Raw genomic sequence first — 57,671 nt, 5'->3', positions numbered from 1 at the left:
TACCTCCAGATCGCCTTGATAACGGGTGTTGTACAGATCGCCAATATAAAATGGGCCCGGCGGAACGTTGGTTTCATAAATCACTTTCCCCAGTTGCTTTACTACCACGTGCGCGCTACTGGCCGCTACGCCACGAACTTCCGGCGCATAACCGCGTTTTCCCTGAGGGCGCATCCGTTCGTCGGTGACAAGCTTAGCCCCGTTAAAGGACAGGCTGCCGAATAAGCTGGAGTCCGTATAGCTATCGCCCAGCGACAGGATACTGTTAATGGACGCGACAGGTCTTTGCACCCAGGTTCGAACACTATTATAGCGCCAGGCGCTTCCGCTCTGGCTGCTATTGGCATAGCGCAGATTACTTTGATGACGGACCTGCCAAAGTCCGAGGTTAACGCCCATGTTTATACCGCTCCATAAGTATTGGTAACGATAATGGCTATCGGTATTTTCGGTGTGAGTCCAGTTTGTGTTATGGCGTAAAAACAGCGCCAGCGCGCCGCTATCCCACTCTGAAGGTGAGATATAACCACGCGGTTTGTGCGTAAGTTCGGTCATCGGAATCGTCAGCAACAGGCGAAGCGTGGCGCTATCAAATTGCCAGCCGGCATGAGGTACCCACTCACTGAGCGGGCGACACTGGGGCGCAGCGCCAGTCGCGGAGAGTGATTTTATCTGTGCCGCTTTCATCACCGATAAGGGCAGGCAGGGTTCAGTTTGTTGACCCTCTTTTACAGCATTAAATCGAATATTAATGCTCGATGTTACCAGCGTGCCATTAACGTAAACGTCGGCAAGATAGTCTCCGGAAGGCATTTGCTGTTCATTAAAACGGGCAATATTTTGTCCGTAAGTGGCCCCCTGAAGTAGCGCAGGATCAAAATAATACTCTTCACCCTGTGCGGAGCCTGAGCAAAATATGGCGATCAATAGCGCAAGGCTTTTGCGGTTCAAATTAATGGTGGGGGACATCGTAGCTCTCGCTTATCCTTGCACCCTGGTCGTTAACCAAAGTAACGGTGACTGTACCGGAGAAGGATTTGAGTGACCGTTTGCCCGGCAGCCACCAGGTTTGGCTGGAGAAAGGGGCAATCATGTCAGCATCCAGGTTATACGAAGCGCCGTTCACTTTTACATTCAGGTTACTTAAAGAGGCAAACCAGGGCAGCGGATTAACAATAACAATACCGCTTTTTCCGGAGCCATTATTAACCGTTTTAATCTGTAGTTTTTTCGCCAGATTATCAGGTTTGCCCAGCCCGTCAGGACGATAGAAAAGTTTTATTCTTGAACGCAGCATCACCAACATTTTATTTTGCCCGCTGTCGCTGCCAATATTCGTTGGGGGCACCTGTAATACGTTAAACCAGAATACTGACTCACGATCCTGCGGCAATTTTTTCGTGTTGTTATAAATTACGCGTACAACCTGGCCAGCTTTGGGTTGAATACGAAATACTGGCGGCGTGGCAATGAACGGCATCGCGCGGCTATTTTCCGGGCTGGTATTCATATCGCCATCATCAAACCAGGTTTGTACGATATAAGGTATTGCGTCATTATTTTTTAACTGCACATCTACGGAGGAGGCTGTCGATGGGTAAATTATTCGGCTACCCAAAATAGTAACGCTCGCCCACGATGCTGTGGCGGGGAGGGCCAGGAATAGAAAAACTATTAAGTAACATAATCCGGAATGTCGGGTATCCATTTTCATCTCAACAACTCCCTGGCGATAGAAAATGGTCTGGTGATTCAACACCAGACCGTAGCGACAATTATTTATACGAAACGGCGTATTGTAGGGTGGCAGCGACTGTCCCTGCCTCTGCTTTCCCGGTAGAATAATACTGTGCGGTATAAGTCGCGCTCGCTTCAGAAGCATTTGGCTCCAGCTGTAGGTCGCCGTCGCCAGTAAAACCGCCGGTCAGATTGATTGGATTATCTGAGGTGTCGAGCAATTGAACTTCAACATTCTTCGCACTGCCAGTATTACCCAGGTTACCGTTACTGGTGACCTGATTACCGACAAAGACGGTGGAGATTTTTGTTGTTTTGTCCTTAGAGCCGGTACACCCGGACAGCCCAATGTCAAACGTGACTGACCCCGCCGTTTTCCCTTGATCTGTTAACTCTTTAGTACTTACTGTCGGCAATAACACGACGGGTTTAGCCTGATTGCCATTAATCACGACAGAGCACGTTTCATCAGTGACTTCCCCTTGAAAGGTGATGGTATTATCAGAAACAGCCATCGCGCTGCTGGAGACAAGAAACGAGCCTGTAACCATGGCTAAATATTTTTTCATAGACATATTATAAAGTTCCTGTATTAATCTTTACTTTTTTCAGGGCGAGTGTAATTCGCCCAAATGTTTCGTGCTTATGGAGACGTGGTAAAATTAACCATCATTAACTCTATTTTGGGATGTAAGCTATACCCTCCTGCCTATCTTTAATGCGATATCAAACTGATAGGATTATTTCTCTTTTGCTGAAATAGAGCGATAAGCGCTTTAGCCCGTATACCTCATTAGTACAACTGATAGTGTTATCATTTGAGTGAGCGTAATTCGATAATAATCCTCTCCGTGACTGAATAGATTAACGACGTTGCAATACAAATCTACACACTTTTGCTATGTAAAATCCGCATCAGCTAAAACTCCCGATGGATAATACGATAGTGAGATTAAGGAAACTTTTCTGAAATGTGCTTCTGAAGCCGTATAATTAGTCTTACTTTTTTCTTACTTTTTGGCTTTCAGAATTTTTCTAAGTTTGCATTAAGGTAAAAAAACATTCAGATTTTACTGTAATATTTTGATTTTTAATGGTTAATTGATGTGAGTGTCAATTATTGTTTACTATGTGTGATACTTTTAAGTTAAACTGAAGTTAATTAGGGGGCTGAATTCTTTTTTGAGCATGATAATATGTTGTCTAAATGATGGATGCAGTTACCTTTAGGATTGTCATGAATGAAAGCATATTTTTACTTGATAAGCGTGTTGTATTTGATAGTACGAAAATGACCTTATCGCAGGGTAATGAGATACTCAGAATATCAGAAGCCGAGACCCATTTACTTCTTGCTTTTTGGCAAGGCCTTTATAAAAAAGAAGATATTATCCATTTTGTCTGGGAGAATCGTGGAGGCTGTGTCTCAGAATCAAGTTACTATAAACTTATTAATCAAATGAGAAATGATTTTAGTAGCATTGGTCTACAGTCATCTGACATCGTAACTCGCCCTCGGGTTGGTGTGTCGTTGTCTGTTTCCATTGAGCCTATAAAAAAAATAACCACCGTAAAGGTACAGGATAAAAACGTTAATGGCAACCTGTCGCGGAAAAGCATAATCTATAAAATTAAACATAACAGTGCTTTTATAGTATTAGCAGGAGTCATTATTCTGATATTATTCTATGGGATGTTTCATATATATAGTGCACCTTCCCGTAAAAGTCCTGATGCTTTTTTTACGTATCTTGGTGAATATAATGATTATGTAATCTATAAAACCAAAGAGGATAAGGTCACGTTAAGCGAAGTAGTTTTTGCCTATAACTCTCTGAAAATTAAAATTTACAGGCAGAATGGACGCCATCTTTATTATATCAGGGAACCTAATCTGAATATTTTTCTACAATGCTTAAATCCTGTTGAAATGGCGGTGCCAAAATGTATTACAGTAAAAGAACGTTATTGATTATGTTTATAATATTCATAATCATTATCGTAATAGGGTCTGTAACAGTGCTTGGGTGGATAAAACGTGATTCTTATAGAGCCAATAATCTTATATGCACGACAAAATCAGAGGCTTATATTGAACCACGAAAACTGTACATGGATGGTGGACTGGTTCTGGATCTTAAATCCGGCAGGATTACCGTACACTACGATGTTACTACCGATACGAAAGAGAAACGGCTTTTTTTCCGTGACATCTGCATCAGTAAACTGCGCAGAACAGGTATGAAAACATTTACTTTTAAAGTCAATTCAGTGAAGACTTTTGACTCTGATACTGCTGGCGATTTATTCTCCTGGTTGAGACTATTACAACCCGGTACGATTAATGAGTTAAAGATTGTCAACATTGGAAAAAACACCTATATGTTTTCGCTTAATCGGCATTTGTATAATGTGTGTACCACCAGTAGTAATGCTGAGTTACAATGAGTAATACTGTTTTTAATTGGTATTCGTGCCATGATTATTATGTTAACTTAGTGTCAGACTAACATATCGCACGTGACTTTATTTTAGATATCTGCTATCACTCATTTTAACGATGGCATCCTGCATCTGTTGAGTATTGATATTTTCTTTTATGTTTTCGACACAGGGTGTGCTGTCTTGCTATCATTAAGAACATATAACGTATCTCTTAATATTTCTTTTCTATATTAAGTTAATTTGGTTATCATATCAAAGCGTACAGTGGCAAAAGAAAGGCTGGTAAGAGGACAATGTTATGAAAGTAAGAAAGATATTTCTGATGTTGTTTATTGCCGTTCCACTGATCGTAATGATATTAGCGGGGTTACTCGCCGGTATCTTCCAGCTAAAAAGAGATATCGCCGTCAGCGCCAATACGCTGCTGCGGTTTAGCGCGGATATGTCAAACGCCTCCTGGCAAGTCGCCGGAAAAGCCGCCAGTCTGGCTGAACGTTCCTGCACTGACACGCTGAAAGAACTGTCCAGAACGCGGGCCTTCACTCCTTATGTCCGTGACATTGGGTTTCTGGAAAATGGCGATATCACTTGCTCCTTTGTCACAGGAACTGAACGCTATCATTTTTCCCGGCTGGCAGGGTTTTCTTTACCTGCTTCTTATCCGGCTCGGTGGCTGCGATCCATCGGTAGTATGGTCGAAGGGCCAGATCGGCTTGTCGTGGTTTATGTGAAAAAAATAGCAGCGAATAAAGCGGCCTTTGTCATTGTGGATTCCAGTATGTGCAGGAGCTCATGGAGATATTGGCGGCAGAAAGAGCATCTGGTTTTAGTCTAACATTCGGCACCGGGGATGCTATTACAAGCGCTGCGACATTGTACGGTAAGGCATTTTTAACGCAACGGTTCACCTCAACAGATCATTCTATCCAACTGATGGTACGCACTCCCTTCTCAACATTATCGGCATACTGGTTACACAATCTTTTTATTTTTGTTCCGCTATCATTATGCTTTTCTGTAGGGATGATTTTGCTCTACAGGCGCTGGCATTTAAAACGCTTATCTCTGGCCCGGGAGATTGAGCGGGGAATAGCGTGCAATGAGTTTACGGTACATTATCAACCTGTTTTTAATGTTAAACGCGGCAGTTGCGGCGGCGTGGAGGCGCTTATGCGCTGGCCGCAACCGGATGGCCGTTTTATGACCCCGGATATTTTTATCACCGCGGCAGAAAATGAAGGAATGATTATTCCACTTTCTCGTCATTTGTTTGAATTGATTGCACATGACGTAACAAACTGGAATGTACCGGATAATTTTTATATCAGCGTAAATATATCGCCTGCGCATCTTATGGATGACGGATTTATACAAGATGTAGAGGCGCTCAGGGCTCATCTGGGAATCATAACGCTTATGCTGGAGCTCACCGAGCGTAGCCTGATTGTAGAACCTTCACTGGTCGCAGAAAAACTTTCAACGCTCCGTGAAAAAGGTGTGTTAATAGCGATTGATGACTTTGGGACTGGCTATTGCTCTCTCTCATATCTGCAACAATTGCCTGCAAATTATCTTAAAATAGACAGAACATTTATCGATACAATTGATACCAGCAGCAATGATGTTCCTGTACTGGATACTATCATCACGCTGAGTCAGCGACTGGGACTCAATGTGGTTGCCGAAGGGGTCAGCACTCATCACCAATTGCGTTACATTTTAAGCCACGGCGTAGGATTCGTTCAGGGATTTCTTTATGCCAGGCCAATGAGGGCTACTGACTTTATGAGCTGGCTTGATAAGTCAGCCTGGCGGCAAAATAGTTTGCTCAACGGGGAGAGCGGGCCAGCGAGCGGCCTGGCGTCTGAATAATGCAGAAATCCGCTACTGAAAAAATTCAATAGTGCGATATATCCTGGTAATATGTTTACGCCGTGAAGAAACGTTATAGCACTGAGGCGGATATTTTTATGAGTCAGAACAACTACCTGATTGACAAAAGAGTTATTCTTGATTGCGAACGAATGACGCTTTCCAGTGCCGGAGAGTCGATAACGATATCTGAATCAGAACGTAGTTTGCTTATCGCTTTTTATGAAGGCCTTTTTAAAAAAGATGACTTAATTAACTATGTCTGGGGGCGAAAAGGTGTCGTGGTATCTGATGCCAGTTATTATAAATTGATTAACCAGCTACGAGGATCATTTGATAAAATTGGTCTTAAGGCTGCGTCTGTTGTGACTCGTCCTCGCGTGGGCGTTTTGCTCTCAGTTTCCATTGAACCGTTGAGTAATGAGGATCAAAACACGGCTCTGCCTGCTGTTGCTGAAACAGAATTATCGATGGTTGAAACGCGGCACAATGACACTATTATCTCACCGACACAGGGGACGCTGAATAGAAAAGATTGGCTCTATTTTTGTTTAGCTGCGATCCTGATGTTTTTTATGATTTATAAAGTTAAGAGCGAAAATATTGATTACTTTACTCTCCAGGGTTCATATGATGGATACACTTTTTATAGTGTAGGCCATGATAAAACGCATCTGACGGATATCGTTGACGCGTACTCTGAGATGAGTAATGAAATACATAAGCAAAATGGGAAATTCATTTATTACATCCGTGTTCCTAACACAAATATTTTTGTCCAGTGTCTTAACCAACTTGATATATCGGAGCCGAAATGCATTTCCATAAAAGAACGTTATTAAGCTTGGCGACGCTTGGTATGCTGGCTGTTTCAGTCGTGCTGATGGTGGTTTTGGTACGAAATGATAACTATCGATTTATTAATACTGATGAGTTTTTATGTACGACAAGAACGGTAACAACGATACAGCCTAAAAATATTCATGCCGATGGTAGCCTTGTTCTTGATTTTAAGATGAAAAGAATTACGCTTCAATATGAAATAAAAACAAAAGATAACGCTGTAAAAATATTATACCGGGACGTATATATGAAAAATTTACATCGAACAGCGCCTGGTGTCTATACGTTTGAAGTATCCTTGATAAAAGTCTTTGCCACAGACACGGCTGGCGATCTGTTATCATATTTACGGGTTCTGCATCCGCAAGCGGCTAATGAGATTCGAATATCTAAGGTTGGTGAGAAAACATTTTTCTACTCTCTTAATCGGCAGCTTTATAACGTTTGTACCGCACAGTAGATCTGAATGCTACCTGAACGCGTTCAGAAGGTGGTTTGCGTAATTGCCCTCCGGAAAGAGTAAGGGCTAACCTGTGATTCTTTAAAATAATATTAAAAACAATAAGATATAACGTGTAGGTTTACGAAAGGATTTACTGCGATTCTCTGGCAACACTCACAACCTGCCTGACGGATGCGATATAGTGATCGATGAATTTCTGGTTTGAATTAACTATGAATCCGCTATTAATAAAAAAGTAAGAACTCTGTAAGACAGATTTCATATCCATTACCGAGCATATCAGGTTATATTACCTCCGCAGTTGGTATGGCTGTTAATAAGCATATCTGTCACTTTTAATTTATATGCTATTTGTGTGCCATGAGTTTCGGTACCGCCTTAATTATATATCAAAATGGAGTGTTTTTAATGAAAAAACGGTCTTCGTTCCTTGTTGTTTTAGGTCTGTTATTAGCATCATCTTTAGCTTTGGCTAACGATCAGCACACCGTATCGTTTGGTTATGCACAAACCCATCTCAGTTCATTGAAAAATAGCGATAGCAAAGATCTGCGAGGTTTTAATTTTAAATATCGTTACGAGTTCAATGAGACTTGGGGGATGTTAGGCTCATTCACCGCGACGCGGAAAGAAATGGAGAACTACACCTGGAAAGAGGGGAAATTGCATAAAAATGGTTCCGATTCTGTGGACTATGGTTCTTTGATGTTTGGGCCGACATATCGTTTTAATGACTATGTGAGCCTGTACGGCAATGCTGGTATAGCGACGATGAAATTTAATAAACACTCAAAAGAAGACTCCTTTGCCTACGGCGCTGGCGTAATATTTAATCCTGTTAAAAGCATATCCATCGATGCATCATGGGAAGCAAGTCGTTTTTTCGCTGTTGATACCAATACATTTGGTGTTAGCATAGGTTATCGCTTCTGATATTAAAAGTATAAGCGTTAAGTGTATGGCAAGGAACTAAAAATAACGTGGCGTTGTTACTGAGTAGGGATGGTTAGGATCAATCAGGTAATATTAAGAGGACAATAAAACACTCACCGTGACGTTATTCTATTGATGAAATTATGATAAATTTAGAATCGGAACAACTTCCGTTAAAAACGATAAGCATAGTTTTAACGGATGATTATTATACTTATTTAGGTATCGCTTCACTCTTCGAGGCTGGGAAGTGCTTTATGTTCCCACTGAATGGAGGATATAATTCGTGTCAGATATCAGCTAGCGAAGATATCATAATTATTATTGATGGGCGAGTTTTGATTCAGGGGATCTGGAAAGGTTTTAAGACGCTCATGCAGCATTATCCACATGCTCGTCGAATCTGGCTCACGCGCAGAGATATTGGAAAACTTTATCCATCTGGCTGCGATAGAGATCCTGATATCGATCCCGATTTGGCAAAGCCTGTTTTTATTGAGTACTTCATTAAATACGCTTGTGCAAACGATGTAGCGGTCGGTGAACTCGTGCCGTTGACAAAAAAGGAGGAGGAGTTGTTATGGCATTTTTTATACAAAAAGTCGATGAATCAGATTGCCAGTAGCTATGGCATTAGTCGCAAGACTTTATATATTCATAGATTGCGTATTTGCCGTAAATATGGCTTCAAACGTTTTTTCCATTTGCTATTTATTTACCAAAGAAGTCGCCATATATTTACATCTAAAATCTCCCATGTAGATAAAAAGGCCAGCCAGGCTTGAAGTGAACAAGATGAAAAAGTTAACGATGAGAGAGTGTGAAAGCATGAGCCCTACTTTATTGCTTGCCATTAAGATACTTATCTCGTCGCTTGACGAACAAACGAAAATAAGGCTCAGAGAGCATATTGAAAAAACTGAACAAGAAATAGCCTCAAGCATACATGATAGCATCATGACAGAGACTTTTCTTCAGCAAATGAAAGACATTCGTTACATCTTAAATATGGCTCCTTGACGGCGTCCAGAAGAGAGAACGTGTCACGATTTAATGATTAATAGACCAGGTATCAGTATGAAAAAGATCGTAGTATGTTTTGCCGGTTTGGCTTTAACCGCATGTAGTGCTAATTCGTTGAATTATGGCGCTGAACAGGTACGGGTGATGACCAGCGAGCCAGGTAAGGAATGCAGCTACTTAGGGGATATCACGGGCAGCCAGGGGAATTTCTTTACCGGTGGCTGGACATCCAACAGTAACCTGGAAACGGGTGCCCGTAACGATCTGAAAAACAAAGCTTATAAAATGGGCGGAAATACGGTAGTCCTGTTAACCCAGCGTGCGGGCCAAACAGGAAGTTCATGGCACGGTTCGGGCTCAAGCAAACAAACTAATGTCACATTAAGCGGGAACGTTTATCGTTGCCCTCGTTAGCCTGATTTTGAATAAGGCGAGTATTTAGCGCAGGCAATGTATTGCTGTTTAACACATGCGCCATACTGGCGATGCGTTTGGTTGAAGTTGAAACGTCGCTATCCGGGGAGCAGATAGCTGCCGCCCTGTAAAAGGCCGGTTTCCCGCCGCGCGAGCTGTAATCGTCAATTGCGACCGGTCTGGCGACAGGCCGGTCGCGATACGATAGCTATGCCTCGCTTTTCTTTGCATGACATCACCCCTATAAAAACTGTGACAAATCATGTGTCAGTAAGCTTTGTTAATAATATGTAATGATTTGTCTATTTTTGCTAACGTTTTACCTGCTATATACAAAAACATAACAAAGAAGTAGCGCAACGCTACCTTGTTACGTCGCTTTGGCGATGGGAGCGCTCATCAGCGCCTCGCCGCTTCAAAGCTTGATGTTATTTTTTGATGCAGGACACTACCTATGTACACCCCCCTGAACTGGACGACGACACAACGACATGTGGCGTTTGCCAGCTTTACCAGTTGGATGCTGGATGCGTTTGATTTCTTTATCCTTGTCTTTGTACTTAGCGATCTCGCCGAATGGTTTCACGCTTCCGTATCGGAGGTTTCCATTGCGATTATGCTGACCCTGGCGGTACGTCCCATTGGCGCGCTGCTATTTGGCCGAATGGCGGAAAAGTACGGACGTCGACCGATACTGATGCTCAATATTCTGTTCTTTACGGTTTTTGAACTGCTTTCCGCCTGGTCGCCCACCTTCATGGCATTTCTGATTTTTCGGGTCATGTACGGCGTGGCGATGGGCGGGATATGGGGCGTCGCGTCATCACTGGCGATGGAAACCATTCCCGATCGTTCGCGTGGCCTGATGTCAGGAATTTTTCAGGCGGGCTATCCCTGCGGCTATCTGTTCGCCTCGGTCATTTTTGGCCTCTTCTACAGTATGGTAGGCTGGCGCGGTATGTTCCTGATTGGCGCCCTGCCTATTGTCTTGCTGCCTTATATCTGGTTTAAAGTGCCGGAATCGCCCGTCTGGCTGGCGGCCAGAGCGCGTAAAGAGGATACCGCGCTGCTTCCTGTTCTGCGCAAGCAGTGGAAGTTGTGTCTGTATCTGGTGCTGGTAATGGCTTTCTTTAACTTTTTCAGTCACGGGACGCAGGATCTCTATCCTACCTTCTTGAAGATGCAGCATGGTTTTGATCCGCATCTGATTAGTATCATTGCGATTTTTTATAACATTGCCGCGATGCTCGGCGGCATTTTCTACGGTACGCTATCGGAACGTATTGGACGTAAAAAAGCAATCATGATCGCCGCCTTTCTTGCGCTTCCGGTACTTCCGCTATGGGCATTTTCCAGCGGATCATTCACCATTGGCCTGGGCGCGTTCCTGATGCAGTTTATGGTGCAGGGCGCCTGGGGAGTCGTGCCGACCTGGCTGAATGAGTTGGTTCCGGCGAATGCGCGCGCCGTGCTGCCGGGGTTTGTTTACCAGCTAGGTAATTTACTGGCGTCGGTTAACGCGACGTTACAGGCCCGCATCGCGGAAACGCATGGTGGAAATTACGGGTTGGCAATGGCGATCGTGGCTGGCGCGGTGGCTATTTTAATCTGTGTATTTGTGGCATTTGGTCGCGAGACCCGGGGAGTCGTCATCTCCGGTACAGATAGCGACTCACTCCCGGAGTCGGCCGTCGGTCATCGCACGTAAACAATACGCTCCTGGCGCTCGCCGTCGCCGGGGGCACACCTTCTTCCCGCTGGTTTTCACGCTCTTTCAACGAACAACAAAGGTTAATGATGGCATCTGCCTTTCGTGACCATTACAATCATCGCTTACTTTTTTCTTTATAAGAAATTGATTGTTGGACCTTAAAATTATCAACGGAGCGAAGATATCATGTTGAAAGATAACCAAAAACACAACGAGTCTGTTGCCCCGAATAGCGCCTTTCTGTCTGAGTTACAACGTGCATTACCGGAATTTTTTATCGCCGATCGTTATGACGAGCAGGGCGAACTGATCGCGAAAGGCGGATTTGATCTCGCCAGATTTGAGCGCGCGCTGAAAGCGCGTAATATCGATGAGCTGACTAGCGGTTATCAGATTGATTTTATTGGCAAAGATTACGCAAAAAAACAGGCGGGTGAAAAATCCGTTACCGTTATCGTTCCTGACGTGGAACACAATACTCTGGCAGAAAACAAAAACAGCCATAATCTTTTTCTGACCGGGGATAATCTGGATGTTTTACGCCATCTGCAAAATAATTACGCCGATACCGTCGATATGATCTATATCGATCCCCCTTATAACACCGGATCGGACGGGTTTGTTTATCCCGATCATTTTGAATATAGCGATCGGGCGTTGCAGGATATGTTTGGTCTTAATGATACTGAACTGGCACGTTTAAAATCCATTCAGGGTAAATCGACGCACTCCGCGTGGTTATCTTTCATGTATCCGCGTCTCTTCCTGGCCAGGAAACTCCTGAAAGATACCGGATTTATTTTTATCTCTATCGACGATAATGAGTACGCCAATCTTAAATTAATGATGGATGAGATTTTTGGCGAAGGCGGATTTGTCACCAATGTGATGTGGAAGCGCAAAAAAGAGATTTCTAACGACTCTGATAACGTTTCCATCCAGGGGGAATACATTCTTGTTTACGCCAAAACCGGTCAGGGCGCCTTACGTTTAGAACCGCTTTCTAAAGAGTATATTCAGAAATCCTATAAAGAACCGACCGAACAGTTTCCTGAAGGAAAATGGCGGCCGGTGCCGTTAACGGTGTCAAAAGGGCTGAGCGGCGGCGGCTATACCTATAAAATTACCACGCCTAATGGTACGGTACACGAAAGGCTATGGGCTTATCCTGAAGCCAGTTACCAAAAATTGGTGGCCGATAATTTGGTCTATTTTGGCAAAGATAACGGCGGTATTCCCCAGCGAGTCATGTACGCGCATCACAGTAAAGGGCAGCCAACGACCAATTACTGGGATAACGTAGCGTCGAATAAAGAGGGGAAAAAGGAGATTCTGGATCTCTTCGGCGACAACGTTTTTGATACGCCGAAACCTACTGCGTTATTGAAGAAAATCATCAAGCTCGCTATCGATAAAGACGGCGTCGTTCTGGACTTTTTTGCCGGTTCTGGCACCACGGCCCATGCGGTGATGGCGCTGAATGAAGAAGATGGGGGGCAGCGCACGTTTATTTTATGCACTATCGATCAGACATTAAGCAATAACACTATCGCGAAAAAAGCGGGTTATAACACCATTGATGAAATCAGCCGTGAGCGAATTACACGCGTTGCGGCGAAGATCCGCGCTAACAATCCCGCGACCAATGGCGATCTCGGTTTTAAACATTATCGTTTTGCCACCCCGACGCAGCAGACGCTGGACGATCTGGATAGCTTCGATATTGCTACCGGCCATTTTATCAATACCAGCGGTCAACTGACCGCTTTCACCGAATCAGGATTTACCGACATGATCAATCCTTTTTCCGCCAGAGGATTGGGTGTGCCGGGCGGTGCAAGCGGCGAAGAGACCCTATTAACGACATGGCTGGTCGCCGATGGTTATAAAATGGACATTGAAGTACAGACCGTTGATTTTTCCGGCTATCGCGCCATGTATGTGGATAATACGCGCCTGTATCTGATTGATGAACGATGGGGAACAGAGCAGACCCGCGATCTGCTCAACCACATTGGTACGCACCAGCTTCCGGTTCAGACTATTGTCATTTACGGCTACTCTTTCGACCTTGAATCCATTCGGGAACTGGAAATCGGCTTAAAACAGCTTGATCAAAAAGTGAACCTGGTGAAGCGTTATTAAGAGGGGATGAAGATGAATATTTTATTGGAAGAACTCCCCCATCAGGAACAGGCATTAGCGGCCATTCTGGCGAGTTTTACCGGTATCGATCACGCGCAGGCCGATCATAATCACTATGCTAATCCGCTGATTAACGAGCGCTACAACGATAAAGCCAATATTGACGTTAAAATGGAGACCGGGACGGGGAAAACCTATGTCTATACCCGGTTGATGTATGAACTGCATCAGAAATACGGCCTCTTCAAATTTGTGCTGGTGGTGCCGACGCCAGCCATTAAAGAAGGTGCGCGGAACTTTATCACCAGCGATTATGCCAGACAGCATTTTTCACAGTTCTACGAAAATACGCAGATGGAACTTTGCACCATCAACGCTGGTGATTTTAAAGTGAAGTCGGGACGCAAAAATTTTCCGGCCCAGCTATTAAGTTTTACTGATGCCAGCCGTCGTGATAGCCATACGATTCAGGTTTTGCTAATCAATGCGCAAATGCTCAATTCCGCCAGTATGACGCGAGACGATTACGATCAAACGCTACTGGGCGGGCTGACGTCGCCTGTTAAAGGGCTGCAAATGACGCGACCGGTGGTCATTATTGATGAACCGCATCGTTTTGCGCGAGATAACAAATTTTATCGAGCGATTCAGGCCATTCAGCCGCAAATGATCGTACGTTTTGGCGCCACCTTCCCGGATATTGTCGAAGGCAAGGGTAAAAATAAATGTGTACGTAAAGATTACTATCGCCGGCAACCGCAGTTTGATCTCAATGCAGTGGACAGTTTTAACGATGGTTTGGTGAAAGGTATTGATATTTATTATCCGAATCTCCCCGAAGAGCAGGCCAACAATCGTTATATCGTTGACAGCGTTACGGCAAAGAAATTAATCCTCCGACGGGGGAGCAAAATTGCCGAGGTTGGCGTGGGCGAAAATCTCGCCGATGTCGATGCGGGATTTGAAGGCAGTATTGAATATGCCGGCAGTAAAATGTTATCGAACGAGCTGGAGCTGGAAGCCGGGATGGCGCTGGTGCCAGGAACCTTTGGTGCGAGCTACCAGGAACTGATTATTCAGAACGCTATTGATAAGCATTTTGACACCGAACAGGCAAATTTCTTACGCAGCAATGAGCCAGAAAATAACGCCCCGCGTATTAAGACATTAAGCCTTTTCTTTATTGACAGTATTAAAAGCTATCGTGATGACGAAGGTTGGTTGAAACTGAAGTTTGAGTGTTTACTGAAAAAGAAACTGACGCAACTGATTGACAATTATCAGCGCAAGACCCTGCCGCGAGAAGTGGAGTATCTGTCATTTCTGCAGGCCACGCTCGCCAGCCTGCACTCGGATAACCAAAACGTTCACGCCGGTTACTTTGGCGAAGACCGGGGAAGTGGCGATGAGGCGATCCAGGCTGAAGTAGATGATATTCTGAAAAATAAAGAGAAGTTGCTCAGTTTTTCAGACCATCACGGCAATTGGGAAACGCGCCGCTTTTTGTTTTCAAAATGGACGCTTCGCGAGGGTTGGGATAACCCGAATGTTTTTGTCATTGCTAAATTACGTTCTTCCGGTAGCGAGTCGAGCAAAATTCAGGAAGTGGGGCGCGGCCTGCGGCTACCGGTGGATGAAAACGGCCATCGCGTTCAGCAGGAAGAGTGGCCGTCCCGGCTGGCGTTTCTGATTGGCTATGATGAAAAAGCGTTTGCCAGTATGCTGGTTGATGAGATTAATCGTGACAGCAAAGTTCAGCTTAACGAGCAGAAACTGGATGAGGCGATGATCACACTTATCGTCACCGAGCGGCAAAAAGTCGATCCCGCGTTTACGGAGCTTCGTTTGCTGGAAGATCTGGATGATAAAAGACTGATCAACCGGAGTAATGAGTTTAAACCCAGCGTCACGCTTAACGGAGAAACCAAAAGTGGTTTTGCATGGCTACTGGAGTTCTACCCTGAGCTGACGCAGGCGCGGGTGCGAGCGGATCGTGTTCGTGACAATAGACCCGTCTCCCGATTGCGAGTCAGGTTACGCAAAGAAAATTGGGAACAACTTAGCGGTATCTGGGAGCAGTTTTCCCGTCGTTATATGCTGCAATTCGAGCGTAGCGGCGCTTCTCTGGAACAGATTGCCGCCGAGGTGCTGCGTGACCCGGCGCTGTATATACGCCAGAAGCCAAGCCAGATGCAACAACGGCTGGTATCGAATGAGGATAATGGCCGTTTTGAGGTGGCGCAGCGGGAAGGCGAATTAGCCGCCAGCGAATTCATGGCGGGCATGAAATATGGCCATTTTCTTAAGCAACTGGCGTTACGCACCAGTCTGCCGGTTAATGTTCTGCACCCGGTGTTAATGGCGATGCTGCGTGATGTTTTGCAGGGAGATTCACGCTATTTAAGCGAGATCTCGTTGGACAATATGACCCGCGCATTACAGGCGCGGATTAATGCGCATTTTGCGCAGCGCCACGATTATCTGCCTCTCGATTTTCAGGCTTCAACGTCGGTATTTGATTCCACGGCACGGCAGTTCAGGGAGGAGATTAGCGCTGAAATTCTGGGTAAAAATGTGGATGAGAATGCGATAGATGATCCCCGTTCTCTCTATCAAATACCGCCGCTGCGTTATGACAGCGTCGATCCTGAATTACCGCTATTAAAATACCATTATCCGCAACAGGTTTCCGTATTTGGCAAACTACCCAAGCGGGCCATTCAGATCCCCAAATATACGGGGGGCTCTACCACGCCGGATTTTGTGTACCGTATTGAGTGTCAGGACGCCGACAGCGTTTATTTACTGGTTGAAACTAAAGCAGAAAATATGCGCGTAGGCGATCAAGTTATTCTTGATGCGCAACGTAAATTCTTCGATATGCTGCGTCGGCAAAATATCAATGTCGAGTTTGCGGAAGCGACCAGCGCGCCGGCGGTATTTTCTACGATCAATGGCCTGATAGAGGGGAAGGTGAACTAACGGGTTTGAATGGACCTTAACGGTTATCTTTTTGATAGACCATATAAAATGGCCGCCGCGCAGCGAGCGTTGCGGTCATTCTCCCTACGCTAATCCCCCGCCCATGAAACCGCGTTGACTTGAACGTTATCGTTTTACGTCTATTCTTAACTTTCAGCTAAGAGTATTTTGCTGAAACTGCAAATAGTCTTGAGAATGCTGTTTTTTTGTTTTGCCGTTATTTTTCATAATGGCTGGGTAGATATTGCCAATTGAATGTAACTAAGGGAGACATGTTATGCTAAATAAATACTACCGTTTCGCTGTCGAAAAAGACGCCCCCTCCGAAGCGCCAGAATCGGGCGATAAGCCTGATAGCCAACCGCAAAAAAAATCGTAATTTATCTGGATATTCCCCGGCGTTTTTACGTTTGGGGAAAATAACCGTTTCGTTTCAACCTGGTTGCGAACAGTGAATATTTTACACAAAGTGACTGTATATAAACGGGAGGGAACATGGAGTTTGATGCATTCTTTTTAGCGAGACTCCAGTTTGCCTTTACCGTCTCTTTTCATATTATTTTCCCCGCGATTACGATTGGCTTAGCCAGTTACCTGGTGGTACTGGAAGGTTTATGGCTAAAAACGCGTAATCCTGTCTGGCGCTCGCTCTATCAGTTCTGGCTCAAAATTTTTGCCGTCAACTTCGGGATGGGCGTGGTCTCCGGTCTGGTCATGGCTTACCAGTTCGGAACGAACTGGAGCGGTTTTTCCCAGTTCGCCGGCAGTATCACCGGGCCTTTATTAACCTATGAAGTGCTCACCGCATTCTTCCTGGAAGCGGGATTCTTAGGCGTGATGCTTTTTGGCTGGAACAAAGTCGGGCCGGGCCTGCATTTCTTGTCTACCGGTATGGTGGCGTTGGGCACGTTAATGTCGACGTTCTGGATTCTGGCATCTAATAGCTGGATGCATACCCCGCAGGGATTTGAAATTCATAACGGTCAGGTGGTCCCGGTGGACTGGTTCGCGGTGATTTTCAACCCGTCGTTCCCGTATCGCCTGTTGCATATGTCCGTTGCGGCGTTTTTAAGTAGCGCGATGTTTGTCGGCGCGTCCGCAGCCTGGCATTTACTGAAAGGTAACGATACGCCGGCTATCCGCCGTATGTTCTCGATGGCGTTATGGATGGCGGTCGTGGTGGCGCCCGTTCAGGCATTGATTGGCGATATGCACGGCCTTAATACTCTGAAGCATCAGCCGGTCAAAATTGCCGCGATTGAGGGGCACTGGGAAAATACGCCCGGCGAGCCAACGCCGCTTACGCTGGTAGGTTGGCCGGATATGGAGGCGGAACGGACCCGCTATGCGCTTGAGATCCCGGCGCTGGGCAGTCTGATCCTGACGCATAGCCTGGACAAACAGGTGCCTGCGCTAAAAGATTATCCCAAAGAGGATCGCCCCAACTCTACCGTGGTGTTCTGGTCTTTCCGTATTATGGTGGGCATGGGCGTACTGATGATCTTTCTGGGGCTGGCCAGCCTGTGGCTACGCTACCGACACCGACTGTATCATTCGCGGCCCTTTATGCACTTTGCGCTGTGGATGGGGCCGTCCGGGCTTATCGCTATCCTTGCTGGATGGGTGACGACTGAAGTAGGGCGTCAGCCGTGGGTGGTCTATGGCCTGCTGCGAACGCGTGATGCGGTTTCCGCGCACAGCACCTTGCAAATGAGCATCAGTTTGCTGGCCTTCTTTGTGGTCTATTCCCTGGTCTTTGGGGTTGGCTATATTTATATGATTCGCCTTATCCAGAAAGGGCCGCAGCCGGCGGAGACACCGACCGCTGAAACCGATGGCAGACCCGCGCGTCCTATCTCTGCCGTGGGAGAATCGCTTGAGCAGGAGAAACGCGAATGACCATCGATCTTCCGGTTATCTGGTTTGCTATTATCGTGTTCGCCACGCTGATGTATATCGTGATGGATGGTTTCGATCTGGGCGTCGGTATCCTGTTTCCGTTTATTCGTGATAAACACGATCGCGATGTCATGGTGAACTCGGTCGCGCCGATATGGGACGGTAACGAAACCTGGCTGGTGCTGGGCGGGGCCGGGCTTTTTGGCGCGTTTCCGTTGGCTTATGCCGTCATCGCCGACGCGCTGACTATCCCGCTGGTGGTTATGCTGCTTGGTCTTATCTTCCGCGGCGTCGCTTTTGAATTCCGTTTTAAAGCTACCGAGTCGCATCGCGCTTTCTGGGATAAATCCTTTATCGTTGGGTCAATCCTGGCAACCTTTGCCCAGGGGGTTGTGGTGGGCGCGGTGGTGAGCGGTTTTCAGGTGGAAGGGCGAGCCTTTAGCGGTTCGCAGCTTGACTGGTTGACGCCGTTTAACCTGTTCTGCGGCGTCGGTCTGGTCGTCACCTACGCGCTGCTGGGCGCTACCTGGCTGATTATGAAAAGCGAAGATCCGCTACATAGCCGGATGTGCGCGCTGTCGCGCCCGTTGTTGATCATCTTGTTGCTGGTGATGGGGGGCGTCAGCGTGTGGACGCCGTTCACCCACGACGATATCGCCGAGCGCTGGTTCACACTGCCCAATTTATACTACTTCCTGCCGGTGCCTGTGCTGGTGTTGGCTTTTAGCGTCTGGCTATGGCGCAGCGTGAAAAAACCAGAATCCCATGCGCGTCCATTTATTCTCACGCTAGGGTTGATTTTTCTGGGGTTCAGCGGGTTAGGCATCAGTATCTGGCCGAATATTATTCCACCGGATATTTCGCTGTATGCCGCCGCCGCGCCGCCGCAAAGTCAACGCTTTATGCTGGTTGGGGCGCTGATAATCATCCCGATTATTCTGGCTTATACCTTCTGGAGTTACTACGTCTTCCGTGGAAAAGTGCGACATGGAGAGGGATATCACTGATGGTTAAAGTGAAAAAATGGTCGCGGCGAGTCGTATGGATGGTCGCGATATGGTGCGCCAGCGTGCTTCTGCTGGCGGGCGTCGGAATGTTGTTCAGAATACTCATGACCTCCGCAGGGTTTCGCTCCTGACTGATACCACCCGGACGCGCTTTCGTCTCTGGCGAAAGCGCGTCTTTATCGACAGATCGGCGTTTATCGATCACGTATGCTCGCCAAATCTTTCCCATTAAAAGCGGTTGATAATTATTCTCATCTTTATTGTTGTTCCCGGGCCGCAGTGGTATGGTTACAGAGTGGCCAACGCTCTGGTATAACGCAGATAAACGGTATTGATAATGTCTCCGATCTCCTGTCACTCTTCCGCATCCCCGGCGATGAAAAAGATCTTTTCCGTCAGCGACTTCATCGCGTTTGGCGAGCGGTATGGCATTGATTACCGCTTCCCGGCGTTACCGCAGTATACGCAGAGTAGTCCCGTACTTCATGGCGATATCGAAGAGATAGCGCTTCCCGGCGGGATTTGCATTACACGCTCGGATGTTCACGTGTTACAACCCTATGAAACCACCTCTCGCCATAGTAGTCCTCTGTATATGCTGGTAGTGCTGGAAGGTAACGTCGCGCTGGCGGTAAATGAGCAGACCTTTTTGCTGAGCGCGGGGATGGCGTTTTGCTCGCAACTTAGCGAGCAGCAGACGATGCGCGCTCATCACGACGCAGACAGTAAATTACGCACCTTATCGCTGGGAATGTACCCGGACGGCGGATGGCGGGAGCATTTGCCTGGCTCGCTGGCAGACGAGTGGGAAAATAGCGCTACCTCTGCGATGGTCTGGCAGGTGCCGGAGTTTCTTCTTTCGGGGCTACGCTATGCGCAGCAGCCCGGACATCATGCTGCGTCACGCCAGTTAATGCTGGAAGGCATCATGCTGCAATTGCTGGGCTATGCGCTAAATCTATGTCAGCCCGAAAAGCAAAAATGCGGACTTCCCGTCACTGGTGAATATCAACGGCTGGAGCTCATTCGGCGTTTACTGGAACAGACGCCGGAAAAAGCATACACGCTGAACGAACTGGCGCGTCGGGCGGCAATGAGTCCGAGTAGCCTGCGGTGTAAATTTCGCCATGCCTATGGTTGTACCGTGTTTGATTATCTGCGCGATTGCCGCCTGGCGCGCGCGCGTCGTTATCTGATGGAGGGATACAGCGTGCAGCAGGCAGCCTGGATGTCAGGCTATCAACATGCCACAAACTTTGCGACGGCATTTCGTCGGCGTTATGGCTGCTCGCCCGGCGAACTGCGTGACGCTTCCCTGACGTCGTCCCGACACTGTGCGTAACGTGCCCCGCCAGAGCGGTAATATCCGCCGCTAACCCGGTTTTCTGCCTCTTTTTATGATTTTTTATCATTGCGCATAGGCAATCTGGCGTTACGCATAGTGATTCATCACCTCTAAAGGGTAATAATTCTTATTTACAATAAGGGATACCTTTGGAGATGTTCATGTTTGCGACAACGCGTATAGCGCTATTGATAGGCGGAACTATCGGCGGCGCGACTTTTCCTCTTTTTGCCCAGGAAACAACAAAAAATGATACGGTCATTGTCACCTCGCCCGTACAGAGTGGCGCGACCAAGTTGGCGACGCCAGATATTGAAACGCCGCAGTCGGTATCCATTATTACCCGCCAGCAGTTTGAAGAGCAGGGCGCAACCAGCGTGCGTCAGGCGGTCAGCTACACCCCAGGTGTATACAGTAACCAGATAGGCGCCTCTAACCGCTTTGATTACATTGTATTGCGTGGTTTTTCGGACGGTAGTCTGGATAACGTCTATCTCGACGGGTTAAAAATGATGGGCGACACCAATTCGCACAGTTCGTTGGTGGTTGACCCTTGGTTTCTGGAGGATATTGAGGTGGTACGCGGCCCGGCGTCCGTTCTGTATGGACGTTCATCGCCAGGCGGCATTGTCGCGCTGACGTCGCGAAAACCGGCGTTTGATGCCGGGGGAGAGGTGAAGCTGTTTGCCGGCAATAACAACCAGCGCGGGGCGGCTTTTGATGTGACCGGCCCTCTGGATGACAATGAACGTGTGGCGGCGCGTCTTAGCGGCATGACACGTTACGCCGATTCGCAGTTTACCCCCTTGAAAGAGGAACGCTATGCGCTGATGCCGAGTCTGACCTGGCGAATTACCGATCGGACGCGTCTTGAGCTTATGGCCTATCTGCACCGTGATCCGCAAGGCGGTAGCCACTCCGGATTACCTTATCAAGGCACGGTTGTACCTTATAACGGCGGAAAAATTCCTAACACTTTCTTTGAAGGTGAAGATGACTACGACAAATACGATCGCCGTGAAAATATGGTGGGTTATAACATCGAGCATCTGTTCGATAACGGCTGGTCGGTACGGCAAAAATTGCGTTATCTGCATACTAAAGTGGCGTTAAATCAGGTCTATGCCGCAGGTTGGTTGAATGAAACGGCGCTGAATCGCGGCTATTCCGGCTCCGGGGAGAAAATGTCGGCTATCGCGCTGGATAATCAGCTCGACGGCAGCGTGGATACCGGGGAGATTAACCATCGTCTGCTGGTGGGGATCGATTATCAGGATCGCAGCAATCATACCACTGGCTATTATGGCGCGTTTCCGCCGATTGACGCTTTCAACCCCGTTTATGGCGCTCAGCCGGATTACATTACGTTGTACAGCCGTGAAAAACATAAGTTGCGGCAGACTGGATACTATTTACAGGATCAGATGTCATGGGATCGCTGGCGTTTTACGTTGGGCGGCCGTTACGATCGGGTCAGTGTGTCTAATATCGACAAACTTCATGATTCACGCAGCGATCTCGATAAAAACAACGTCAGTACCCGTGCCGCGTTGCTTTATCTGTTCGACAATGGCGTCGCCCCCTATCTCAGTTATTCTACCGCGTTTACGCCAACCAGCTTCGCCGACGAAAACGGCAATGTGCTGGAACCGATGAAAGGCAAGCAGTGGGAGGCGGGGGTAAAATACGAACCGCTGGGGTGGAACAGCCAGTTTAGCGCCGCCGTGTATCGTATTAACCAGACAAATATCGCGACCAAAGAAGAACCTACCGATCCGTACCGTTCGATTGGTGAAATTGAGTCTAAAGGGGTTGAACTGGAGGCCATTAGCCATTTGTCGGATAGCGTCCGTTTGCAGGCGGCGTATACCTATACTGATATCCGTTATAAGAAAAGTAGCCCGCAAGAGCAGGGTAAGCGCGCGGTTTATGCTCCACGGAATCAGGCCAGCGCCTGGCTAAGCTACGATGTGAAAAGCGGTCTGTTAGAGGGGCTGACTTTGGGCTCCGGCATCCGGTACGTCAACGGCGTGACCAGCGATCGCCTGAATACCCACACGTTGCCGTCCTATACACTGGTCGATATGGTGGTAGGGTATGATTTATCCAGCATTGGGTTAAATGGCTTAAGCGCCCAGCTCAACGTAAATAACCTGACGGACAAACGTTATGTCGCTGCCTGTAATTCGCTCTCTTATTGTTATTTTGGCGCCGAGCGTAGCATTGTAGGCAGCGTTTCATGGGCGTTTTGATAACGCTTATTGTCCGGTAGCAAACGCTACCGGGCAAGCATTAGCGGTGCGTCACGCCTTCATAGAGAAGTCTGAGCGCAAACATCCCGATAATGGCGCCGATAACACGACTGGCAATGCGCTGTATTCGCCCATAAGCACGGCGGACTGCGGGGAGCGAAAAGGCCTGGCTGAGAAAAATACGCCAGATAACGGATGACAGCACAATCCCGGCCCAGGCCATTAACCTTGCCCATGTGGGCGTTTCTGCGCTAAGCGTTACGGAAAAAATACTGATAAAAAACAGTACGGTTTGCGGATTAGATAAATCTGTCATTAATCCCCGGCGAAAGAAAATCGTCCACGGGGCGGCAATCGGTGCCTGGAGCGTGCTCATTTGCGGCGTCGCCTGGTGGCGAATACTGTTCCAGGCGAACCATAATAAATAGGTGCCGCCGACAATTTTGATAAGAGAAAATACCGCTTCGCACTGCGTAATGAGCGTCGCCAAACCGAAAAGCCCCAGCCCGGAATAAAAGGCGTCTCCCGTGGCGACGCCCAGGCCGGTTATTACCCCCGCCCGGCGTCCTGATGCGAGGCTGGTTTGCACCACCACAAACAGATTTGCGCCGGGATTAAAAAAGGTTAATACAAACAGACTGACGGTAAGCACAACGGCATGAAACGGCTCCATAGACAACTCTTCCCTTAGCCTCAAGAAATAACGTTCATCTTATTAATAGTCAAACCAGACGATTGCGAGTGAGATCACAAAGCAGTAGCTTTTTAATCCGCGTAGTTACGCCGACAGAAGGGAGGCTGACTGGATTTTTCCAGCAATCTACACTACTTATTTAATCAGTCCGAACGGCATTTTTGTTCTGATAAAGCGATGATGGCGTAATAATAAAACGAGGGTTTTGCTATGAAAACTGGCTACAAGGTTATGCTTGGCGCATTAGCGTTTGTCGTGACAAACGTCTATGCCGCAGAAATGATGAAAAAAACGGACTTTGATAAAGTCGCTTCGGAATACACGAAAATTGGCACTATTTCTACCACCGGGGAAATGTCGCCGCTGGACGCCAGAGAAGATTTAATTAAAAAGGCGGATGAAAAAGGGGCGGATGTAGTGGTGCTGACGTCCGGACAGACAGAAAATAAAATTCATGGTACGGCTGATATTTATAAAAAGAAATAAAAGCGTTGCATCATAAAAATACCCGCCTGGGTTTCCGGCGGGTATTTTTTATTCCTGGCAACCGGTATCCGTTTTGCCGGATGACGGCCTGCAGTAAACGTAGCGCTATCAGGCGTTCAGGACATTGTCATTTGTCTTAATTACCCGACTGGTTTTTGGCACATGCTTTTAAACGACGCCAAAGGGTGGTGCGGCTAATCCCCAGATAACGCGCCGCAGCAGTCTTATCGCCATTAAAGCGCGCCAGCACATCCTGCAACGTGAGTGCATCCACGATTGAAGGCGTCAGTTCTGCTGTATTCACCATAAGCTCAGGTAATAACTGCCGCATAAATTGCCTGTCCAGCGTTGGCGCGGGATCGACGCTTAAAAAAAGCGCCAGGCGCTCCATCATATTACGCAGTTCGCGAATATTACCGGGCCAGCGCCAGGCCAGCAAAAGCGGCTGACACTGTGTCAATCCATGACGTATCGATTCGGTAAACGGAATTTCCATCGCCGCCAGCGACTGTTTTAAAAAGCTTTCCGCCAGCGGCAAAATATCAGCCTGCCGCTCGCGCAAAGGAGGAAGCATCAGACGCAGAATACTCAGGCGATAAAAGAGATCGGGGCGAAAACGTCCTTGCACTATCTCCCGATCCAGATCGCAATGCGTGGCGCTGATCACCCGGACATCCACCGGGATCGGCTGGTGTCCGCCGACGCGAGTGACGGCTTTTTCCTCCAGTACACGTAAAAGTCGGGTTTGTAACGGCAAGGGCATTTCGCCGATTTCATCAAGAAACAGCGTGCCGCCGTGCGCGATTTCAAACAGCCCCGCTCGGCCTCCTCGTCGTGAACCGGTAAATGCGCCCTCTTCATAACCAAACAGTTCCGCTTCCAGCAACGACTCGGTAATCGCGCCGCAATTGACGGCGACAAAGGGAGGGGATGGCTTATTCTGACGGTGAGGCAGGCGGTGAAAAAACGTCTGGTGAATCGCCTGCGCCGCCAGCTCTTTCCCGGTCCCCGTCTCCCCCTGAATCAGCACTGCCGCACGGGAGCGGGCATAGAGTGTAATCATCTGGCGGACCTGCTCCATTTGCGGCGAATGGCCGCGTATATCGCCCAGTTCATACCGGGTTTGTAATCCCTTGCCGGACGGATAATCAACGCGCTGGCGCCGTGTCAGACGGGTCATATCCAGCGCATCATGGAAGGCCTGACGAACGGTCGCCGCGGAATAAATAAAGATGGCGGTCATTCCTGCCTCTTCCGCCAGATCGGTAATTAATCCCGCGCCGACGACGGCCTCAATACCGTTGGCCTTAAGTTCGTTAATTTGCCCGCGCGCGTCCTCTTCGGTGACATAGCTTCGCTGTTCAAGACAGAGGTGAAACGTTTTCTGAAAGGCAAGTAAAGCCGGAATGGTCTCCTGATAGGTCACGATGCCGATAGATGAGGTGAGCTTTCCCGCTTTCGCCAGCGCCTGTAATACGTCGAATCCGCTGGGCTTGATGAGGATCACCGGTATTGACAGGCGACTTTTTAAATAGGCCCCGTTCGAACCCGCCGCGATAATCGCGTCGCAGCGCTCGGTCGCCAGTTTTTTGCGAATGTAGGTCACCGCCTTTTCAAAGCCGAGTTGAATAGGCGTGATGGTCGCCAGATGATCGAATTCCAGGCTGATATCCCGAAACAGTTCGAACAGACGCGTTACGGAGACCGTCCAGATCACCGGTTTATCGCTATTATCGCGCGGAGCGCTGTGGGCAGTCGTCATCGCAGTAGGTTCATCTTTAAGGGGCGAGTTTTTGTTTTAAACATGTTTCATGAATGTTGCAATGAAACGGAACAATTCGTTTCATGAAACGTTAGCTGACACGTTTTTCTTTTTCCTTAATCGCGCCTATTCATAACAGGGATTGCTGTAATTATCTGTTTTTAAATCTCATTGTATTTAATTTTCTCGCTGCCTCTTTGCCTGGCATAGCCTTTGCTTTGGTTAATATATCTTGAGTAACAATTTACTAACATGAGGATCGAATATGTCTCTACATTCGCCGGGGCAGGTATTTCGCGCCGCGCTCGCCAAAGAGAATCCATTGCAAATTGTCGGCGCTATCAATGCTAATCATGCTCTGTTGGCCCAACGGGCCGGGTATCAGGCGATCTATCTTTCTGGCGGCGGCGTAGCAGCGGGCTCGCTCGGACTGCCGGACCTGGGGATTTCGACGCTGGATGATGTGTTAACCGATATCCGGCGCATCACGGATGTTTGTCCGCTGCCGCTGTTGGTGGATGCGGATATCGGCTTTGGCTCCTCCGCCTTTAATGTCGCGCGGACGGTAAAGTCCATAGCCAAAGCGGGCGCCGCCGCGCTGCATATTGAAGACCAGGTTGGCGCTAAGCGCTGTGGACACCGTCCAAACAAAGCGATCGTCTCGAAAGAGGAGATGGTGGACAGGATTCGGGCGGCAGTGGATGCGCGCACCGATCCGAACTTTGTGATCATGGCGCGTACCGATGCGCTGGCGGTGGAAGGGCTGGAGGCGGCTCTCGATCGCGCGCGGGCTTACGTAGACGCGGGGGCTGACATGCTGTTCCCGGAGGCGATCACCGAACTGTCGATGTACCGCCAGTTCGCCGACGTGGCGCAGGTGCCGATCCTCGCCAACATCACTGAGTTTGGCGCGACACCGCTGTTTACTACCGACGAGTTACGCAGCGCAAACGTGGCGATGGCGCTCTATCCGCTGTCGGCGTTTCGCGCCATGAACCGCGCCGCAGAAAAAGTCTATACCGTACTGCGCCAGGAAGGGACGCAAAAGAACGTGATCGACATCATGCAGACCCGCAACGAGCTGTATGAAAGCATCAATTATTACCAGTTCGAGGAAAAACTCGACGCCCTGTACGCCAAAAAATCGTAGGCCGGATAAACGCAGTGCCATCCGACAATGCCTGATGGCGGCTACGCCTTATCAGGCCTACGCCCTACACATTACAAAAATGACGAGGACACTATGAGCGACACCACGATCCTGCAAAATAATAACCATGTCATTAAGCCAAAAAAATCCGTCGCCTTGTCTGGCGTACCTGCCGGGAACACCGCTCTGTGTACCGTGGGAAAAAGCGGTAACGATCTGCACTATCGCGGTTACGACATTCTCGATCTGGCGGAGCACTGCGAATTTGAAGAAGTCGCGCATTTACTGATCCACGGAAAATTACCGACTCGCGACGAGCTGAATGCTTATAAAAGCAAATTAAAAGCGCTGCGCGGATTACCCGCCAATGTCCGTACCGTTCTGGAAGCGTTACCGGCGGCCTCGCACCCGATGGACGTGATGCGTACCGGCGTTTCCGCGCTGGGCTGTACGCTGCCGGAGAAAGAGGGGCATACCGTCTCCGGCGCGCGCGATATTGCCGACAAACTGCTGGCCTCGCTCAGCTCAATCCTCCTCTACTGGTATCACTACAGCCACAACGGCGAACGTATTCAGCCGGAAACCGACGATGATTCCATCGGCGGCCATTTCTTGCATCTGCTACATGGTGAAAAGCCAACTCAAAGTTGGGAAAAGGCGATGCATATTTCGCTGGTGCTATACGCCGAGCATGAGTTCAACGCCTCGACGTTTACCAGCCGGGTGATTGCCGGGACCGGTTCGGACGTCTACTCCGCGATTATCGGCGCGATTGGCGCGCTGCGCGGCCCGAAACACGGTGGGGCGAATGAGGTGTCGCTGGAAATTCAACAGCGTTATGAAACGCCGGACGAGGCGGAAGCGGATATCCGTAAACGCGTGGAAAACAAAGAGGTGGTGATTGGTTTTGGACATCCGGTTTACACCATCGCCGACCCACGCCATCAGGTGATCAAACGGGTAGCGAAACAGCTTTCAGAAGAAGGCGGCTCGCTGAAGATGTACCACATCGCCGACTGTCTGGAAACCGTGATGTGGGAGACCAAAAAGATGTTCCCCAATCTCGACTGGTTTTCGGCGGTCTCCTACAACATGATGGGCGTCCCTACCGAAATGTTCACCCCGCTGTTTGTCATCGCCCGCGTTACCGGCTGGGCGGCGCACATTATTGAACAGCGTCAGGACAACAAAATTATTCGTCCTTCCGCCAATTATACCGGCCCGGACGATCGCGAGTTTGTCGCAATCGACGAACGTTGCTAATTCACTCTTATTAAAAATAAAACGCAGGAAACGTACCCTATGTCTACCCAACAACTGAACATCCGCCCGCAATTCGACCGTGAAATTGTGGATATCGTTGATTACGTTATGAATTACGAAATCTCCTCAGAAGTCGCGTATGACACTGCGCATTACTGTCTGCTCGACACGCTCGGCTGTGGTCTGGAAGCTCTGGAATACCCAGCCTGTAAAAAATTGCTTGGGCCGATCGTGCCTGGCACCGTGGTGCCCAACGGCGCACGCGTGCCGGGCACCCAGTTCCAGCTCGATCCGGTACAGGCAGCCTTTAACATTGGCGCGATGATCCGCTGGCTCGATTTTAACGATACCTGGCTTGCCGCCGAGTGGGGCCATCCTTCCGACAACCTGGGCGGTATTCTGGCGATCGCGGATTGGTTGTCACGCAACGCCATCGCCGCCGGCAAAGCGCCGCTGACCATGAAACAGGTATTGAGCGGGATGATCAAAGCCCACGAAATTCAGGGCTGTATCGCGCTGGAAAACGCGTTTAATCGTGTCGGGCTTGACCATGTGCTGCTGGTCAAAGTGGCCTCGACCGCGGTGGTCGCTGAAATGCTGGGGCTGACGCGCGATGAGATCCTCAACGCGGTATCGCTGGCGTGGGTGGATGGGCAGTCGCTGCGCACCTATCGCCATGCGCCGAATACCGGTACGCGTAAATCCTGGGCGGCGGGCGACGCTACCTCACGCGCGGTGCGCCTGGCGCTGATGGCGAAAACTGGGGAGATGGGTTATCCGTCAGCGCTGACGGCGAAAACCTGGGGCTTCTACGACGTTTCATTCAAAGGCGAAACGTTCCGTTTCCAGCGACCTTACGGCTCCTACGTGATGGAAAACGTGCTATTCAAAATTTCCTTCCCGGCAGAATTCCACTCGCAAACCGCCGTCGAAGCGGCGATGACGATGTATGAGCAGATGCAGACCGCGGGAAAAACGGCAGCGGATATCGAGAAAGTGACCATCCGCACCCACGAAGCCTGTCTCCGCATTATCGATAAAAAAGGCCCGCTCAATAACCCGGCGGACCGCGATCACTGTATCCAGTATATGGTTGCCGTGCCGTTACTGTTCGGACGGTTAACCGCGGCGGATTATGAAGACGAGGTGGCGCAGGACAAGCGTATTGACGCCCTGCGCGAGAAGATCGTGTGTTATGAGGACCCGGCTTTTACCGCCGACTATCATGACCCGGAAAAACGTGCTATTGGCAATGCGATCACCGTGGAGTTTACTGATGGCTCACGCTTTGACGAAGTTATCGTGGAGTATCCGATTGGTCATGCGCGTCGCCGCGCCGACGGTATTCCGAAGCTTATCGAAAAATTTAAAATCAACCTGGCGCGTCAGTTCCCGGCTCGCCAGCAGCAACGCATTCTGGATGTCTCCCTGGACAGAACCCGCCTGGAGCAGATGCCGGTTAACGAATACCTCGACTTATATGTCATCTGAGCCAGCCAGCAGTAAGGCGTAAGTTCAACAGGAGAGCGTGATGTCTTTTAGCGAATTTTATCAGCGTTCCATTAACGAACCGGAGGCGTTCTGGGCCGAGCAGGCCCGGCGTATCGACTGGCGAGAGTCGTTTACGCAGACGCTGAATCATAGCCGTCCACCGTTTGCCCGCTGGTTTTGCGGCGGCACCACTAATTTATGTCATAACGCCGTTGACCGCTGGCTGGATAAACAGCCGGAGGCGCTGGCGCTGATTGCCGTCTCATCAGAGACCGATGAAGAGCGCACGTTTACCTTCAGCCAGTTGCATAATGAAGTTAACGTTGTGGCCGCCATGTTGTTGTCGCTGGGCGTGCAGCGTGGCGATCGCGTATTGGTCTATATGCCGATGATTGCCGAAGCGCAGATAACGCTGCTGGCCTGCGCGCGTATTGGCGCGATCCATTCGGTGGTCTTTGGCGGTTTTGCCTCGCACAGCGTGGCGGCGCGAATTGACGATGCCAGACCGGCGCTGATTGTATCGGCGGATGCCGGGATGCGCGGCGGTAAAATCCTGCCGTATAAAAAGCTGCTCGATGACGCTATTGCGCAGGCGCAGTATCAGCCGAAACACGTTCTGCTGGTTGACAGAGGGCTGGCGAAAATGGCGTGGGCGGACGGGCGCGATCTGGATTTTGCCACGTTGCGCCAGCAGCATCTCGGCGCGAGCGTGCCGGTGGCGTGGCTGGAATCCAATGAAACGTCGTGCATTCTTTATACCTCCGGCACTACCGGCAAGCCGAAAGGCGTCCAGCGCGATGTCGGCGGCTACGCGGTGGCGCTGGCAACCTCGATGGACACCATCTTTGGCGGCAAAACGGGCGGCGTGTTCTTTTGCGCATCGGATATCGGTTGGGTGGTAGGACATTCTTACATTGTCTACGCGCCGCTGTTGGCAGGCATGGCGACTATTGTTTACGAAGGACTGCCGACGTACCCGGACTGCGGGGTCTGGTGGAAGATTGTCGAGAAATACCAGGTTAACCGGATGTTCTCCGCCCCGACCGCGATTCGCGTGCTGAAAAAATTCCCGACGGCGCAAATTCGCAATCACGATCTCTCCTCGCTGGAGGCGCTTTATCTGGCCGGTGAGCCGCTGGACGAGCCGACTGCCGCCTGGGTGACGGAGACGCTGGGCGTGCCGGTCATCGACAATTATTGGCAGACGGAGTCCGGCTGGCCGATCATGGCGCTGGCGCGCGCGCTGGACGACAGGCCATCGCGTCTGGGAAGCCCAGGCGTGCCGATGTACGGTTATAACGTCCAGCTACTCAATGAAGTCACCGGCGAACCCTGCGGCATAAACGAAAAAGGAATGCTGGTAATCGAAGGGCCGCTGCCGCCGGGTTGTATTCAGACTATTTGGGGCGACGATGCGCGTTTTGTGAAGACTTACTGGTCGCTGTTTAACCGTCAGGTTTATGCCACCTTCGACTGGGGAATCCGCGATGCCGAGGGCTATTACTTTATTCTGGGCCGTACCGATGATGTAATTAATATTGCTGGTCATCGACTGGGGACGCGAGAAATAGAAGAAAGTATCTCCAGTTACCCGAACGTGGCGGAAGTTGCGGTGGTGGGGATAAAAGACGATCTGAAAGGGCAAGTGGCGGTGGCGTTCGTCATTCCTAAACAGGGCGACACGCTGGCGGATCGCGAGGCGGCGCGCGGCGAGGAAAAAGCGATTATGGCGCTGGTGGACAACCAGATCGGTAACTTTGGTCGTCCGGCTCATGTCTGGTTTGTCTCGCAGCTCCCCAAAACGCGCTCCGGAAAGATGCTTCGCCGCACGATCCAGGCGATCTGCGAAGGCCGCGATCCGGGCGATCTGACGACCATTGACGATCCCGCGTCGTTGCAGCAAATTCGCCAGGCGATCGAGGAATAACCGTAGGCCGGATAGACCGCGTTGTTGGCGCTATCCGGCGACGGGTCAGTGCCAAAGATTGAATATTGGGGGAGACAGGTACTGTAAAGTCGGGAAAGGGCGGCAGAGCACCGGAAAGGGCGGCAGAGGACCGCCCTGTAACAGAATTAACGCAGAATATTTTTCTCAGCCAGATCCAGCGCGAAGTAACTGAAGATTAAATCAGCGCCGGCGCGTTTAATCGAGCCCAGACTTTCCAGCACGACCTTTTCTTCATCAATGGCGCCAGCCATAGCAGCAAATTTAATCATGGCGTATTCACCGCTCACCTGGTAAGCGCCAAGCGGCAACTCTGTGCGTTCGCGGATTTCACGCAGTACGTCCAGATACGCGCCGGCCGGTTTCACCATTAAGCAATCCGCGCCCTGGGCTTCGTCGAGCAGTGATTCGCGAATTGCTTCGCGGCGGTTCATCGGATTCATTTGATACGTCTTGCGGTCGCCTTTTAACGCGGTACCCGCTGCTTCACGGAAGGGGCCGTAGAAAGAAGAGGCGAACTTAGTGGAGTAGGACATTATTGCCGTATCGGTAAAACCGGCGGCGTCCAGCGCCTGGCGGATGGCCTGGACTTGGCCATCCATTGCCGCAGAGGGCGCAATAAAATCTGCTCCAGCCGCCGCCGCGACAACGGCCTGCTTACCGAGGTTGGCCAGCGTCGCATCGTTATCCACACCGTGTTCGCACAACACGCCGCAGTGACCGTGCGAGGTGTATTCGCAGAAGCAGGTGTCGGACATGACGATCATCTCCGGCACGGTTTGCTTACAGATGCGGGACATTCTCGCTACCAGGCCGTCTTCTTTCCAGGCATCGCTGCCGGTGTCATCAGTATGGTGAGAAATGCCGAAGGTCATAACGGAACGAATACCAGCATTTGCGATACGTTCAATTTCTCGCGCCAGGTGCTTTTCCGGGATGCGCATTACGCCGGGCATGGCGTCAATAGCTTTGTAATCGTCGAGTTCTTCTTCAACAAAGATCGGCAACACCAGGTCGTTCAGGCTGAGTGTTGTCTCTTCAAACATGGCGCGCAACGCAGCGGATTTGCGCAGGCGGCGAGGGCGATGGATAAGGTCTGTCATGGTCTGCCTGATGTTTGTGGAATCGAAGGCCTAGTATACCTGAATCTGTAGGCAGATGTTTTACGAAAACGGTCCTTAACGCAGCGGGCGCAACGCTAGCGCCGGAAGATAATGGTACTGGTTTATATACTGGAAATTAATATTTTAAAGTGTGACGCATTTTTAGGAGCAATTAATTTTGCAGTAATTTTAGTTTTATTTCATTTCTTTTTAAGTAAGAGACGTACTGTCTGTTATTCATGTTTATGTTGTATTTCTATTAAATATATTATTCTTATATGTATTCCATTTTCTTGACTTGCTTGCAACTTGCTGAAATAAAAGTTATTTTTATAGTTTTATTTCGCTTTTTGAAACGTATTTAATTCATGTCCGAATCCGGACTGAGGGTAAAGAATAATTGAACCTTTCAGCGATGACGCCGCATAATCGTCCTTGCTAAATGGAAAAAAACACCGTTGGTACTTGTCTGACCAGCGTTCGTCATGGTCTGGCGGATAATGGCGGCGCAGGGGTAAGCTACTTTGACGGTAACTTGAGTTACTCTCGCTTCAACAACGACTTATCATGCTAACATGAGCGACGGTACTTACGTTGACGGCAACACCGCTTCTGACGCTTGATTTCAAACTGGCTTACGTTTACGACGACTCCAACAGCGATGCTGACGTAAACGACGACTCTATCGACATTGGTATAGAAGGCGCTGCGGCTGGATACTCAGTTCAGCTTCACGAAGGACTTCAGCACCTACAACGATGCTAACAACCTCGGCGGCGGTGATGTTGAGCAAGACTGGTCTGCAAACGTTGGTATTAAATATACCTGGTAATTCATTTCTCTCAGGAGAAATAAAGGTAATTTAAACTGAAAAATGCCCGTCAAGGACCTGACGGGCATTATTGCAAGGAATGCATATGTTATCTTTAAGCAAGCCACTCCAGGAATTCAGGAAACTCGATAAATGCCTTTCTAAGCATGGTACGCGTTTCGAATTTGTTAACGATAAAGAGATTATTTGTTCACCTGATGAAAGTAACACCCATACCTTTGTTATTTTAGAGGGGGTTGTTTCGTTGATCCGGGGTGATAAAGTTCTTATTGGTATTGTGCAGGCCCCCTTTATTTTCGGCTTAGCCGATGGTGTGGTGAAAAAAGAGCCTCAATATAAATTAATTGCGGAGAGCGGTTGCATCGGTTATCGCCTCTCATCATCACAAACTCTCGCTATCATTGAGCAGAACCAACTGTGGCGTGAAGCATTCTGCTGGTTAGCATGGAAAAGTCAGGTACTGGAACTTCGTGACAGGCAGCTCATTGGTAATAATTCTTACGACCAGATTCGGGCGACGTTAATAACAATGATTGAGTGGGATGAAGAACTTCGCTCACGTATTGGTGTTATGAATTATATTCATCAACGAACGCGCGTATCGCGATCGGTGGTGGCGGAAGTACTCGCGGCCCTGCGTAAGGGTAATTATATTGAAATGAATAAAGGCAAACTGATCAGTATTAACCGTTTGCCCTCCGAATATTAACAAAAATGTCGTGCCTCGTCTGATATACGGCGAAGCACGACGACTCAGGATGCAGGAATGATAATGGGTTTATTGCCGCTTAACTCAGTAACCAAATCGTTAATACCGTCGCTCATATTGGTAAATCGAGTGAGGGGGGTACGGGTTACGACCACAAAAGCGCCAATATTATATTGTGGGATCATCGCCATATAGGTAATAAAACCGCCGCCGCCGCCCGTTTTCTGGATAATGCCAGGACGTCCGTCTTTTGGCGCCATATAGACCCAGCCCAGACCGAGTGCGTCGGCTTTACCCGGTACGTCCATCCCAATCATTTTTTTTAGCTGCGTGCGCTGATAAATCAACGTTTGCATACGATCGGCCTGATGGCTACGGTGATAGAAATCTGACGACAGATACTGTTGCATCCAGCGCATCATATCTCCTGGCGTAGAATAAACCCCGCCGCTGCCGATAGCTGCCAGCGTATTATTACAGGGGCTTGCGCCTTTCTCTGCCACCATCAGACGCTTACACTGATCGGGAGAGGGAGTAAACGTGGTGTCTTTCATTCCCAGCGGGCGGGTAATCTTTTCTTCAAACAGTTGCGTATAAGGTTTGCCGGAGGCGGTCGCCAGCGCGTCGGCTAACAGATCGAACGCCAGATTGGAATAGGCCGCCTGCGAGCCCGGTGCTACTTTTAAGGCCGCTGTGGAGATCCAGTTCCAGCGTTGTTCGCGGGTTGGCCAGACAAATACCGGACGATGCGCCGCGCCGCCGGGCTGTTCTCGCGGAAGCGCGCTGGTATGGGTCGCTAAGTTGACCAGCGTAATCGGCGTGCCTTGATACGTCGGGACATGCGCGCCGGGAGGGGCATATTTGCTAAGAGGATCGTTTAATTTTACCGTTCCCTGATCGAGCAATTTCACCAACATTTCACTGGTCATTAGCTTGGTGAGAGAAGCGATACGAATAACCGAATCAAGCTGTGGACGAACATTATTGCCCGGTCTGGTTTCACCGAAACTACGAAACACGCGTTGATTGCCGTCGATTACCACCAGCGCCATGCCCGTGGCGCCGCTACCATAAAAGATATGCTCGGCGTAACGATCAACGATATCAGAGGCAAAAACCGGATCGGCAATCGGCTGAGCCGCCTGGACAGAAGTAAGTGATGCCGCAAACAGTGTTGCAGTAAAAAGCAGACTACGTTTCAACGGTGATGTCCATAAATGAAATAACGGAGGTTATGCGTATTTATACTACCCGGCGGCACATTGCAAAGTGTTAAAGAGAAAAAAGTGGGTGAGAAAACGTAACGGCGGGTTTTCGTGATGGAGAATGTTTACTTTAGTGATATCGCGCTTGTGATAACCTGATAGCGTTAGCCGGCATGCTCATGTATGAAACTCGTCGAAACAATTCTATTGAGCAGAAGTGCGAACTAAGCGTCACAACGTAGGTCACAATGCCTGGTTTAGCCCTTTCATTTGCCAGGGCATGGCTTGATATTGCCGTCGTCACAGTAGCCGTAATAAAGATAAGAAGTTAGCAGGAGAGCATGATGTTTAAATCTTTTTTCCCAAAGCCAGGGCCGTTTTTCATTTCGGCGTTTGTTTGGGCGCTGATCGCCGTCATTTTCTGGCAGGCGGGAGGAGGAGATTGGGTGGCGCGACTTGTGGGAGCATCCGATAAGGTGCCTATCAGCGCCGCGCGATTCTGGTCGCTGGACTATCTGATTTTTTATGCTTATTACCTGATTTGCGTTGGTTTATTTGCAACGTTCTGGTTCATCTATAGCCCGCACCGCTGGCAGTACTGGTCGATACTTGGCACCTCGCTCATTATTTTTGTCACCTGGTTTTTGGTGGAGGTCGGCGTCGCGGTTAACGCCTGGTACGCGCCGTTCTATGATTTGATTCAAACGGCGCTCAGCTCGCCGCACAAGGTAACTCTTGGTCAATTTTATTATGAAGTGGGGGTGTTTCTCGGTATTGCGCTTATCGCCGTGGTGATCGGCGTGCTGAACAACTTTTTTGTCAGCCACTATGTATTTCGCTGGCGTACCGCAATGAATGAGCACTATATGGCGCACTGGCAGTATCTGCGCCATATCGAAGGGGCCGCCCAGCGTGTGCAGGAAGACACCATGCGTTTTGCCTCTACACTGGAGAATATGGGCGTGAGTTTTATCAATGCCATTATGACGCTCATCGCCTTCTTGCCGGTGTTAGTCACCCTGTCAGCGCATGTGCCGGATTTACCTGTCGTGGGACATGTTCCTTACGGCCTGGTCATTGCCGCCATAGTCTGGTCATTAATGGGTACGGGCCTGCTGGCGGTCGTCGGGATCAAATTGCCGGGGCTGGAATTTAAAAATCAGCGAGTGGAAGCGGCTTATCGTAAAGAGTTGGTCTACGGCGAAGATGACGCCAGCCGCGCCACGCCGCCAACCGTCCGTGAACTGTTTAGCGCGGTGCGCCATAACTACTTCCGTCTCTACTTTCACTATATGTATTTCAACATTGCGCGCATTCTCTATTTGCAGGTTGATAACGTTTTCGGTTTGTTCCTGCTGTTTCCTTCCATTGTTGCCGGTACGATTACGCTGGGTCTGATGACGCAAATCACCAACGTGTTTGGCCAGGTGCGCGGTTCGTTCCAGTATTTGATTAACTCCTGGACGACGCTGGTGGAGCTGATGTCTATCTATAAACGTTTACGTAGTTTTGAACGCCAGTTGGATGGTCAGCCAGTTCAGGATGTGACCCACTCTTTTAGCTAACAGAAGGAAACGTTATGCCGGCGGCGTCCCGTCTTTATCCTCTGCCTTTTCTGGCGATCGCAATATTGGCTGGCTGTAGTAGTCAATCCGGGCAGCCTGTGAACAAGGGCGAGAAGCCTGTCGACGTTGCAAGCGTAGTACGCCAGAAAATGCCGGCCAGTGTCAAAGACAGAGAAGCCTGGGCGAAAGATATCGCGACAACGTTTAAGAGCCAGGGGCTGGCGCCGACGGTAGAAAATATCTGTTCGGTGCTGGCTGTCGTCCAGCAGGAGTCCGGTTATCAGGCTGACCCTGTCGTGTCGGGGCTAAGTAAAATAGCCTGGCAGGAGATTGATCGTCGTGCTGAGCGACTGCACATTCCGCTGTTTCTGGTGCACACCGCGCTGAAAATTAACTCCCCCAACGGGAAGAGCTATAGCGAACGCCTGGATACGGTAAAAACCGAAAAACAGCTTAGCGCTATTTTTGACGATTTTATCAATATGGCCCCTATGGGGCAGACGCTATTTGGCTCATATAACCCGGTGCATACGGGGGGCCCGATGCAGGTCAGTATCGCCTTTGCCGAACAGCACGCTAAAGGCTATCCGTGGAAGATGGCGGGCACGGTACGTCAGGAGGTGTTTACGCGCCGTGGCGGACTGTGGTTTGGAACATACCATTTGCTGAATTACCCGGCGAACTACAGCGCGCCTGTTTTCCGCTTCGCCGATTTCAACGCCGGATGGTATGCCAGCCGTAACGCCGCGTTCCAGAATGCCGTCAGTAAAGCCAGCGGCGTAAAACTGGCGCTGGATGGCGATCTGATTCGTTATAACAGCAAGGAACCGGGTAAAACAGAGTTAGCGGCGCGCAAACTGGCAGAACAGTTGGGAATGAGTGAGCGTGAGATTCGCAGCCAACTGGAGAAGGGCGATAGCCTGGCGTTTGAAAAAACGGCGCTCTACAAGAACGTCTATAAACTGGCCGAGGCCAAAACGGGCAGGACGCTTGCGCGGGAAATGTTGCCCGGTATTCAACTGGAAAGCCCGAAGATCACGCGCAAGCTGACGACCGCCTGGTTTGCTAAGCGAGTTGATGAACGGCGGGCGCAGTGTATGGGGCGATAAATTTTGCGCTGGGATATTTTCGCCAGCGCGCTAAGGTTTACTGGTGACGGTGACGCCAGCGCAAAAACGCGGCGATAACGGCAAAAATGAGGCAGCCCGTGAGGAAGGGCACCAGGCCAAAAATCGTCCCGACGCCCAGCCCAATCTCTACCCGTGGTCGACCTGTATCTTGTACCTGCATCAGATGCTCATAGATGCCCGGCGCATGAACCAGCAGGTTTAAAAGCTGCGCCCCGGCCCAGAAGCAAAACAGTACAAATACGGCGTAAGCAATATTTCCTGGCGCAGAGGAGGTTTCTCGATGTTTCCCGCTGAACAGCGATTTTGAGAGAGTGAAATCAGCCATAAAGACCTCCTGGGTGATCGGCTACGATCTGGCGTTATGCCATCGGCTTACTGTGAAGTCTGACAGGTCATTGTGTTTGTCAATATCAGAATCATGGTAATTTCACATACGGAATGTATCCATCGCGTAAATTTTTGTTAGTTGTCACAAAATTATCACTTTTATCTAAATCAATTAACATTTAAGAAATTCCGTATCCCCCACAGACTCGCCCGCAAGAAGTATGTAAAAATACATTTTTGCTGTTGTTAATACGTCGGAGTTGTTATGCATTTGCCTGTAAAAATTCGTCGTGACTGGCACTACTATGCCTTCGCTATTGGCCTTATCTTTATTTTGAATGGCGTCGTAGGATTGCTGGGTTTTGAGGCGAAAGGATGGCAAACCTATGGCGTTGGGCTGGTAACATGGATTATTAGCTTCTGGCTGGCGGGGTTCATCATTCGTCGGCGCGAAGATGATGAGGCAAAAGACGCCCGATAAACGTTGCGCTATCGGGCGTGCGTTATTACATCGTGGTTTTTAAGGCGTTATCCGCCGCATGGCGTTCCAGCGCCAGCTCAATCAGGCGGCTGATCAAATCGGTATAGCCCAATCCGCTCGCCTGCCAGAGTTTTGGATACATACTGATATTGGTAAAACCTGGCAGCGTATTGATCTCGTTAATCACGACCTCATTGTCTGTCGTTAAAAAGACATCGACACGAGCCATACCCGCGCAGCCCAGCGTCTGATAAGCCTGGATCGCGATCGCGCGGATCTTGTCATTCACCTCGGAAGGGATCTGCGCAGGCACGACAACCTGTGCGCCATTATCATCAATATACTTGGTATCGTAGGCGTAAAATTCGCTATTCAGTACGATTTCGCCACAGGTACTGGCCTGCGGGCTACTGTTACCTAATACGGCGCATTCGATCTCGCGCCCTTTGATCCCTTGCTCCACCACCACTTTATGATCGAACTCGAAGGCCAGCGCGACCGCCTGTTGATATTGCGCCTCGTTGGCGACTTTACTTACGCCGACTGAAGAGCCCTGATTAGCGGGCTTCACGAACAGCGGCAGTCCCAGACGAGACTCTATCTCAGCAAAGCTAAACGCGTGACGGTTGGCCCGGGTGAGTGTAATAAACGGGGCGATATTCAGTCCTGCATCGCGCAGTAGTCGTTTGGCGACGTCTTTATCCATGCAGGCTGCGGAGCTCAGAACGTCTGAACCGACAAACGGTAAGTTTGCGACGCGCAGCATCCCCTGCAATGAGCCGTCTTCACCCAGCGTACCGTGGACGATAGGAAAAATGACATCTACCGTCGGCAGCGGTTGCCCGTTCTGGGCGTTAATCAATTGGTGTTCGTGTTTGCCAGGCACCTGGGCCAGACTGATTGCCGAAGGGCGTAGCGCGATATGTGCCGGATCGTCTGCATTCTGCAAATAATTTTCCGCATCGTTAACATGCCATTGTCCCGCCTTATCTATCCCTAACAGCACTACGTCGAAGCGGGTTTTATCGATCGCATCAACGATATTTTTCGCTGATTGCAAAGACACTTCATGTTCCGCTGACTTACCGCCAAATACTATTCCTACCCGCAATTTCGCCATCTTAAAAACCCATTCCATCGAATGCAAAGCGTATACATTACCACGACAAAACGCGGGTTTCGCGGGCTTCTGCCATAATGTTTATGGGATGTGAGAACGGAGGCCGCGTGAGAGGTAAGGGTTTTCTGATTATTGTGCTGTTGGGCGGCATTGGCGGGCTGGGATATCGTTATCTTCCTTCTTATTATAATCCTTTTGCCCCGTTACAACTTGCCGATCCGCCAGGCTGGATCACTACTTTCAAACTACAGCGCCTTACGTCGCCACAGTGCCGGGAACTTTTGACGGCGGCTAATCAACAGGGATTAATTTCATCACAGCCTGTTGTGGATAGCGCTGGCGAATGTCCATTAACCCATGTTGTGCGTGTCAAAGATTTTGGCCAGGTAAAATTGAGCAGTAGTTTTTTAGCCTCCTGCCCGTTGGCGCTGAGCTCCGCGCTGTTTGTTGAACAGCAGGCAAAACCCTTAACAGAAACCTGGATGAAGCGCCGCCTGACCCGCATCGAACATCTGGGCAGCTATGCCTGTCGTAATATTTATCACCGCCCGGATGCGCGGCGCAGCGAACATGCCGGCGCAGAAGCGCTGGATGTCAGCGGGTTTCAACTGTCGGATGGACGGAGAGTTACTGTCCTGCGAGGCTGGAAGCGTGAGGAGACAGGGCCCTGGCTGCGCGCTATGTTAAACGCCAGTTGCCATTATTATGGAAATGGGCTCGGGCCTGACTATAACGTTGCTCATGCTAACCATTTTCACCTGGGGATGCGTGGCTACGGCGTGTGTCGTTAAAGCATAAACGTCTGAGCTGTGCGCTTATATAATGTGATATATTTCACAAAAATGATGAACGGTGAGACAAAATAGCAAAGTGTGACGTACCGCACCTCTGGAACCACCTGAAAAAACATAGCTTGCTAAGCTAGCACGTATTTTCAGCTACTTATCGTTACGAGTCTTATGGAATCCTGGAAAGTTAATCTAATTTCCGTCTGGTTTGGATGTTTTTTTACCGGTCTGGCAATCAGTCAAATCCTGCCATTTTTACCCCTTTATATTTCCCAGCTTGGCGTCTCTTCCCATAAAGCGTTATCAATGTGGTCCGGGTTAACGTTTAGCATTACGTTTCTGATTTCCGCTATTGTATCGCCGATGTGGGGCAGCCTGGCCGACCGTAAGGGGCGCAAATTGATGCTGTTGCGCGCATCGCTTGGGATGGCGATTGCTATTTTACTGCAGGCATTTGCGACCCATGTCTGGCAGCTTTTCCTGCTGCGCGGAATCATGGGGTTAACGTCAGGCTATATCCCCAATGCTATGGCGCTGGTGGCCTCTCAGGTACCGCGCGAACGTAGCGGCTGGGCGCTCAGTACGCTTTCTACCGCGCAGATTAGCGGCGTCATCGGCGGGCCGTTAATGGGCGGTTTTGTCGCGGATCATATTGGTTTGAGGGCTGTCTTTCTGATTACCGCCATGCTGTTGGTGGTGAGCTTTCTGGTCACGCTGTTTTTAATTAAAGAAGGCGTGCGTCCAGTCATCAAGAAGAGCGAACGTCTGAGCGGTAAAGCCGTTTTTGCGTCGTTACCTTATCCTGCGCTGGTGATCAGTTTGTTTTTTACCACGATGGTCATTCAACTCTGTAATGGCTCTATCAGTCCAATCCTGGCGCTGTTTATCAAATCAATGATGCCGGACAGTAATAACATCGCCTTTCTTAGCGGGTTAATTGCCTCGGTGCCCGGAATCTCCGCGCTTATCTCCGCGCCTCGTCTGGGAAAACTTGGCGACAGAATCGGCACGGAAAGAATTCTGATGGCCACGCTTATCTGCGCGGTGCTGCTTTTCTTCGCGATGTCCTGGGTCACCACGCCATTCCAGTTGGGGCTGTTGCGTTTCTTGTTGGGCTTTGCCGATGGCGCGATGTTACCCGCCGTACAAACGTTGTTGGTGAAATACTCCAGCGACCAAATTACCGGACGTATTTTTGGCTACAACCAGTCATTTATGTATCTGGGCAACGTGGTAGGGCCGTTGATGGGGGCGACAGTATCGGCGATGGCCGGTTTCCGCTGGGTTTTTATCGCCACGGCGGCAATCGTGCTGATCAATATTGGGCAACTGAGCCTGGCGCTACGTCGTCGGCGTAACGCGCAAAAAGCGAAAGGCCAATAGCTTTACATCGTAACGGTGCTCCTGCCGTTACGATGTGGTTTAAATTAAAAGATATATTCTTTACCCATGAGGCTTTTCTATAGATGGCATAACTTTAAATTATGATATAGCGTGATTATTGTTTTTTGATGGTTTATTATCGTCTCGTTTACGGTTTGAGAAACGTTTCGCTGCGGCGATGGTGATAATTATTTGTGTAAAGTTCTTCCTGTATCATAAAAATAGTACTTTCAGCCTCTAGGCAGTGGTTCTTCATAGTGATAACGTCACCCTGGAGCTAATAAGGAAATATGGTCATGAAAAATCTCATAGCAGAGTTGTTGCTTAAGCTAGCCCAAAAAGAAGAAGAGTCGAAAGAACTGGTTGCTCAGGTAGAAGCGTTAGAGATTATCGTCACAGCAATGTTACGTAACATGGCGCAAAGCGAGCAACAGATGTTGATACGTCAGGTAGAGAGCGCACTTGAAGGCGTAAAGCCGGATGCCAGCGTTCCTGATCACGATACGGAATTGCTGCGCCAGTATGTAAAAAAGTTGCTGAGACACCCTCGGCACTAATCGTATTTAAAACAACACAGTTGTTATAACGTTACTTTTATGAAATAACCATAGCCGTTTCGTTTTTATTTTGCTTTACATTAAACAGAAAAATAAAAACGAAGCGGCTATGGTAATAACAGGGTAACGCGATGCGTTGTTCCTCTCCATCATGCCGGTATAGTTGTGGATAATCGAATTGCACATCAACCTGCGTTTTGTCAATCAATAAAGCCTATATTAATAACGGTAAGTAATACTTTTACTGCCGGGTGGTATTTTTGCCAGTAACAGCCAGACTTATATAAAGTCCCTGGGATATTTCCCAAAGGGACAAAGTGTAGTGTGTACACTGACAAAAGGATGGTGCTATGAAAATAACCTTACTGGTGACTTTACTTTTTGGCCTGGTCTTTTTAACTACCGTCGGCGCTGCCGAGAAACCGTTGACGCCGCAACAGCAGCGCATGACCACCTGTAATCAGCAGGCGACAGCGCAGGCGCTGAAAGGCGATGCGCGTAAAACTTACCTTAGCGATTGTCTAAAAAACAGGCAGTCAGCCCCTGGTGAGAAAAGCCTGACGCCGCAACAGCAGAAAATGCGTGAATGCAATCTCCAGGCGACGGAACAATCCTTGAAAGGCGACGATCGCAGCAAGTTTATGAGCGCCTGCCTGAAAAAAGCGGCGTAGTGCTATCGGGTGAGCCCTGAAAAACGTTCACCCGAAATCTCATACTCCTTCCCTGCGCTCTGTTTCTATAATTTGGGAAAATTGTTTCTAAATGTTCCCAAAAATAATGAATGATGAAAATTTTTACCGAAAAGCGGTTGAACAGGCGGTAGCGCCGCCAGCCTCTCCTGATGAGCATCAACGTTCCGGGTTGCGTTTTGCCCGGCGCATCAGGCTGCCGCGTGCGGTGGGGTTAGGGGGAATGTTTTTACCCGTGGCCGCCGTGTTAGTGTCGCAACCCGTTTCCGGAGGCTGGTGGCTGTTGCTGGTCGGCTGGTCTTTTGTCTGGCCGCATCTGGCGTGGCAGTGGGCGGCAAAAGCGCTTGATCCGCTACGTCAGGAAATTTACAACCTGAAAGCGGATGCGATCCTCTCCGGCATGTGGATCGCGCTGATAGGCGTCAACATGCTGCCTGCCGCCACGCTGTTTATGATGATGAGTATGAATCTGATGGGCGCTGGCGGGTTGCGACTATTCACTGCCGGAATGGGGCTCTTGCTGGCATCATGTCTGGTGACATTGCAGCTTACCGGGCTACCTGTCGCTATGCGAAGCTCATCGCTGGAAGTCACGCTCTCTTTGCCCGTCATTATGTTGTATCCGCTGCTGTTTGCCTGGGTAAGTTACCAAACGGCCATTAAATTAGCGGAACATAAGCGACGCTTGCAGGCTATGAGCTCGCGGGATGGCATGACCGGCGTCTATAACCGACGACACTGGGAAATTTTATTACGCAATGAATTCGATCACAGCCGACGCCACCATCGAGAGGCGACATTGTTGATTATCGACATCGATCATTTTAAGAGCATTAACGATACCTGGGGACATGATGTTGGGGATGAGGCTATTATCGCCCTGACGCGTCAACTGCAGATAACGCTACGCGGGAGTGATATTATCGGGCGCTTTGGCGGCGACGAATTTGCGGTGATTATGTGCGGAACGCCGGCAGACAGCGCGATTACCGCCATGTCGCGAGTGCATGAACGGCTAAATACATTACGCCTGCCGGGTGCGCCACAAGTCATGTTACGTATCAGCGTGGGCGTGGCGCCGTTAACGCCACAAATCACTCATTATCGGGAATGGCTAAAGTCTGCAGATATGGCGCTTTATAAAGCAAAGAATGCCGGACGTAACCGCACCGAAGTGGCGGCATGACGTCCAGCCGGGCCTCAGGATTTACTGAGCGCCTCTGATTTTTCCATACACTTCGTCATCGCTTCTATTACCGCAGCGCGGAAGCCACGTTCTTCCAGAACGCGTACGGCTTCAATCGTCGTTCCGCCAGGCGAGCACACCATATCTTTCAGTTCACCGGGATGCTTTCCGGTTTCCAGAACCATTTTCGCCGATCCCATGACGGCCTGCGCGGCGAATTTATAAGCCTGAGCGCGAGACATACCGCCCAGAACGGCAGCGTCCGCCATCGCCTCGATAAACATAAAGACATAGGCCGGAGAAGATCCACTCACGCCAACCACCGGATGGATCATAGGCTCAGCAATCACTTCCGCCTCGCCAAAGCAGCGGAAAATGTTCAATACATCAGCCGTATCTTCCGGCGTTACCAGCGCATTGGGCGTGACGGAGGTCATACCGGCGTTGACCAGCGATGGCGTATTCGGCATGGCGCGAATAATTTTACGATCGTGCCCCAGCGCGCGCGCAAGCTGATCAAGCGTTACTCCAGCGGCAATAGAGACCACCAGAGAGTCTTTGCTCAGGCTGGAGGAAATTTCACTCAGCACTTTTACCATAATGCCCGGTTTTACCGCGCCGAAAACGATATCCGCGACCTGAGCGACTTCCTGCGCGCTTTGCGCCGCATTAATGCCGTACTGGTCATGCAAGGCGGAAACTTTATCGGGGGAGGGGGTGTAGACCCAGATCTGACCGGGAAGCACCTGACCGCTGGCAATGAGTCCGCCAAGAATAGCCTTGCCCATATTACCGCAGCCAATAAAACCGATTTTCTTCTCCATCTCGTCACTCCCTATGTTTGTGTGTTATGGGGAAGGGTTAGCTTAACGCGGATTGAAAACGGGCAGAAGGAGAAACAGCACTTTGACGAAAGACAAAAGCGCGAGACAATAAAAGATTGTATACCGTATGGGAGACATTATGACCATCTGGGTGGATGCGGATGCGTGTCCGAATGTCATTAAAGAAATTTTGTATCGCGCCGCCGGGCGGATGCAGTTGCCGCTTATTCTGGTTGCCAATCAGGCCTTGCGCGTGCCGCCTTCGCGTTTTATCCGTACGCTCCGTGTGGCCGCCGGGTTTGACGTGGCGGATAATGAAATCGTGCGTCAATGCGAAGCGGGCGATCTGGTGATTACCGCTGATATTCCGCTGGCGGCTGAAGTGCTGGAAAAAGGCGCTGCAGCTCTTAATCCTCGGGGAGAACGCTATAGCGAAGCCACGATTCGCGAACGCCTGACGATGCGTGACTTTATGGACACGCTACGCGCCAGCGGCGTACAAACGGGGGGACCAAACAGTCTTTCGCCGCGCGATCGTCAGCATTTTGCCGCCGAGCTGGATAAGTGGTGGCTGGAAAGCCAGCGTAAAAAATAAATCGTGTAATGAAAGTTTTACAGTTTATTCATTTCTAATTCTTGCTATAGTGCTAATATTATGAGTTTAGTATTTTCATGTAAATTATTGTTTACATTTATGCGTTGTACTAGTTTGATGGTATGATTACAACATTGCTGATATCAAATCCTGCGTATGCGCAGCTCCCAGGGGAACGCCTGCTATGATGCAACCTCTTTATCTTGTTGGCCCGCGAGGCTGTGGGAAAACCACCATCGGTATGGCGCTGGCGCAGGCAACCGGTTTCCGGTTTGCGGATACCGACCGCTGGCTGCAATCGCATGTGCAAATGAGCGTCGCTGATATTGTTGAAAAAGAGGGCTGGGAAGGGTTCCGCGCCCGGGAAACAGCGGCCCTTGAAGCGGTAAGCGCGCCTTCGACGGTCGTGGCGACAGGAGGCGGTATTATTCTCACAGAATATAATCGACGTTATATGCACCGTGTTGGCATAGTGATTTATTTGTGCGCGCCGGTGTCAACGCTGGTTAACCGGCTTGAGGCTGAACCTGAAGCGGATCTGCGTCCAACTCTAACCGGAAAGCCGTTGAGCGAAGAGGTTCGGGAAGTGCTTGAGCAGCGTGACGCGCTGTATCGCGAAACGGCGCATTACATTATTGACGCGACGAAAGCGCCGACCCAGGTCGTTTCTGAAATTATTGCGGCGCTGCCGCCGTCGACGCAACGGGTGCAGGGAGATGTCTATACTTAACGCTCACCCAGAATAAAGGAAACACTATGCCAACCAGACCACCTTATCCGCGGGAAGCTTATATCGTCACCATTGAAAAAGGCGTGTCAGGACAGACGGTGACGTGGTATCAGCTACGGGCTGACCATCCGAAACCTGATTCGCTCATTAGCGAGCATCCGACTGCAGAAGAGGCGATGGATGCGAAAAAACGTTATGAAGATCCGGATAAATCATAGCCGCATGAACGACTCGGAAGGGATTCTGAGTACTCCTAAATTGTATCTCTATCACATTTTTGAAACATTTATACTGGCAACTAAAACCGTAAATTAAGCGATAACAATACAATACTGGAATTATTTGGAATCTTTACACAATGCGTGGTCCATCTGCTGCTACGCTTTTTGAGATTTGTAGGGCAGGTAGCACGGTGGTTGTGTAAATATTTGCCCGGGAACTACGACGAAGTAATAAGAAGGTGGAATAAGAATGAGTGCGTCGTTGGCAATCCTCACAATCGGCGTTGTGCCAATGAGCGAAGTGTTACCGCTCCTGACGGAATACATCGACGAACAACATATCACCCATCACAGCCTGCTGGGAAAAATGAGCCGGGAAGACGTTATGGCGGATTACGCCGTAGAGCCTGGCGACGATCCGCTTCTGACGTTGCTGAATGATAACCAAATAGCCCATGTTTCCCGCCAGAAAGTGGAGCGAGATTTACAGAGCGTTGTCGAAGTGCTGGATAACCAGGGTTATGATGTCATTATACTGATGAGCACTGCGGCGATTAAAAGTATGGCTGCCCGCAATTCTATTTTGCTTGAACCGCTGCGTATTATTCCACCGCTTGTTGCCTCTATTGTGGATGGGCATCAGGTTGGCGTTATTGTGCCAGTTGCAGAGCTTCTGGCGGCCCAGGAGAAAAAATGGCAGGTATTGCAAATGCCGCCGGTTTATTCGCTGGCGAATCCGGTTCACGGATCTGAGCAACAGTTAATTAATGCCGGGCAGGCGCTACTGGATCAAGGCGCGGACGTCATTATGCTTGATTGTCTGGGTTTTCATCAGCGTCATCGGGATATTTTACAGCAGGCGCTGGATGTGCCGGTTTTACTCTCTAATGTTTTGATTGCGCGGTTAGCTTCAGAACTGCTTGTCTAATTTTGCGTGACAGGCCGAACGTCAGGACTCTATATTGGGTGTTAATTTAATAACGAGACGGGGCCTGATTATGCTACAAAGCAATGAATACTTTTCCGGGAAAGTGAAGTCTATTGGATTTACCAGCAGTAGCACCGGCCGGGCCAGCGTTGGCGTGATGGCGGAAGGAGAGTATACCTTTGGCACCGCCGAACCCGAAGAGATGACGGTTGTGAGCGGCGCGTTGAAGGTACTGTTGCCGGGAACTGTCGAATGGAAAGTGTATACGGCAGGTGAGGTGTTTAACGTGCCTGGCCACAGCGAGTTTCATCTACAGGTTGCTGAGCCTACCTCGTATCTGTGCCGCTATTTGTAACGGTGAGTCCCCTCTCCGGCGGAGAGGGACCCTCTGGTTAGCGTTGCGCTTCGCCGCCTAATCCTTCCACCAGGCTTTGAATCAGCGCCGCCAGCTCTCCGGTCATCAGGATAAAGTCCGCGTCGAAACGCTGGGCAAAATCTTCCCGGTCGATATCTTCGTTCTGATCGCGCAGCTCATCGCAGAATTTCAGACGCTTAATGGAGCCGTCGTCGCACATCACGAACTGAATGCGTTGCTGCCAGTCGAGCGCCAGCTTCGTTACCACTTTACCCGCTTCAATATGAACGGCGATCTCGTCGCTGACCAGATCCTGCTTTTTCGCGCGAATCACGCCGCCATCTTCCAGCATCGCTTTCAATTCGGCTTCGTCGAGCAACTGGAAGCCCTGAGCGACCGTACCGGAGCGCACCCACTCTGTGAGCGTCAGTTCAATCGGATTTTCCAGCGCCAGCGGGACAACCGGCAGCGAGCCGAGACTTTTACGCAGTAGCGCCAGCGTATCCTCCGCTTTTTTCGCGCTGGCGCAGTCAACCATAATCAGGCCGTTAACGGTATCAATCCACATCATTGTCTGGCTGAAGCGGCTAAACGCGCGCGGCAGCAATGAATGCAACACTTCATCCTTCAGGGAATCTTTTTCCGTCTTCTTCAGCTTGCGCCCCTGATCGGCTTCCAGTTTCTGGATTTTCGCTTCCAGCGCCTGTTTAATCACTGGCGATGGCAGAATTTTCTCTTCTTTGCGCGCACAAATAATAATTTGGCCATTGGCAGTGTGCGTTAACGCATCGCTGTGAGAGCCCATTGGCGGAACCCAGCCCATTTTGGCCATATCCTGGCTACCGCATGGGGTAAACGTCATTGAGGCGAGCTGTTTCTCCATCTCTTCGACGCGCAATGCGATATCGCGGCTAAGACGGTAAACCATTAAATTTTTGAACCACAGCATGATAATTTCCACGGCCTTGTCGTTAAATCCAGGCGGTATAGTAACGAATTGTCGGCGGGCTTGCATTGCCAATCAGAACGGTGGGTTCTACCCTGTTGATATTCCCAAAAAATGAGGAGCGGTATGTGCGTATTGGTATCGATTTAGGCGGCACAAAAACGGAAGTCATTGCGCTTGATGATGCAGGAGAACAGCGGTTTCGCCATCGTCTGCCTACGCCGCGGGAGGATTATCAGCAAACGATAGAAACTATCGCTGCGCTGGTCGACATGGCGGAACAGGCGACCGGACAGACCGGTAGCGTCGGCATTGGCATTCCCGGTTCTCTCTCGCCTTACACTGGCGTCGTGAAAAACGCTAACTCTACGTGGCTTAACGGCCAGCCGTTCGATAACGATGTGAGCCGTCGTCTGAAGCGTGAAGTACGGTTAGCTAACGATGCCAATTGCCTGGCGGTCTCAGAGGCGGTAGATGGCGCGGCGGCGGGGGCGCAAACGGTATTTGCGGTGATTATCGGTACCGGGTGCGGCGCGGGCGTAGCGCTAAATGGCCTGGCGCACATCGGCGGCAACGGTACGGCAGGCGAATGGGGCCACAATCCGTTGCCGTGGATGGATGACGATGAGTTGCGTTACCGCGAAGAAATTCCGTGTTATTGCGGTAAACAAGGCTGTATCGAAACTTTTATTTCCGGTACGGGATTTGCCACGGATTACCAGCGTTTGAGCGGTAAGGCGCTAAAAGGCGATGAGATTATTCGTCTGGTTGATACGCAGGACGCCGTGGCGGAACTGGCGATAAGCCGTTATGAGTTACGGCTGGCGAAAGCGTTAGCGCACGTCGTAAATATTCTTGATCCGGATGTCATTGTGCTGGGCGGCGGCATGAGCAATGTTGAGCGCCTGTACAAGACGGTTCCGTCGCTGATGAAATCGTTTGTTTTTGGCGGCGAGTGCGATACGCCGGTGCGTAAGGCGCAGCATGGCGATTCGAGCGGTGTGCGCGGCGCGGCCTGGCTGTGGCCGCTGGCGTAACATTTTTGGCCGGATGGCGTCATCCGGCAACAGACGTGACTGATTGATGCTTGTGTTTTAGACGGCCATATACCAGCAACGACGACATGGCGGAAAACGACAGTAGAGCGGCGGGAAGCGCCACGTAGTGGTACGCAAAACCTAGCGTCAGCATCAGCCCTCCGCACCAGGCGCCAATTGCGCTACCGAGATTAAACGCGATTTGCCCTCCCGCCGCACCCAGCAGTTCGCCGCCTTTGGCGTTTTGTAGCAGCAAGATCTGCAGCGGCGCAGAGAGCGCAAACAGACCAGCGCAGCAGATAAACGCGAAAGTCAGCGATGCCGTTTTGCATCCGCCAAAGAAAAAGAGCGCCGTGAGAGAGAGCACGATAACGAGGTCAGTCACTGCCGCGATGCGGAGCGGAGTATATCTGCCGGAGAGTTTGCCGCTTAATAGATTGCCTAACACCATCCCCAGCCCGACCAGCATCATAATAAACGTCATGCTCGTTTCCGAAAAACCGGAGATGTACATCATAAATGGCTTGATATAGCTGAACCAGGCAAAAACGCCCGCATTGCCGAACATCGTGGCGGCGAAGATAAGCCACGGCGCGAGGCTGCGCAGAAAGTAGAACTGCTCGCGCAGGCTGCTTTTGGCTTCGTCGCGAATATCCGGCACCCAGAAGAAAATCGCGGTGAGCACGGCGATGTTGAAAACCGCGATCAATAAAAAGGTGTAGCGCCAGCTAAATTCCTGGCTCAGGTAAGTGCCGAACGGGATGCCCACCAGATTCGCCACCGTCATCCCCGAAACCATACCCGCGACGGCGGCGGTGACTTTCCCGGGGCGGATAATCTTTGACAAGACAATGGCGCCGACGCCAAAAAAGGCGCCGTGCGGAAAGCCGGAAACCAGTCTGCCGATGGCGAGCATCAGATATGAGGAGGAAAAGGTAAACATGGCATTGCCTGTCACGCACAGCATGACCAGAAACAGCAGTACATGTTTAAGCGAAAAGCGGCTGGAAAAAAGCGCCATAATGGGAGCGCCCAGCACGACGCCGAAGGCGTAAAACGAGATCATATGCCCGGCGGCGGGAATCGTTATTCCGACATCGCGCGCCAGCTCCGTCAGCACGCCCATAATGCCAAACTCGGCCATCCCCAGTCCGAACGTACCCAGCGCCAAAGAAAAAATAACTTTTTTCATACCACCTGCCGAAAATGAAGGCGCATGTTGCGCGCCGTGGCTGTCAACTGTCGTAGCCAATCAACGTATAGCTTGCGGATAAGCGCGAGGTAATACCATTCCTTATCCGTCTTTGTGTATTCATTATTATGCTACGTCATGACATTATGTTGCGCGCAGAATGGCTCCCGCGTTACTCCACGGCAAACACTTTGTCCAGTTTGCTGTAACCAAGTCCGTTGATTTTTTTCACTTTTATCTGCACAGGGATACGTTCTTTCATGGCTTCCACGTGACTAATAACGCCGATGGTCTTACCGCTGGCATTCAGCGCGTCGAGCGCATCCAGCGCGGCGTCCAGCGTTTCGCTATCAAGCGTGCCGAAGCCTTCGTCGAGGAACAAAGAGTCAATGCGCGTTTTATGGCTGACCAAATCTGATAACGCCAGCGCCAGCGCCAGGCTGACCAGGAAACTTTCGCCGCCTGATAAAGTGCGCGTATCGCGCACAGCGTCGGCCTGCCAGGTATCGACAACCTCCAGCTCCAGCGCGTCGCTGGCTTTACGTTGCAATAAATAACGACCATGCAGACGGGTGAGCTGATGATTCGCCAGCCAGACCAGATTATCCAGCGTCAGCCCCTGGGCGAATTTGCGGAACTTATCACCCTCTTTAGAGCCGATCAGCGCATTAAGATAGCCCCAGTCTTCCACCTGCTGAGAGGCTTGCGTCATTTCCGCCATCAGCGCCCGTTGGTGCTGCCGATTATCTGCATCCTGTTTAATTTGCTGGCGGATTTCCCCCTGGCGTGTCGTGTTTTCACGCAGTTGTTGCGCCAACTGCGTCAGCCGCTGCGAGAGCTGCTCCGCCGTACACGTTGGCTCCAGACCGGCGGGCGGCTGTTGCTGATGGTCAGCCAGCGCCTGCGCGGACTGCGCGCTTAACGCCTTCGCTTGCTGTAGCTGACTTTCCAGCGCCTGTTGCTGTTTTTCCAGACGGGTCACGGTCTCTTCATCCAGCAACGCCGCCAGGAACGTTGTCTGGCTGTCAAACGGGCTATTTTTTAACGCTGCGTCAAAATGCGCTATCGCCTCGGCGGCGCGCTGCTGCTCCTGTGTCGCCTGCTGCTGCAAGGTTTGCAATTGGCTTTGTAACGACACGCATTCATCATGCGCCTGCCGCCAGTTATCCAGCGGCACGTCGTTGGAATCCACGGTATCCGTTTGCGGTAGCGTCTCCAGCAACGGGGCAAGCCTGTCGATCTGCGTTTGCAAATCCGCGAACTCTGTCTGACGCTGTTGCCACATTTTCACTTCATCGGCGCGGTCATTCAGCCACGAAGCCTCCTCTTCTGGCGCAGGAAGGGAAAGCTTATACAGCGCCAAATCAGCCGTCAGCGACGCCTGACGCTGCGCAATCTGCGCGGTAAAGCGGGCTACCTGCTCGGTATGCGCGGCGATTTGCGTTTGTAGAGCATGGTGCTGGCTTAGCTGATCCAACTGCTGCTCATGCTCTTCCGCGGCGGTCAGCCAGCCAGAGAGATCTTCTTGCGGCTGAAGCTTAACGCCCAGCGCGGCGCAGAGCGTTTGCCATTCCTCAGTAAGCGCTTGCTCTTCCTGCAACAGCGACTGCGCCTCGCTTTCATCCCGCTGTAATTGTTGCGTTAAGGCATCTAACTGTCCTCGCAGCGCAGCGCCTTCTTCCGCCAGCGTTTTGACCTCTTTTTCCAGCGCGTCGCGGCGGGTTTGATTCGTGCTCAGTTCGAGCGCCTGATAGGCGGCGATGGCGGGGTGTGTCGTCGAGCCGCAAAGCGGACACGGCTGGCCGGGCTGTAAGCGCGCCCGCTGGCTTTCCAGATCTTTGATGCGCGCTTCCTGCTCGCAAATAGTGCGAACGTCCGCAAGCTCCTGTGCTTTGGTTTTATAACTCAGGCGCTTATCCGCCAGGCGTTGGGTGTATTGCGTCTGTTCCTGATGATGACGCGTAATCGCCTCCTGTAGCTGCGTCTGACGCTTTTGTTTCGGGGTAATTTGCCCCTGAAGCGCGGCGAGACGCTGACGTAGTGGACGTTGCCGGGTATGTAACGCCCTGGCTTCCGCCAGCGCCTGTGGCGTGAGATCGAGCATGAGCGGCGGTAGTGCGTCGAGTTGACGCGTATCGCTCATCAACTGCTGTTGCCATTGGCTCAGTTGCGCCCGATCGTGGGATTGTTGTGTTAATAATGCTCGCCAACCCGCCAGTTCGCTGTGCCAGACGCGGATGCCGTCGTGTTCCGCCAGCCATGCCTTCAACCGCTGCCCTGTGGCGTTCAGTTGCGTGGATTGTCGATGCGCGCAGGCGCGGATACTCTGGCGCAGGCGATACGCGCTTTGTAAGCGAGCATTCACTTCATCAATGTGCTGGCGAACCCGCTCAACGGCGCGGGTTTGTTCCTGAATGCGCTCCCAATGCGGGCGCAACTGGCGAGCAGGTTGCGCCAGAGTCAGCGCCGCGAGCTGCGGCTGCGCTTTTTCTCGCGCCTCTTGCGCCGCGTACAGCGACTGCTGCCGGGCGTGTAATTCAGTGTGGAGCTCGTTTTTTCGGGTCAGCCAGTGAAGGTGCTGCTGCTGTACCTGCTGGCCGGCCAGCAGGCGTTTCTCTTCGTCAGTAAGCGCCTGCAAACTGGTTTCCAGTTGCTGTAACTGTTCGTCCGCCAATAGGGCGACGCCGCTGGCCTGCGCTTGTAACTTTTCCAGTTCGAGACGGGCTGATTTATGTTTTTCAAATACCTGTGCGGATATCTGCCCGTAAATCTCAGTGCCGGTGAGCTCCTCCAGAAGCTCTGCGCGCTCTTTCGCTTTGGCGTTAAGAAAGGCGGCGAACTGCCCCTGTGATAACAACATCGAACGGGTGAAGCGCCCGTAGTCCAGCCCGGTCAACGTGGCGATCATCTCCAGTTTATCCTTTACCTTATCGGCAAAGATTTTTCCGTCTGAACACCGCGCCAACTCCACGCGTGGTGCCTGGAGATTGCCGTCAGGCTGATTTCGGGCGCGGTTCTGGCTCCAGAACGCGCGCCAGGCTTCGCCTTTTACCTCAAACTCCACTTCGGCCAGACATTCCGCCGTATCGCGCGTCATCAAATCGTTTTGCGATTGCGATACCGTATTCAGGCGCGGCGTTTCGTGGTACAGCGCCAGGCAGATGGCGTCAAGCAAGGTGGTTTTTCCCGCGCCGGTCGGGCCGGTGATGGCGAATAACCCGTTACTGACAAACGGTTCGGCGGTAAAGTCGACCTTCCATTCTCCTTTCAGCGAGTTCAGGTTTTTCAGACGCAAACTGAGAATTTTCATGCCTCATGCTCCTCATTCAACGCGTAGAGCGTGCTGGAAAAGAGCTGATTCAGGCGCTCGCGCTGCGGGGTATCTAACGCTTCCAGCGCCAGCCGCCGCGCAAAAACCTCCTCCACGCTAAGCTCGCTTAATGTTTCCCGCCGTTCGTTCGCCAGCGAGCGTTCACGCTGTTCGCGGCTACGACGCACCAGTAATACTTCTACCGGTAGCGACTCCGTTAATGTCTGTATTTTTCTTTGTATATCATGTAGATAATCATCGCTGGTGATTTCAATATCCAGCCAGACGGGGGGCGATTGCTCAATGCCGCGCCACTGCTCAAGCTGTTCGGTAATTGACGCCAGGTCGCCTTTTAAAACCGCCAATGGTTGGCTAACGGGGATGGCCAGACTTTCGGTACTTTGCCATTTCCCCTGGTCGAAGGTCACCAGATGCACGCATTTGCTTTTGCCGCACTCATCAAAGCTGAGGGCGATGGGGGAGCCGCAATAGCGGATATGCTCTGTGCCGCCGACACATTGCGCGCGGTGAATGTGTCCCAATGCGATATAATCCGCTGGTGGGAAATGCTCCGCCGGAAAGGCATCCAGCGTACCGATATAAATGTCGCGTACCGCATCGCTTTTGCTGGCGCCGACGGTGGTTAAATGCCCCGTCGCGATAACCGGCAACTTCCGTTCGCCGCGTAGCAGGCACGCTTCCTGGTACTGCTGTTGATAATAATCGGCAATCGCATGAAGGAGTTGCTGCTGTTTCTCGCTGCCGGACAACCCCGCCTGGCTGGTAATAATGTCGCGCGGGCGTAAAAAGGGAATGGGGCACAGTACGGCGCCGGGAGAACCATCGCGGCGATGAAGTAGTTGCGGCGCATAGCCCGCGCTGGCGATCACGGTTGTATTGAGAAACGCCAGAATTTCGCGTGACTCGTTAAGCGTGGCAACGGAATCATGATTACCGGCCAGCACCACTAAATGACAGCCTGTTTGCTGTAAATTAACGACAAAACGGTTATAAAGTTCTCGGGCATAGCTTGGCGGCGAACCGGTATCAAAAATATCGCCTGCGACAATAATGGCATCCACCTGATGGGACTGCGCGGTCTCCAGCAGCCAGTCCAGAAAAGCCTGATGCTCCGCGGCGCGGCTTTTACTGTAGAAATTTTGTCCCAGATGCCAGTCAGAGGTATGGAGGATGCGCATAATAGTTCCATGCAAAAAAAGCGTGAACGGGATTATACACGTCATCCCCTCCATTTTTGGGCGCAATTTACCGCCAGTAGACGGTAATGCAATGTTTCAACGGTGTCATAAATCATCAACATGCTGTCAATACCACCCCTTTTTTTCATAAATCTGTCATAAATCTGACGCATAATGGCGCGGCATTGATAACTAACGACTAACAGGGCAAATTATGGCGAGACGTATTCTGGTCGTAGAAGATGAGGCGCCGATCCGTGAAATGGTGTGCTTCGTGCTCGAACAAAATGGCTTTCAGCCCGTAGAAGCCGAAGATTATGACAGTGCGGTGAATAAACTTAATGAACCCTGGCCGGATCTCATCCTTCTTGACTGGATGTTGCCCGGCGGGTCTGGGTTACAGTTTATTAAACATCTCAAACGTGAAGCCATGACCCGGGATATTCCTGTGGTTATGCTGACGGCGAGAGGTGAGGAAGAAGATCGCGTGCGCGGGCTGGAAACCGGCGCTGACGATTACATTACCAAGCCGTTTTCCCCCAAGGAGTTGGTGGCGCGCATTAAGGCCGTTATGCGGCGTATCTCACCGATGGCGGTCGAAGAGGTGATCGAGATGCAGGGACTGAGCCTTGATCCTGGCTCTCATCGCGTGATGACCGGCGACAGCCCACTGGATATGGGGCCGACCGAATTTAAATTACTCCATTTCTTTATGACGCATCCGGAACGGGTTTATAGTCGCGAACAGCTACTCAACCATGTCTGGGGCACCAATGTGTACGTTGAAGACCGGACGGTCGACGTGCATATTCGCCGTTTGCGTAAGGCGCTGGAGCACAGCGGCCACGACCGGATGGTGCAAACGGTACGCGGGACAGGGTATCGTTTTTCGACCCGCTTTTAATGCCTTTTCCGCCAGTAGATCACAGGCTTCTGGCGGAGAAGGCTTTCCATTCTTGAGGGAGTATGACGCGTGCTGGAACGGCTGTCATGGAAAAGGCTGGTGCTGGAGTTGGTGCTCTGTTGCATCCCCGCGCTTATCCTTAGCGCTTTTTTTGGTTATCTGCCGTGGTTTTTACTGGCGGCGGTGACGGGACTGCTTGCCTGGCATTTCTGGAATTTATTGCGCCTCTCCTGGTGGCTGTGGGTCGACAGAAGTATGACGCCGCCGCCGGGACGGGGAAGTTGGGAGCCGCTGTTATACGGTTTACACCAGATGCAGTTGCGAAATAAGAAGCGCCGCCGCGAGCTGGGGAACCTGATTAAACGTTTTCGCAGCGGCGCGGAGTTGCTGCCTGATGCAGTGGTACTGACCACAGAAGAGGGCGGCATTTTTTGGTGTAACGGTTTGGCGCAACAGATACTGGGGCTACGCTGGCCGGATGACAGCGGGCAGA

General features: G+C 50.4%; 52 protein-coding genes and 5 pseudogenes (2 of these 57 running past the window's edge). 43 read left to right on the top strand and 14 right to left on the bottom strand.

Annotated features, from left to right (window positions below):
- The 3 genes from AC3G3F_RS15865 to AC3G3F_RS15855 form a co-directional block, all read right to left on the bottom strand.
- Positions 1 to 969, bottom strand: the 5' portion of a protein-coding gene (locus AC3G3F_RS15865) for a fimbrial outer membrane usher protein (RefSeq protein WP_070801545.1). Its footprint begins 1,587 nt before the window's first position; the window shows 969 of its 2,556 coding nt (coding positions 1-969); it begins with the start codon at positions 967 to 969; the stop codon falls past the left edge of the window.
- Complete coding sequence (gene stbB / locus AC3G3F_RS15860; protein ID WP_063390187.1) at positions 953 to 1,714, bottom strand: fimbrial biogenesis chaperone StbB; 762 nt, start codon at positions 1,712 to 1,714, stop codon at positions 953 to 955. Before stbB ends, AC3G3F_RS15865 begins: the two co-directional genes overlap by 17 nt.
- A 61-nt stretch (positions 1,715 to 1,775) precedes the next feature.
- Positions 1,776 to 2,312 carry a fimbrial protein gene (locus tag AC3G3F_RS15855; protein WP_053508614.1) on the bottom strand — a complete coding sequence of 179 codons (537 nt, stop codon included), beginning with the start codon at positions 2,310 to 2,312 and terminating at the stop codon, positions 1,776 to 1,778.
- A gap of 662 nt (positions 2,313 to 2,974) precedes the next feature.
- Here AC3G3F_RS15855 and AC3G3F_RS15850 point away from each other — a divergent pair.
- From AC3G3F_RS15850 to foxA, 20 genes and pseudogenes are all read left to right on the top strand, one after another.
- Positions 2,975 to 3,709 carry a winged helix-turn-helix domain-containing protein gene (locus AC3G3F_RS15850; RefSeq protein WP_488395303.1) on the top strand — a complete coding sequence of 245 codons (735 nt, stop codon included), beginning with the start codon at positions 2,975 to 2,977 and terminating at the stop codon, positions 3,707 to 3,709.
- A pseudogene (locus tag AC3G3F_RS15845) lies at positions 3,682 to 3,982 on the top strand (hypothetical protein). The gene AC3G3F_RS15850 and the pseudogene AC3G3F_RS15845 overlap by 28 nt, the downstream one beginning before the upstream one ends.
- 498 nt (positions 3,983 to 4,480) lie before the next feature.
- Positions 4,481 to 6,054 (top strand): annotated as a pseudogene (locus AC3G3F_RS15840) (EAL domain-containing protein).
- Between the two features lie 98 nt (positions 6,055 to 6,152).
- A complete protein-coding gene (locus AC3G3F_RS15835; protein WP_023246099.1) occupies positions 6,153 to 6,896 on the top strand; it encodes a winged helix-turn-helix domain-containing protein in 744 nt (247 codons plus the stop codon).
- Positions 6,869 to 7,357: a hypothetical protein gene (locus tag AC3G3F_RS15830; RefSeq protein ID WP_023246100.1), complete on the top strand. Its 489-nt coding sequence runs from the start codon at positions 6,869 to 6,871 to the stop codon at positions 7,355 to 7,357. The genes AC3G3F_RS15835 and AC3G3F_RS15830 overlap by 28 nt, the downstream gene beginning before the upstream one ends.
- 411 nt (positions 7,358 to 7,768) lie before the next feature.
- Positions 7,769 to 8,293 carry an Ail/Lom family outer membrane beta-barrel protein gene (locus AC3G3F_RS15825; protein WP_053529210.1) on the top strand — a complete coding sequence of 175 codons (525 nt, stop codon included), beginning with the start codon at positions 7,769 to 7,771 and terminating at the stop codon, positions 8,291 to 8,293.
- A gap of 143 nt (positions 8,294 to 8,436) precedes the next feature.
- Positions 8,437 to 9,078, top strand: coding sequence for a helix-turn-helix transcriptional regulator (locus AC3G3F_RS15820; RefSeq protein ID WP_063390188.1), 642 nt, complete (start codon positions 8,437 to 8,439; stop codon positions 9,076 to 9,078).
- Positions 9,079 to 9,088: 10 nt separating this feature from the next.
- Positions 9,089 to 9,313 (top strand): restriction endonuclease subunit S domain-containing protein, encoded by a 225-nt coding sequence (locus AC3G3F_RS15815; RefSeq protein ID WP_023246103.1) that lies wholly within the window; start codon positions 9,089 to 9,091, stop codon positions 9,311 to 9,313.
- A 57-nt stretch (positions 9,314 to 9,370) separates the two neighbouring features.
- The gene (locus AC3G3F_RS15810; RefSeq protein WP_023246104.1) at positions 9,371 to 9,730 is read left to right on the top strand and encodes a DUF4156 domain-containing protein; all 360 of its coding nucleotides are present in this window, start codon (positions 9,371 to 9,373) and stop codon (positions 9,728 to 9,730) included.
- Positions 9,731 to 9,798: 68 nt separating this feature from the next.
- A pseudogene (locus AC3G3F_RS15805) lies at positions 9,799 to 9,861 on the top strand (copper chaperone); the annotation flags it as partial.
- 323 nt (positions 9,862 to 10,184) lie between these two features.
- Entirely contained in the window at positions 10,185 to 11,438 is a 1,254-nt protein-coding gene (locus AC3G3F_RS15800; RefSeq protein WP_053508607.1) for an MFS transporter, read from the top strand.
- A 189-nt stretch (positions 11,439 to 11,627) separates the two neighbouring features.
- On the top strand, positions 11,628 to 13,586 hold the full coding sequence (locus AC3G3F_RS15795; protein ID WP_023246106.1) for a site-specific DNA-methyltransferase: 1,959 nt from the start codon (positions 11,628 to 11,630) through the stop codon (positions 13,584 to 13,586).
- 12 nt (positions 13,587 to 13,598) lie between these two features.
- Entirely contained in the window at positions 13,599 to 16,568 is a 2,970-nt protein-coding gene (locus AC3G3F_RS15790) for a type III restriction-modification system endonuclease (protein ID WP_053529211.1), read from the top strand.
- Positions 16,569 to 16,845: 277 nt separating this feature from the next.
- On the top strand, positions 16,846 to 16,947 hold the full coding sequence (ssaA, locus tag AC3G3F_RS15785) for a small effector SsaA (protein ID WP_488395300.1): 102 nt from the start codon (positions 16,846 to 16,848) through the stop codon (positions 16,945 to 16,947).
- Positions 16,948 to 17,063: 116 nt separating this feature from the next.
- Positions 17,064 to 18,467: a cytochrome ubiquinol oxidase subunit I gene (locus tag AC3G3F_RS15780; protein ID WP_079796576.1), complete on the top strand. Its 1,404-nt coding sequence runs from the start codon at positions 17,064 to 17,066 to the stop codon at positions 18,465 to 18,467.
- On the top strand, positions 18,464 to 19,474 hold the full coding sequence (gene cydB / locus AC3G3F_RS15775; RefSeq protein WP_023246110.1) for a cytochrome d ubiquinol oxidase subunit II: 1,011 nt from the start codon (positions 18,464 to 18,466) through the stop codon (positions 19,472 to 19,474). Before AC3G3F_RS15780 ends, cydB begins: the two co-directional genes overlap by 4 nt.
- A complete protein-coding gene (locus tag AC3G3F_RS15770; protein ID WP_308810303.1) occupies positions 19,420 to 19,605 on the top strand; it encodes a DUF2474 domain-containing protein in 186 nt (61 codons plus the stop codon). Before cydB ends, AC3G3F_RS15770 begins: the two co-directional genes overlap by 55 nt.
- A pseudogene (locus tag AC3G3F_RS15765) lies at positions 19,524 to 19,716 on the top strand (hypothetical protein). The gene AC3G3F_RS15770 and the pseudogene AC3G3F_RS15765 overlap by 82 nt, the downstream one beginning before the upstream one ends.
- 95 nt (positions 19,717 to 19,811) lie before the next feature.
- Positions 19,812 to 20,816 carry a ferrioxamine uptake transcriptional regulator FoxR gene (gene foxR, locus AC3G3F_RS15760; protein WP_053508600.1) on the top strand — a complete coding sequence of 335 codons (1,005 nt, stop codon included), beginning with the start codon at positions 19,812 to 19,814 and terminating at the stop codon, positions 20,814 to 20,816.
- A 146-nt stretch (positions 20,817 to 20,962) separates the two neighbouring features.
- Entirely contained in the window at positions 20,963 to 23,071 is a 2,109-nt protein-coding gene (foxA, locus tag AC3G3F_RS15755) for a ferrioxamine B receptor FoxA (RefSeq protein ID WP_170876622.1), read from the top strand.
- Positions 23,072 to 23,111: 40 nt separating this feature from the next.
- Here the strand turns inward: foxA and AC3G3F_RS15750 are convergent, their stop codons facing one another.
- A complete protein-coding gene (locus tag AC3G3F_RS15750) occupies positions 23,112 to 23,744 on the bottom strand; it encodes a LysE family transporter (RefSeq protein ID WP_053529214.1) in 633 nt (210 codons plus the stop codon).
- Between the two features lie 231 nt (positions 23,745 to 23,975).
- On the opposite strand from AC3G3F_RS15750, the gene yahO reads away from it, so the two are divergent.
- Positions 23,976 to 24,251: a DUF1471 family periplasmic protein YahO gene (gene yahO, locus AC3G3F_RS15745; protein ID WP_023246115.1), complete on the top strand. Its 276-nt coding sequence runs from the start codon at positions 23,976 to 23,978 to the stop codon at positions 24,249 to 24,251.
- Positions 24,252 to 24,387: 136 nt separating this feature from the next.
- On the opposite strand, the gene prpR is transcribed toward yahO, so the two are convergent.
- The gene (prpR, locus tag AC3G3F_RS15740) at positions 24,388 to 26,013 is read right to left on the bottom strand and encodes a propionate catabolism operon regulatory protein PrpR (RefSeq protein ID WP_488395297.1); all 1,626 of its coding nucleotides are present in this window, start codon (positions 26,011 to 26,013) and stop codon (positions 24,388 to 24,390) included.
- Positions 26,014 to 26,278: 265 nt separating this feature from the next.
- On the opposite strand from prpR, the gene prpB reads away from it, so the two are divergent.
- The 4 genes from prpB (at position 26,279) to prpE (ending at position 31,844) form a co-directional block, all read left to right on the top strand.
- The gene (gene prpB, locus AC3G3F_RS15735; RefSeq protein ID WP_023246117.1) at positions 26,279 to 27,163 is read left to right on the top strand and encodes a methylisocitrate lyase; all 885 of its coding nucleotides are present in this window, start codon (positions 26,279 to 26,281) and stop codon (positions 27,161 to 27,163) included.
- A gap of 93 nt (positions 27,164 to 27,256) precedes the next feature.
- Positions 27,257 to 28,426, top strand: coding sequence for a bifunctional 2-methylcitrate synthase/citrate synthase (gene prpC / locus AC3G3F_RS15730; protein WP_023246118.1), 1,170 nt, complete (start codon positions 27,257 to 27,259; stop codon positions 28,424 to 28,426).
- Between the two features lie 39 nt (positions 28,427 to 28,465).
- Positions 28,466 to 29,917, top strand: coding sequence for a bifunctional 2-methylcitrate dehydratase/aconitate hydratase (locus AC3G3F_RS15725; protein WP_088734284.1), 1,452 nt, complete (start codon positions 28,466 to 28,468; stop codon positions 29,915 to 29,917).
- Between the two features lie 40 nt (positions 29,918 to 29,957).
- On the top strand, positions 29,958 to 31,844 hold the full coding sequence (gene prpE, locus AC3G3F_RS15720) for a propionate--CoA ligase (protein WP_023246120.1): 1,887 nt from the start codon (positions 29,958 to 29,960) through the stop codon (positions 31,842 to 31,844).
- A 146-nt stretch (positions 31,845 to 31,990) separates the two neighbouring features.
- Here prpE and hemB read toward each other — a convergent pair whose 3' ends face one another.
- Positions 31,991 to 32,965, bottom strand: coding sequence for a porphobilinogen synthase (hemB, locus tag AC3G3F_RS15715; RefSeq protein WP_023246121.1), 975 nt, complete (start codon positions 32,963 to 32,965; stop codon positions 31,991 to 31,993).
- Positions 32,966 to 33,407: 442 nt separating this feature from the next.
- Here hemB and AC3G3F_RS15710 point away from each other — a divergent pair.
- Both AC3G3F_RS15710 and iprA read left to right on the top strand, forming a co-directional pair.
- Positions 33,408 to 33,797 (top strand): annotated as a pseudogene (locus AC3G3F_RS15710) (autotransporter outer membrane beta-barrel domain-containing protein); the annotation flags it as partial.
- A gap of 85 nt (positions 33,798 to 33,882) precedes the next feature.
- The gene (gene iprA / locus AC3G3F_RS15705; protein WP_053529219.1) at positions 33,883 to 34,506 is read left to right on the top strand and encodes a hydrogen peroxide resistance inhibitor IprA; all 624 of its coding nucleotides are present in this window, start codon (positions 33,883 to 33,885) and stop codon (positions 34,504 to 34,506) included.
- Between the two features lie 44 nt (positions 34,507 to 34,550).
- On the opposite strand, the gene ampH is transcribed toward iprA, so the two are convergent.
- Positions 34,551 to 35,708 (bottom strand): D-alanyl-D-alanine-carboxypeptidase/endopeptidase AmpH, encoded by a 1,158-nt coding sequence (gene ampH, locus AC3G3F_RS15700; protein WP_023246123.1) that lies wholly within the window; start codon positions 35,706 to 35,708, stop codon positions 34,551 to 34,553.
- A gap of 347 nt (positions 35,709 to 36,055) precedes the next feature.
- Here ampH and sbmA point away from each other — a divergent pair, with 347 nt between their 5' ends.
- Both sbmA and yaiW read left to right on the top strand, forming a co-directional pair.
- Positions 36,056 to 37,276 carry a peptide antibiotic transporter SbmA gene (gene sbmA, locus AC3G3F_RS15695; protein ID WP_023246124.1) on the top strand — a complete coding sequence of 407 codons (1,221 nt, stop codon included), beginning with the start codon at positions 36,056 to 36,058 and terminating at the stop codon, positions 37,274 to 37,276.
- Between the two features lie 14 nt (positions 37,277 to 37,290).
- Positions 37,291 to 38,385: a surface-exposed outer membrane lipoprotein YaiW gene (yaiW, locus tag AC3G3F_RS15690; RefSeq protein ID WP_023246125.1), complete on the top strand. Its 1,095-nt coding sequence runs from the start codon at positions 37,291 to 37,293 to the stop codon at positions 38,383 to 38,385.
- A gap of 37 nt (positions 38,386 to 38,422) precedes the next feature.
- Here yaiW and AC3G3F_RS15685 read toward each other — a convergent pair whose 3' ends face one another.
- Positions 38,423 to 38,731: a YaiY family protein gene (locus AC3G3F_RS15685; RefSeq protein WP_000763138.1), complete on the bottom strand. Its 309-nt coding sequence runs from the start codon at positions 38,729 to 38,731 to the stop codon at positions 38,423 to 38,425.
- 267 nt (positions 38,732 to 38,998) lie between these two features.
- Here AC3G3F_RS15685 and AC3G3F_RS15680 point away from each other — a divergent pair, with 267 nt between their 5' ends.
- Positions 38,999 to 39,214 carry a DUF2754 family protein gene (locus AC3G3F_RS15680; RefSeq protein ID WP_023246126.1) on the top strand — a complete coding sequence of 72 codons (216 nt, stop codon included), beginning with the start codon at positions 38,999 to 39,001 and terminating at the stop codon, positions 39,212 to 39,214.
- Between the two features lie 25 nt (positions 39,215 to 39,239).
- On the opposite strand, the gene ddlA is transcribed toward AC3G3F_RS15680, so the two are convergent.
- Positions 39,240 to 40,334: a D-alanine--D-alanine ligase gene (ddlA, locus tag AC3G3F_RS15675; RefSeq protein ID WP_023246127.1), complete on the bottom strand. Its 1,095-nt coding sequence runs from the start codon at positions 40,332 to 40,334 to the stop codon at positions 39,240 to 39,242.
- 77 nt (positions 40,335 to 40,411) lie between these two features.
- Between ddlA and AC3G3F_RS15670 the strand changes: the two genes are divergently transcribed.
- The 5 genes from AC3G3F_RS15670 (at position 40,412) to adrA (ending at position 44,937) form a co-directional block, all read left to right on the top strand.
- The gene (locus AC3G3F_RS15670; RefSeq protein ID WP_023246128.1) at positions 40,412 to 41,125 is read left to right on the top strand and encodes an extensin-like domain-containing protein; all 714 of its coding nucleotides are present in this window, start codon (positions 40,412 to 40,414) and stop codon (positions 41,123 to 41,125) included.
- Between the two features lie 168 nt (positions 41,126 to 41,293).
- A complete protein-coding gene (locus tag AC3G3F_RS15665; protein WP_023246129.1) occupies positions 41,294 to 42,505 on the top strand; it encodes a multidrug efflux MFS transporter in 1,212 nt (403 codons plus the stop codon).
- A 296-nt stretch (positions 42,506 to 42,801) separates the two neighbouring features.
- Positions 42,802 to 43,062, top strand: coding sequence for an anti-adapter protein IraP (iraP, locus tag AC3G3F_RS15660; protein ID WP_023246130.1), 261 nt, complete (start codon positions 42,802 to 42,804; stop codon positions 43,060 to 43,062).
- Between the two features lie 350 nt (positions 43,063 to 43,412).
- Positions 43,413 to 43,733 carry a phosphate starvation-inducible protein PsiF gene (psiF, locus tag AC3G3F_RS15655; RefSeq protein ID WP_023246131.1) on the top strand — a complete coding sequence of 107 codons (321 nt, stop codon included), beginning with the start codon at positions 43,413 to 43,415 and terminating at the stop codon, positions 43,731 to 43,733.
- Between the two features lie 91 nt (positions 43,734 to 43,824).
- Positions 43,825 to 44,937 carry a diguanylate cyclase AdrA gene (gene adrA, locus AC3G3F_RS15650; RefSeq protein ID WP_023246132.1) on the top strand — a complete coding sequence of 371 codons (1,113 nt, stop codon included), beginning with the start codon at positions 43,825 to 43,827 and terminating at the stop codon, positions 44,935 to 44,937.
- A gap of 14 nt (positions 44,938 to 44,951) precedes the next feature.
- Here adrA and proC read toward each other — a convergent pair whose 3' ends face one another.
- Positions 44,952 to 45,761, bottom strand: a complete 810-nt coding sequence (proC, locus tag AC3G3F_RS15645) for a pyrroline-5-carboxylate reductase (RefSeq protein ID WP_023246133.1) — start codon at positions 45,759 to 45,761, stop codon at positions 44,952 to 44,954.
- A 139-nt stretch (positions 45,762 to 45,900) separates the two neighbouring features.
- On the opposite strand from proC, the gene AC3G3F_RS15640 reads away from it, so the two are divergent.
- The 5 genes from AC3G3F_RS15640 to ppnP all read left to right on the top strand — a co-directional run bounded on the left by AC3G3F_RS15640 (position 45,901) and on the right by ppnP (position 48,590).
- Positions 45,901 to 46,356 carry a YaiI/YqxD family protein gene (locus AC3G3F_RS15640; RefSeq protein WP_000158171.1) on the top strand — a complete coding sequence of 152 codons (456 nt, stop codon included), beginning with the start codon at positions 45,901 to 45,903 and terminating at the stop codon, positions 46,354 to 46,356.
- Between the two features lie 184 nt (positions 46,357 to 46,540).
- On the top strand, positions 46,541 to 47,086 hold the full coding sequence (gene aroL, locus AC3G3F_RS15635; protein ID WP_023246134.1) for a shikimate kinase AroL: 546 nt from the start codon (positions 46,541 to 46,543) through the stop codon (positions 47,084 to 47,086).
- 26 nt (positions 47,087 to 47,112) lie between these two features.
- Positions 47,113 to 47,304, top strand: coding sequence for a protein YaiA (yaiA, locus tag AC3G3F_RS15630; protein WP_023246135.1), 192 nt, complete (start codon positions 47,113 to 47,115; stop codon positions 47,302 to 47,304).
- 253 nt (positions 47,305 to 47,557) lie between these two features.
- Complete coding sequence (locus tag AC3G3F_RS15625; protein ID WP_023246136.1) at positions 47,558 to 48,235, top strand: AroM family protein; 678 nt, start codon at positions 47,558 to 47,560, stop codon at positions 48,233 to 48,235.
- 70 nt (positions 48,236 to 48,305) lie between these two features.
- Positions 48,306 to 48,590 carry a pyrimidine/purine nucleoside phosphorylase gene (gene ppnP, locus AC3G3F_RS15620; RefSeq protein WP_000941953.1) on the top strand — a complete coding sequence of 95 codons (285 nt, stop codon included), beginning with the start codon at positions 48,306 to 48,308 and terminating at the stop codon, positions 48,588 to 48,590.
- A gap of 37 nt (positions 48,591 to 48,627) precedes the next feature.
- On the opposite strand, the gene rdgC is transcribed toward ppnP, so the two are convergent.
- A complete protein-coding gene (gene rdgC / locus AC3G3F_RS15615; protein ID WP_023246138.1) occupies positions 48,628 to 49,539 on the bottom strand; it encodes a recombination-associated protein RdgC in 912 nt (303 codons plus the stop codon).
- 125 nt (positions 49,540 to 49,664) lie between these two features.
- Here rdgC and mak point away from each other — a divergent pair, with 125 nt between their 5' ends.
- A complete protein-coding gene (gene mak, locus AC3G3F_RS15610) occupies positions 49,665 to 50,573 on the top strand; it encodes a fructokinase (protein WP_079817265.1) in 909 nt (302 codons plus the stop codon).
- 19 nt (positions 50,574 to 50,592) lie between these two features.
- Here mak and araJ read toward each other — a convergent pair whose 3' ends face one another.
- From araJ to sbcD, 3 genes are all read right to left on the bottom strand, one after another.
- Positions 50,593 to 51,765, bottom strand: coding sequence for an MFS transporter AraJ (gene araJ, locus AC3G3F_RS15605; protein WP_023246140.1), 1,173 nt, complete (start codon positions 51,763 to 51,765; stop codon positions 50,593 to 50,595).
- Positions 51,766 to 51,937: 172 nt separating this feature from the next.
- Complete coding sequence (gene sbcC / locus AC3G3F_RS15600; protein ID WP_488395291.1) at positions 51,938 to 55,075, bottom strand: exonuclease subunit SbcC; 3,138 nt, start codon at positions 55,073 to 55,075, stop codon at positions 51,938 to 51,940.
- Positions 55,072 to 56,274 (bottom strand): exonuclease subunit SbcD, encoded by a 1,203-nt coding sequence (gene sbcD, locus AC3G3F_RS15595; RefSeq protein WP_079813395.1) that lies wholly within the window; start codon positions 56,272 to 56,274, stop codon positions 55,072 to 55,074. The genes sbcC and sbcD overlap by 4 nt, the downstream gene beginning before the upstream one ends.
- Positions 56,275 to 56,488: 214 nt before the next feature.
- On the opposite strand from sbcD, the gene phoB reads away from it, so the two are divergent.
- Positions 56,489 to 57,178: a phosphate response regulator transcription factor PhoB gene (phoB, locus tag AC3G3F_RS15590; protein WP_000113921.1), complete on the top strand. Its 690-nt coding sequence runs from the start codon at positions 56,489 to 56,491 to the stop codon at positions 57,176 to 57,178.
- Between the two features lie 69 nt (positions 57,179 to 57,247).
- Positions 57,248 to 57,671 carry the start of a phosphate regulon sensor histidine kinase PhoR gene (phoR, locus tag AC3G3F_RS15585; RefSeq protein WP_488395290.1) on the top strand. 860 nt of this gene lie beyond the right edge of the window, so the window shows 424 of its 1,284 coding nt (coding positions 1-424); it begins with the start codon at positions 57,248 to 57,250; its stop codon lies off the right edge, out of view.

This window comes from Salmonella sp. FC25216 (assembly GCF_057751355.1).
The sequence above is the reverse complement of the archived record's forward strand: the minus strand, read 5'-3'. Positions and strand labels throughout refer to the sequence as shown.

Coding starts and splice junctions, on each gene's coding strand:
- AC3G3F_RS15850 (WP_488395303.1), top strand. CDS start 2,975: ATGAATGAAAGCATATTTTTACTTGATAAGCGTGTTGTATTTGATAGT.
- AC3G3F_RS15825 (WP_053529210.1), top strand. CDS start 7,769: ATGAAAAAACGGTCTTCGTTCCTTGTTGTTTTAGGTCTGTTATTAGCA.
- iprA (WP_053529219.1), top strand. CDS start 33,883: ATGTTATCTTTAAGCAAGCCACTCCAGGAATTCAGGAAACTCGATAAA.
- AC3G3F_RS15750 (WP_053529214.1), bottom strand. CDS start 23,744: ATGGAGCCGTTTCATGCCGTTGTGCTTACCGTCAGTCTGTTTGTATTA.
- AC3G3F_RS15790 (WP_053529211.1), top strand. CDS start 13,599: ATGAATATTTTATTGGAAGAACTCCCCCATCAGGAACAGGCATTAGCG.
- AC3G3F_RS15640 (WP_000158171.1), top strand. CDS start 45,901: ATGACCATCTGGGTGGATGCGGATGCGTGTCCGAATGTCATTAAAGAA.
- phoB (WP_000113921.1), top strand. CDS start 56,489: ATGGCGAGACGTATTCTGGTCGTAGAAGATGAGGCGCCGATCCGTGAA.
- AC3G3F_RS15725 (WP_088734284.1), top strand. CDS start 28,466: ATGTCTACCCAACAACTGAACATCCGCCCGCAATTCGACCGTGAAATT.
- AC3G3F_RS15800 (WP_053508607.1), top strand. CDS start 10,185: ATGTACACCCCCCTGAACTGGACGACGACACAACGACATGTGGCGTTT.
- proC (WP_023246133.1), bottom strand. CDS start 45,761: ATGGAGAAGAAAATCGGTTTTATTGGCTGCGGTAATATGGGCAAGGCT.
- yahO (WP_023246115.1), top strand. CDS start 23,976: ATGAAAACTGGCTACAAGGTTATGCTTGGCGCATTAGCGTTTGTCGTG.
- adrA (WP_023246132.1), top strand. CDS start 43,825: ATGTTCCCAAAAATAATGAATGATGAAAATTTTTACCGAAAAGCGGTT.
- sbcC (WP_488395291.1), bottom strand. CDS start 55,075: ATGAAAATTCTCAGTTTGCGTCTGAAAAACCTGAACTCGCTGAAAGGA.
- iraP (WP_023246130.1), top strand. CDS start 42,802: ATGAAAAATCTCATAGCAGAGTTGTTGCTTAAGCTAGCCCAAAAAGAA.
- AC3G3F_RS15685 (WP_000763138.1), bottom strand. CDS start 38,731: ATGGCTGATTTCACTCTCTCAAAATCGCTGTTCAGCGGGAAACATCGA.
- AC3G3F_RS15680 (WP_023246126.1), top strand. CDS start 38,999: ATGCATTTGCCTGTAAAAATTCGTCGTGACTGGCACTACTATGCCTTC.
- prpR (WP_488395297.1), bottom strand. CDS start 26,013: ATGACGACTGCCCACAGCGCTCCGCGCGATAATAGCGATAAACCGGTG.
- AC3G3F_RS15820 (WP_063390188.1), top strand. CDS start 8,437: ATGATAAATTTAGAATCGGAACAACTTCCGTTAAAAACGATAAGCATA.
- ssaA (WP_488395300.1), top strand. CDS start 16,846: ATGCTAAATAAATACTACCGTTTCGCTGTCGAAAAAGACGCCCCCTCC.
- aroL (WP_023246134.1), top strand. CDS start 46,541: ATGATGCAACCTCTTTATCTTGTTGGCCCGCGAGGCTGTGGGAAAACC.
- yaiA (WP_023246135.1), top strand. CDS start 47,113: ATGCCAACCAGACCACCTTATCCGCGGGAAGCTTATATCGTCACCATT.
- rdgC (WP_023246138.1), bottom strand. CDS start 49,539: ATGCTGTGGTTCAAAAATTTAATGGTTTACCGTCTTAGCCGCGATATC.
- prpC (WP_023246118.1), top strand. CDS start 27,257: ATGAGCGACACCACGATCCTGCAAAATAATAACCATGTCATTAAGCCA.
- AC3G3F_RS15830 (WP_023246100.1), top strand. CDS start 6,869: ATGCATTTCCATAAAAGAACGTTATTAAGCTTGGCGACGCTTGGTATG.
- AC3G3F_RS15670 (WP_023246128.1), top strand. CDS start 40,412: ATGTTTATGGGATGTGAGAACGGAGGCCGCGTGAGAGGTAAGGGTTTT.
- AC3G3F_RS15665 (WP_023246129.1), top strand. CDS start 41,294: ATGGAATCCTGGAAAGTTAATCTAATTTCCGTCTGGTTTGGATGTTTT.
- ppnP (WP_000941953.1), top strand. CDS start 48,306: ATGCTACAAAGCAATGAATACTTTTCCGGGAAAGTGAAGTCTATTGGA.
- AC3G3F_RS15780 (WP_079796576.1), top strand. CDS start 17,064: ATGGAGTTTGATGCATTCTTTTTAGCGAGACTCCAGTTTGCCTTTACC.
- AC3G3F_RS15835 (WP_023246099.1), top strand. CDS start 6,153: ATGAGTCAGAACAACTACCTGATTGACAAAAGAGTTATTCTTGATTGC.
- stbB (WP_063390187.1), bottom strand. CDS start 1,714: ATGAAAATGGATACCCGACATTCCGGATTATGTTACTTAATAGTTTTT.
- foxR (WP_053508600.1), top strand. CDS start 19,812: ATGTCTCCGATCTCCTGTCACTCTTCCGCATCCCCGGCGATGAAAAAG.
- AC3G3F_RS15625 (WP_023246136.1), top strand. CDS start 47,558: ATGAGTGCGTCGTTGGCAATCCTCACAATCGGCGTTGTGCCAATGAGC.
- yaiW (WP_023246125.1), top strand. CDS start 37,291: ATGCCGGCGGCGTCCCGTCTTTATCCTCTGCCTTTTCTGGCGATCGCA.
- prpE (WP_023246120.1), top strand. CDS start 29,958: ATGTCTTTTAGCGAATTTTATCAGCGTTCCATTAACGAACCGGAGGCG.
- AC3G3F_RS15855 (WP_053508614.1), bottom strand. CDS start 2,312: ATGTCTATGAAAAAATATTTAGCCATGGTTACAGGCTCGTTTCTTGTC.
- AC3G3F_RS15810 (WP_023246104.1), top strand. CDS start 9,371: ATGAAAAAGATCGTAGTATGTTTTGCCGGTTTGGCTTTAACCGCATGT.
- prpB (WP_023246117.1), top strand. CDS start 26,279: ATGTCTCTACATTCGCCGGGGCAGGTATTTCGCGCCGCGCTCGCCAAA.
- ddlA (WP_023246127.1), bottom strand. CDS start 40,334: ATGGCGAAATTGCGGGTAGGAATAGTATTTGGCGGTAAGTCAGCGGAA.
- sbcD (WP_079813395.1), bottom strand. CDS start 56,274: ATGCGCATCCTCCATACCTCTGACTGGCATCTGGGACAAAATTTCTAC.
- AC3G3F_RS15795 (WP_023246106.1), top strand. CDS start 11,628: ATGTTGAAAGATAACCAAAAACACAACGAGTCTGTTGCCCCGAATAGC.
- AC3G3F_RS15815 (WP_023246103.1), top strand. CDS start 9,089: ATGAAAAAGTTAACGATGAGAGAGTGTGAAAGCATGAGCCCTACTTTA.
- sbmA (WP_023246124.1), top strand. CDS start 36,056: ATGTTTAAATCTTTTTTCCCAAAGCCAGGGCCGTTTTTCATTTCGGCG.
- psiF (WP_023246131.1), top strand. CDS start 43,413: ATGAAAATAACCTTACTGGTGACTTTACTTTTTGGCCTGGTCTTTTTA.
- hemB (WP_023246121.1), bottom strand. CDS start 32,965: ATGACAGACCTTATCCATCGCCCTCGCCGCCTGCGCAAATCCGCTGCG.
- araJ (WP_023246140.1), bottom strand. CDS start 51,765: ATGAAAAAAGTTATTTTTTCTTTGGCGCTGGGTACGTTCGGACTGGGG.
- cydB (WP_023246110.1), top strand. CDS start 18,464: ATGACCATCGATCTTCCGGTTATCTGGTTTGCTATTATCGTGTTCGCC.